53 protein-coding genes (1 of these 53 only partly in view) are annotated in these 57,671 nt (G+C 32.2%); 20 read left to right on the plus strand and 33 right to left on the minus strand.

What is annotated here, in order from left to right:
- Nucleotides 1-105 precede the first annotated feature (105 nt).
- Nucleotides 106-432: a nucleotide pyrophosphohydrolase gene (locus tag B2X73_RS00265; protein WP_038333238.1), complete on the plus strand. Its 327-nt coding sequence runs from the start codon at nucleotides 106-108 to the stop codon at nucleotides 430-432.
- 2 nt (nucleotides 433-434) lie between these two features.
- Nucleotides 435-1,664 carry a 3-phosphoshikimate 1-carboxyvinyltransferase gene (locus B2X73_RS00270; protein WP_286494955.1) on the plus strand — a complete coding sequence of 410 codons (1,230 nt, stop codon included), beginning with the start codon at nucleotides 435-437 and terminating at the stop codon, nucleotides 1,662-1,664.
- A gap of 57 nt (nucleotides 1,665-1,721) precedes the next feature.
- Here B2X73_RS00270 and B2X73_RS00275 read toward each other — a convergent pair whose 3' ends face one another.
- Entirely contained in the window at nucleotides 1,722-3,554 is a 1,833-nt protein-coding gene (locus B2X73_RS00275; RefSeq protein ID WP_291095426.1) for an ABC transporter ATP-binding protein, read from the minus strand.
- A gap of 149 nt (nucleotides 3,555-3,703) precedes the next feature.
- Nucleotides 3,704-4,129, minus strand: coding sequence for a DUF2147 domain-containing protein (locus B2X73_RS00280; RefSeq protein WP_291095428.1), 426 nt, complete (start codon nucleotides 4,127-4,129; stop codon nucleotides 3,704-3,706).
- 332 nt (nucleotides 4,130-4,461) lie between these two features.
- On the opposite strand from B2X73_RS00280, the gene epsC reads away from it, so the two are divergent.
- The 3 genes from epsC to clpB all read left to right on the plus strand — a co-directional run bounded on the left by epsC (nucleotide 4,462) and on the right by clpB (nucleotide 8,926).
- Nucleotides 4,462-5,235 (plus strand): serine O-acetyltransferase EpsC, encoded by a 774-nt coding sequence (gene epsC / locus B2X73_RS00285; RefSeq protein ID WP_125348924.1) that lies wholly within the window; start codon nucleotides 4,462-4,464, stop codon nucleotides 5,233-5,235.
- Nucleotides 5,236-5,247: 12 nt separating this feature from the next.
- Nucleotides 5,248-6,156 (plus strand): cysteine synthase A, encoded by a 909-nt coding sequence (cysK, locus tag B2X73_RS00290; protein WP_038333247.1) that lies wholly within the window; start codon nucleotides 5,248-5,250, stop codon nucleotides 6,154-6,156.
- Between the two features lie 157 nt (nucleotides 6,157-6,313).
- The gene (gene clpB / locus B2X73_RS00295; RefSeq protein ID WP_180905441.1) at nucleotides 6,314-8,926 is read left to right on the plus strand and encodes an ATP-dependent chaperone ClpB; all 2,613 of its coding nucleotides are present in this window, start codon (nucleotides 6,314-6,316) and stop codon (nucleotides 8,924-8,926) included.
- A gap of 53 nt (nucleotides 8,927-8,979) precedes the next feature.
- Here the strand turns inward: clpB and B2X73_RS00300 are convergent, their stop codons facing one another.
- A complete protein-coding gene (locus B2X73_RS00300) occupies nucleotides 8,980-9,489 on the minus strand; it encodes a DUF2480 family protein (protein ID WP_221855726.1) in 510 nt (169 codons plus the stop codon).
- A 100-nt stretch (nucleotides 9,490-9,589) separates the two neighbouring features.
- Here B2X73_RS00300 and lpxB point away from each other — a divergent pair, with 100 nt between their 5' ends.
- The 4 genes from lpxB (at nucleotide 9,590) to B2X73_RS00320 (ending at nucleotide 13,296) form a co-directional block, all read left to right on the plus strand.
- Nucleotides 9,590-10,702 carry a lipid-A-disaccharide synthase gene (gene lpxB, locus B2X73_RS00305; RefSeq protein ID WP_286494960.1) on the plus strand — a complete coding sequence of 371 codons (1,113 nt, stop codon included), beginning with the start codon at nucleotides 9,590-9,592 and terminating at the stop codon, nucleotides 10,700-10,702.
- 246 nt (nucleotides 10,703-10,948) lie between these two features.
- Nucleotides 10,949-11,389, plus strand: coding sequence for a hypothetical protein (locus B2X73_RS00310; RefSeq protein WP_180905443.1), 441 nt, complete (start codon nucleotides 10,949-10,951; stop codon nucleotides 11,387-11,389).
- A 13-nt stretch (nucleotides 11,390-11,402) separates the two neighbouring features.
- Nucleotides 11,403-11,960, plus strand: coding sequence for an RNA polymerase sigma factor (locus B2X73_RS00315; RefSeq protein ID WP_038333274.1), 558 nt, complete (start codon nucleotides 11,403-11,405; stop codon nucleotides 11,958-11,960).
- Nucleotides 11,947-13,296, plus strand: coding sequence for an outer membrane beta-barrel protein (locus B2X73_RS00320; protein ID WP_038333276.1), 1,350 nt, complete (start codon nucleotides 11,947-11,949; stop codon nucleotides 13,294-13,296). The genes B2X73_RS00315 and B2X73_RS00320 overlap by 14 nt, the downstream gene beginning before the upstream one ends.
- Before the next feature lie 16 nt (nucleotides 13,297-13,312).
- Here B2X73_RS00320 and B2X73_RS00325 read toward each other — a convergent pair whose 3' ends face one another.
- Nucleotides 13,313-13,750: a DUF2141 domain-containing protein gene (locus B2X73_RS00325; protein ID WP_260391932.1), complete on the minus strand. Its 438-nt coding sequence runs from the start codon at nucleotides 13,748-13,750 to the stop codon at nucleotides 13,313-13,315.
- Nucleotides 13,751-13,826: 76 nt separating this feature from the next.
- On the opposite strand from B2X73_RS00325, the gene B2X73_RS00330 reads away from it, so the two are divergent.
- Nucleotides 13,827-15,791 carry a ComEC/Rec2 family competence protein gene (locus tag B2X73_RS00330; protein WP_291095430.1) on the plus strand — a complete coding sequence of 655 codons (1,965 nt, stop codon included), beginning with the start codon at nucleotides 13,827-13,829 and terminating at the stop codon, nucleotides 15,789-15,791.
- Here the strand turns inward: B2X73_RS00330 and B2X73_RS00335 are convergent.
- The 5 genes from B2X73_RS00335 to B2X73_RS00355 form a co-directional block, all read right to left on the minus strand.
- Complete coding sequence (locus B2X73_RS00335) at nucleotides 15,781-16,224, minus strand: thioredoxin family protein (protein WP_125348917.1); 444 nt, start codon at nucleotides 16,222-16,224, stop codon at nucleotides 15,781-15,783. The genes B2X73_RS00330 and B2X73_RS00335 overlap by 11 nt on opposite strands.
- Nucleotides 16,225-16,239: 15 nt before the next feature.
- Complete coding sequence (locus tag B2X73_RS00340) at nucleotides 16,240-18,324, minus strand: peptide MFS transporter (RefSeq protein ID WP_219034010.1); 2,085 nt, start codon at nucleotides 18,322-18,324, stop codon at nucleotides 16,240-16,242.
- A 29-nt stretch (nucleotides 18,325-18,353) separates the two neighbouring features.
- Nucleotides 18,354-19,835, minus strand: a complete 1,482-nt coding sequence (locus B2X73_RS00345; protein WP_291059789.1) for a peptide MFS transporter — start codon at nucleotides 19,833-19,835, stop codon at nucleotides 18,354-18,356.
- Nucleotides 19,836-20,005: 170 nt separating this feature from the next.
- Entirely contained in the window at nucleotides 20,006-22,165 is a 2,160-nt protein-coding gene (locus B2X73_RS00350; RefSeq protein ID WP_291095432.1) for a S9 family peptidase, read from the minus strand.
- A 702-nt stretch (nucleotides 22,166-22,867) separates the two neighbouring features.
- Nucleotides 22,868-23,557 carry a hypothetical protein gene (locus B2X73_RS00355; RefSeq protein WP_291095434.1) on the minus strand — a complete coding sequence of 230 codons (690 nt, stop codon included), beginning with the start codon at nucleotides 23,555-23,557 and terminating at the stop codon, nucleotides 22,868-22,870.
- Between the two features lie 116 nt (nucleotides 23,558-23,673).
- On the opposite strand from B2X73_RS00355, the gene B2X73_RS00360 reads away from it, so the two are divergent.
- From B2X73_RS00360 to B2X73_RS00390, 7 genes are all read left to right on the plus strand, one after another.
- Nucleotides 23,674-23,865: a hypothetical protein gene (locus tag B2X73_RS00360; protein ID WP_291095436.1), complete on the plus strand. Its 192-nt coding sequence runs from the start codon at nucleotides 23,674-23,676 to the stop codon at nucleotides 23,863-23,865.
- A gap of 36 nt (nucleotides 23,866-23,901) precedes the next feature.
- Nucleotides 23,902-25,212 carry a hypothetical protein gene (locus B2X73_RS00365; RefSeq protein ID WP_291095438.1) on the plus strand — a complete coding sequence of 437 codons (1,311 nt, stop codon included), beginning with the start codon at nucleotides 23,902-23,904 and terminating at the stop codon, nucleotides 25,210-25,212.
- A 218-nt stretch (nucleotides 25,213-25,430) separates the two neighbouring features.
- Nucleotides 25,431-26,786: a hydroxymethylglutaryl-CoA reductase, degradative gene (locus tag B2X73_RS00370; protein ID WP_291095439.1), complete on the plus strand. Its 1,356-nt coding sequence runs from the start codon at nucleotides 25,431-25,433 to the stop codon at nucleotides 26,784-26,786.
- 44 nt (nucleotides 26,787-26,830) lie between these two features.
- A complete protein-coding gene (locus B2X73_RS00375) occupies nucleotides 26,831-27,193 on the plus strand; it encodes a hypothetical protein (RefSeq protein WP_286494965.1) in 363 nt (120 codons plus the stop codon).
- Between the two features lie 11 nt (nucleotides 27,194-27,204).
- Nucleotides 27,205-27,636: a pyrimidine dimer DNA glycosylase/endonuclease V gene (locus tag B2X73_RS00380; protein ID WP_291095440.1), complete on the plus strand. Its 432-nt coding sequence runs from the start codon at nucleotides 27,205-27,207 to the stop codon at nucleotides 27,634-27,636.
- A complete protein-coding gene (locus tag B2X73_RS00385) occupies nucleotides 27,618-28,115 on the plus strand; it encodes a YkgJ family cysteine cluster protein (protein WP_171623750.1) in 498 nt (165 codons plus the stop codon). Before B2X73_RS00380 ends, B2X73_RS00385 begins: the two co-directional genes overlap by 19 nt.
- Entirely contained in the window at nucleotides 28,116-28,403 is a 288-nt protein-coding gene (locus B2X73_RS00390; protein WP_125348911.1) for a hypothetical protein, read from the plus strand.
- A 30-nt stretch (nucleotides 28,404-28,433) separates the two neighbouring features.
- Here B2X73_RS00390 and B2X73_RS00395 read toward each other — a convergent pair whose 3' ends face one another.
- The 24 genes from B2X73_RS00395 to mfd form a co-directional block, all read right to left on the minus strand.
- Nucleotides 28,434-28,922 carry a hypothetical protein gene (locus B2X73_RS00395; protein WP_221854702.1) on the minus strand — a complete coding sequence of 163 codons (489 nt, stop codon included), beginning with the start codon at nucleotides 28,920-28,922 and terminating at the stop codon, nucleotides 28,434-28,436.
- The gene (locus B2X73_RS00400; protein ID WP_221854703.1) at nucleotides 28,922-29,371 is read right to left on the minus strand and encodes a hypothetical protein; all 450 of its coding nucleotides are present in this window, start codon (nucleotides 29,369-29,371) and stop codon (nucleotides 28,922-28,924) included. Before B2X73_RS00400 ends, B2X73_RS00395 begins: the two co-directional genes overlap by 1 nt.
- A gap of 151 nt (nucleotides 29,372-29,522) precedes the next feature.
- The gene (locus tag B2X73_RS00405) at nucleotides 29,523-30,563 is read right to left on the minus strand and encodes a PorT family protein (protein ID WP_291095442.1); all 1,041 of its coding nucleotides are present in this window, start codon (nucleotides 30,561-30,563) and stop codon (nucleotides 29,523-29,525) included.
- Nucleotides 30,564-30,592: 29 nt separating this feature from the next.
- On the minus strand, nucleotides 30,593-31,255 hold the full coding sequence (locus B2X73_RS00410) for a hypothetical protein (RefSeq protein ID WP_291095444.1): 663 nt from the start codon (nucleotides 31,253-31,255) through the stop codon (nucleotides 30,593-30,595).
- Entirely contained in the window at nucleotides 31,239-31,814 is a 576-nt protein-coding gene (locus B2X73_RS00415; RefSeq protein ID WP_221854706.1) for an RNA polymerase sigma factor, read from the minus strand. The genes B2X73_RS00410 and B2X73_RS00415 overlap by 17 nt, the downstream gene beginning before the upstream one ends.
- Nucleotides 31,815-31,957: 143 nt before the next feature.
- Nucleotides 31,958-32,731, minus strand: coding sequence for a type III pantothenate kinase (locus B2X73_RS00420; RefSeq protein ID WP_291095446.1), 774 nt, complete (start codon nucleotides 32,729-32,731; stop codon nucleotides 31,958-31,960).
- Nucleotides 32,731-34,584 (minus strand): M1 family metallopeptidase, encoded by a 1,854-nt coding sequence (locus tag B2X73_RS00425; protein WP_219034521.1) that lies wholly within the window; start codon nucleotides 34,582-34,584, stop codon nucleotides 32,731-32,733. The genes B2X73_RS00420 and B2X73_RS00425 overlap by 1 nt, the downstream gene beginning before the upstream one ends.
- A gap of 549 nt (nucleotides 34,585-35,133) precedes the next feature.
- A complete protein-coding gene (locus B2X73_RS00430; RefSeq protein ID WP_219034520.1) occupies nucleotides 35,134-35,781 on the minus strand; it encodes a DUF6266 family protein in 648 nt (215 codons plus the stop codon).
- 441 nt (nucleotides 35,782-36,222) lie between these two features.
- Nucleotides 36,223-36,432, minus strand: a complete 210-nt coding sequence (locus tag B2X73_RS00435) for a helix-turn-helix domain-containing protein (RefSeq protein WP_219034519.1) — start codon at nucleotides 36,430-36,432, stop codon at nucleotides 36,223-36,225.
- Between the two features lie 273 nt (nucleotides 36,433-36,705).
- Nucleotides 36,706-38,094 carry an NADH-quinone oxidoreductase subunit N gene (locus tag B2X73_RS00440; RefSeq protein WP_286494973.1) on the minus strand — a complete coding sequence of 463 codons (1,389 nt, stop codon included), beginning with the start codon at nucleotides 38,092-38,094 and terminating at the stop codon, nucleotides 36,706-36,708.
- Between the two features lie 20 nt (nucleotides 38,095-38,114).
- The gene (locus B2X73_RS00445) at nucleotides 38,115-39,533 is read right to left on the minus strand and encodes a complex I subunit 4 family protein (RefSeq protein ID WP_125348902.1); all 1,419 of its coding nucleotides are present in this window, start codon (nucleotides 39,531-39,533) and stop codon (nucleotides 38,115-38,117) included.
- Between the two features lie 7 nt (nucleotides 39,534-39,540).
- Nucleotides 39,541-41,433 carry an NADH-quinone oxidoreductase subunit L gene (gene nuoL, locus B2X73_RS00450; protein WP_125348901.1) on the minus strand — a complete coding sequence of 631 codons (1,893 nt, stop codon included), beginning with the start codon at nucleotides 41,431-41,433 and terminating at the stop codon, nucleotides 39,541-39,543.
- A 2-nt stretch (nucleotides 41,434-41,435) separates the two neighbouring features.
- The gene (gene nuoK, locus B2X73_RS00455; protein ID WP_125348900.1) at nucleotides 41,436-41,762 is read right to left on the minus strand and encodes an NADH-quinone oxidoreductase subunit NuoK; all 327 of its coding nucleotides are present in this window, start codon (nucleotides 41,760-41,762) and stop codon (nucleotides 41,436-41,438) included.
- Nucleotides 41,763-41,778: 16 nt separating this feature from the next.
- The gene (locus tag B2X73_RS00460) at nucleotides 41,779-42,297 is read right to left on the minus strand and encodes an NADH-quinone oxidoreductase subunit J (protein WP_125348899.1); all 519 of its coding nucleotides are present in this window, start codon (nucleotides 42,295-42,297) and stop codon (nucleotides 41,779-41,781) included.
- On the minus strand, nucleotides 42,297-42,797 hold the full coding sequence (nuoI, locus tag B2X73_RS00465) for an NADH-quinone oxidoreductase subunit NuoI (protein WP_038333352.1): 501 nt from the start codon (nucleotides 42,795-42,797) through the stop codon (nucleotides 42,297-42,299). Before nuoI ends, B2X73_RS00460 begins: the two co-directional genes overlap by 1 nt.
- A 22-nt stretch (nucleotides 42,798-42,819) precedes the next feature.
- Nucleotides 42,820-43,869, minus strand: a complete 1,050-nt coding sequence (gene nuoH / locus B2X73_RS00470) for an NADH-quinone oxidoreductase subunit NuoH (protein WP_019974862.1) — start codon at nucleotides 43,867-43,869, stop codon at nucleotides 42,820-42,822.
- 25 nt (nucleotides 43,870-43,894) lie between these two features.
- Entirely contained in the window at nucleotides 43,895-44,977 is a 1,083-nt protein-coding gene (locus tag B2X73_RS00475; protein ID WP_038333449.1) for a 2Fe-2S iron-sulfur cluster-binding protein, read from the minus strand.
- Nucleotides 44,978-44,984: 7 nt separating this feature from the next.
- Nucleotides 44,985-46,343: an NADH-quinone oxidoreductase subunit NuoF gene (gene nuoF, locus B2X73_RS00480; RefSeq protein ID WP_221854711.1), complete on the minus strand. Its 1,359-nt coding sequence runs from the start codon at nucleotides 46,341-46,343 to the stop codon at nucleotides 44,985-44,987.
- A complete protein-coding gene (nuoE, locus tag B2X73_RS00485) occupies nucleotides 46,343-46,834 on the minus strand; it encodes a complex I 24 kDa subunit family protein (RefSeq protein ID WP_115002287.1) in 492 nt (163 codons plus the stop codon). Before nuoE ends, nuoF begins: the two co-directional genes overlap by 1 nt.
- Nucleotides 46,835-46,849: 15 nt before the next feature.
- The gene (locus B2X73_RS00490; RefSeq protein ID WP_038333370.1) at nucleotides 46,850-48,091 is read right to left on the minus strand and encodes an NADH-quinone oxidoreductase subunit D; all 1,242 of its coding nucleotides are present in this window, start codon (nucleotides 48,089-48,091) and stop codon (nucleotides 46,850-46,852) included.
- A gap of 2 nt (nucleotides 48,092-48,093) precedes the next feature.
- The gene (locus B2X73_RS00495; RefSeq protein WP_038333373.1) at nucleotides 48,094-48,633 is read right to left on the minus strand and encodes an NADH-quinone oxidoreductase subunit C; all 540 of its coding nucleotides are present in this window, start codon (nucleotides 48,631-48,633) and stop codon (nucleotides 48,094-48,096) included.
- Between the two features lie 9 nt (nucleotides 48,634-48,642).
- Entirely contained in the window at nucleotides 48,643-49,215 is a 573-nt protein-coding gene (locus tag B2X73_RS00500) for an NADH-quinone oxidoreductase subunit B (RefSeq protein ID WP_038333376.1), read from the minus strand.
- Nucleotides 49,216-49,244: 29 nt separating this feature from the next.
- Nucleotides 49,245-49,610 (minus strand): NADH-quinone oxidoreductase subunit A, encoded by a 366-nt coding sequence (locus B2X73_RS00505; protein ID WP_115002285.1) that lies wholly within the window; start codon nucleotides 49,608-49,610, stop codon nucleotides 49,245-49,247.
- Nucleotides 49,611-49,837: 227 nt separating this feature from the next.
- Nucleotides 49,838-53,206: a transcription-repair coupling factor gene (mfd, locus tag B2X73_RS00510; protein ID WP_286494974.1), complete on the minus strand. Its 3,369-nt coding sequence runs from the start codon at nucleotides 53,204-53,206 to the stop codon at nucleotides 49,838-49,840.
- A gap of 482 nt (nucleotides 53,207-53,688) precedes the next feature.
- Between mfd and ilvD the strand changes: the two genes are divergently transcribed.
- The 3 genes in view from ilvD to ilvN are tightly spaced (at most 6 nt apart) and all read left to right on the plus strand, a layout consistent with a single transcriptional unit that may run on beyond the window.
- Nucleotides 53,689-55,380 (plus strand): dihydroxy-acid dehydratase, encoded by a 1,692-nt coding sequence (gene ilvD, locus B2X73_RS00515; RefSeq protein ID WP_291095449.1) that lies wholly within the window; start codon nucleotides 53,689-53,691, stop codon nucleotides 55,378-55,380.
- Nucleotides 55,313-57,073 carry a biosynthetic-type acetolactate synthase large subunit gene (gene ilvB, locus B2X73_RS00520; protein WP_291063049.1) on the plus strand — a complete coding sequence of 587 codons (1,761 nt, stop codon included), beginning with the start codon at nucleotides 55,313-55,315 and terminating at the stop codon, nucleotides 57,071-57,073. The genes ilvD and ilvB overlap by 68 nt, the downstream gene beginning before the upstream one ends.
- 6 nt (nucleotides 57,074-57,079) lie before the next feature.
- Nucleotides 57,080-57,671, plus strand: the 5' portion of a protein-coding gene (gene ilvN / locus B2X73_RS00525; RefSeq protein ID WP_125348895.1) for an acetolactate synthase small subunit. 2 nt of this gene lie beyond the right edge of the window; 592 of the gene's 594 nt are visible here — the first part of the coding sequence; the start codon lies at nucleotides 57,080-57,082; its stop codon straddles the right edge of the window (only 1 of its three bases is visible, at nucleotide 57,671).

Below are 57,671 nucleotides of genomic sequence, written 5' to 3' on the forward strand. Positions count from 1 at the left end.
TTTGGTAAAACAATAAAAAAATATTCTAAACATCGAATAAAGCCAACTCCAAATACAAGTTGGCTTTTTATTTTTGTACCTTTAACTTTTAAAATTTAAAATAAGATGAGCCTTAAACAAGCACAAACAGACGTTGATAATTGGATAAAAGAACATGGTGTTCGTTATTTTAACGAATTAACAAATATGGCACAATTAACTGAAGAGGTAGGAGAAGTTGCACGTATTATTGCGCGTCGTTACGGTGAACAATCGGAGAAAGAATCCGATAAAAACAAAGATCTTGGCGAAGAATTGGCAGATGTTATTTTTGTAGCGCTTTGTTTGGCAAATCAAACAGGTGTTGATTTAGAATCAGCTTTTTACAAAAAATTAGATTATAAAACAAAACGTGACCACGATCGTCATCAAAATAATGATAAATTAAAATAAATATGATTGAAATTTCTGCTCTAAAATCTCCTATAAACAATCAATTAGCCATCACAGGTTCTAAAAGCGAAAGCAATCGTTTGTTGCTATTAAGTCAATTATTTGAGAATGTTTTGACATTAGAAAATGTTTCAAATTCAGAAGATTCTCAATTAATGCAAAAAGCGTTAGCGAACAAAACTGATTTAGTTGATATTCACCACGCGGGAACTGCCATGCGATTTTTAACGGCTTATTTTTCTATTCAAGATGGACGAAAAATAACGTTGACAGGTTCTGAAAGAATGAAACAACGTCCAATAAAAGTTTTAGTTGACTCCTTGAATGAGTTGGGTGCAGAAATTTCGTATCAAGAAAACGAAGGTTATCCGCCTTTATCGATTGTTGGAAAAAAAATAACGAAAGATTCTATTACAATCCCTTCTAACATTAGTTCTCAATATATCTCGGCTTTATGTTTGATCGGAACGAAATTAGAAAATGGATTAACGATAAAGTTGGATGGAAAAATTATTTCTGTTCCTTATATTCAAATGACAATTCAATTATTGAATAAAGTTGGAATTAATGCAATTTTCGAAGGAAATACAATCAAAATTCCTTTTACTGAAAACATCAAAGCTCAAACATTACAAGTAGAATCTGATTGGAGTTCAGCTTCATATTATTATAGTTTGATTGCTTTATCGCAGAATTCTGAAATTAAAATCTCAACTTATTTCGAAGATTCTTTACAAGGAGATTCAGCTTTAAAACATATTTATGCAGAAAATTTTGGTGTAATTTCAACTTTTGAAAATGGAGTTTTAACATTAAAAAATGAAGATAATTTCATACCAAAATCTATCATCGAATTAAATTTAATCAATACTCCAGATATTGCACAGACGATTTCTGCAACTTGTGTGGGATTGAAAACAAAATGTCATTTAACTGGTTTAGAAACACTAAAAATCAAGGAAACAGACCGTTTAGTCGCACTTAAAAATGAGTTGGAAAAATTTGGAGCAATTATAACAATTACAAACGATTCATTAACGATAGAAGGTTATAATAATTTTGAAAAAACGCCAACTTTAGCAACATATAACGACCACAGAATGGCAATGTGTATGGCGCCTTTAGCACAAATTTACCCAATTCGAATTGAGAATGAAATGGTCGTAGAAAAATCTTACCCAACATTTTGGGAAGACTGGAAACAATTAGGTTTTGAAATTAAATCGATTTAAAATATAACAAAAAAATCCGCTTAATAAGCGGATTTTTTTAGTTTGTATATACTTCATTTATTCAAAATTCTGCATATTTACCAAATTGGCATAAACGCCTTTTTTCTCAATAAGTGAATGATGATTTCCTTGTTCAATAATTTTACCTGCTTCCATTACTACAATTTTATCCGCATTCTGAATTGTTGATAAACGGTGCGCAATAACCAAAGAAGTACGATTTTGCATCATATTATTCAAGGCAACTTGTACCAATTTTTCAGATTTCGTATCCAAAGCAGAAGTCGCTTCATCCAAAACCATAATCGGTGGATTTTTATAAACCGCACGCGCAATACTTAAACGTTGTTTTTGTCCACCAGAAAGCTTGCTACCTCCCTCTCCTACTGACTCTTGATATTTTTCTGGCATTTTTACAATAAACTCTTCCGCATTTGCAATTTGCGCAGCATATTCTACTTTTTCCAAATTTGGAGATTTATCACCTAATGAAATATTATTAAAAATTGTATCATTAAACAAAATAGAATCTTGCGTAACCAAACCAAATAACAAGCGATAATCATTTAATTTTATATGTTTAATATCAATTCCATCAATCAAAATTTGACCTGATTTCACATCCCAAAAACGAGTAATTAAATTCGCCAAAGTCGATTTTCCAGAACCAGATTGCCCAACTAAAGCAACGGTTTCTCCTTTATTAATTGTTAAATTAAAATTCTCGATCACATTATGTTTTCCATAAGCAAATGTGACATTTCTAAACTCAATTTTATCTTCAAACGCATCAATTCCTTTAGCATCTGGAACATCTTTTATCGAAACATCAGCATCCAAAACTTCAAAAATTCTCTTTGCAGAAACTTCTCCTTTTTGTACATCTGATAATGCTTTCGAAAAGCGTTTAATCGGATCTAATAATGTATAAAATGTTGCGATATAAAAAATAAATTGTGATCCTGTTAAACCATTTCCTTCTAACGATAATTTACCACCAAAAAAAACAATTAATCCAATTGTAACAGCACCTAAAAATTCACTTGTTGGTGAAGCCAAAGCACGTTTTTTCATTACTTTTTGAAGATATTTTCGATAACGATTAATCGATTCATCAAAACGACCTTTTACTTGATCTTCTGCGTTAAAAATTTTGATAATCTTAAGCGAAGAAAGTGTTTCGTCTACATAAGTAATAATGTTAGATAATTCGTCTTGCGCATGAGCAGCAGCTTTTTTCAGACTTTTTCCAATCAACGAAATAATTGTTCCCATAATCGGAAAAACCAAAATAGCGAAAATTGTTAATTGATAGCTAACTGTAAATAATACTACAACGAAAAAGATAATCATAATTGGTGAACGTATGATTTCTACGACTGAATTTAAAATATTAGATTCAACCTCATTTACATCACTAGAAATACGATTTAACATATCTCCTTTTCGTTTTTCAGTAAAATAAGCAACTGGCAAATCAATAATTTTGTTATGAATATCAACACGTAAATCACGTGTCACACCCGAACGTAAATCTACCAAACAAGTTTCTGAAAGAAAACTGAAAATATTTCGAAATAAAAATGCAATAATAAATATCACACACGAAATCGCTAACACATAAACTGGTCCTTGAGTTTGAGAAAGCTCATTCATATAATAAGCTGAATAATCTGAAAAAAATTGTTTCAGATTACCCAAATCACCAGAATAAATAGGTTTTGCGATAACTCCAGTTGTTTTTTCACCAAACAAAACACTCAAAATTGGCATCATAAAAGCCAATGCAATTACATTGAAAAGTGCATAGAGTAAATTGAATATAATCGCTGTAACAAACGAAGTTCTATATGGTTTTGCGTATGAGAACGCTCTTTTAATTAAACTCATTGATGTATTTTAGAAAATCAAAACCTTAGTTTTGAAGTTACAAATTTACGTAAAAAAAATAATGACTATTCTTTTAGAAATAGTCATTATAGAGTAAAATTTTGTGGGTTTGATTACTCAGAGTAACCTTTTCGTTTTTGTTTTGATTTTTATTTAACTCGTTGCCAAGTTTGCGTTCTTCCTACAAGAGAAATCCCGATAAAACCTCTTACGTCTAATTTATCATTTCCGTTAAGAGACATTTTTGCTTTGTATTCCTTTCCACTATTAGGATCAATGATTTTTCCACCATTCCATTCTTTTCCATCTTTTTTAAGACCAGAAAGAATTTGCATTCCTAAAATTGGTTTATTTTTTAATGCTCCTGAACAATCTGTACATTTTACATCTTCTTTTCCTTTCGTTAAAATCTTAGTGACTTTACCATAAAGTTTTCCATCTTTCTCGAAAATCTCTACGTAAGACTTCGCCTGTTTTGTCTCATCATCAATTGTTTTCCAAGTTCCTATTGGTGATTGCGCATACATTAAAGATGTCAACATAAAGAATAATCCGAATAAAATTGATTTTTTCATATTTTTATCCTTTAAAATTTATTTCACTAAAATAACTATTTTTTAGTGTAAATAAAACACTACGCTTTATTTTTTATAAAAATAATCTCTTTTAAACATAAAAATTCATTTATAACATTAATTATCAATCATTTAATTCAATAAATATTTTTAAATAAATAATTATAAATTTTATTCATAAAAGTCAAAATAGTGTATTATTATGCTTACATAGCAATAATAAAAACGAAGGCATTTTTATGGTTTTTGTCATTTTTATGACAATTTCTTCTTCAAGAATAAAAAAATGAATACATTTGTCTACTATTTTTATAGAGTTTATAGATTGAAGAATGAATCAGCTTACGAAATACAGTTTACCATTTAGAAAACAAGAAGTAGAACCTTTGATAGAATCCATTATTTATGATGAGATTTTTCAACAACCAAATCCTTTGTACAAGAAAGAAGATTTACTCAATCAATTCAATTCTATTTTGTTAAAAATTGTTCCTGAGGAGAAATCGAATCAAATTAGTTTATATTTTTTTGAACAATTTGCACAACTTAGACAAGAATTAGAGGAACTAATTTTTGTTTTTTATGCAAATGATCCTGCATCTAAATCGGAAATTGAAATCATTTTAGCCTATCCTGGTTTTTTTGCAATTGCAATTCATCGTTTAGCACATATTCTCTACAATTTAAATACGCCTATTCTTCCTCGTTTTTTTTCCGAATATGCACATTCTAAAACTGGAATTGATATTCATCCTGGTGCTTCAATTGGAAAAAACTTTTATATCGATCATGGTACAGGAATTGTCATTGGAGAAACAACATTGATTGGTGATAATGTGAAAATTTACCAAGGCGTAACATTAGGAGCGTTTTATGTTTCGAAGAATTTGGCTAATAAAAAACGTCATCCAACAATAGAAAATAATGTCACAATTTATGCTGGAGCAACTATTTTGGGAGGAACAACAATTATTGGAAAAAATTCTGTAGTCGGCGGAAATGTTTGGATTACAGAAAGTATAGAAGAAGATTCTGTTGTCTATCAAGAGAATCAACCACAAATAAAAAAACAAAAAAAAGAACAACATATCAATTATATCATCTAAAACCTTACAACAATGATTTACAATAATGTATTAGAAACCATAGGAAATACACCAATTATTAAACTGAATAAATTATTTCCTAACCATAACGTTTATATTAAAGTAGAAAAACAAAATCCGGGTGGATCAATAAAAGATCGTATTGCTTTGGCAATGATTGAAGATGCTGAAAAAGCTGGAATTTTAAAACCTGGAGGAACAATTATAGAACCTACTTCGGGTAATACAGGAATTGGCTTATCATTTGTTGCGGCTGTAAAAGGTTACAAAATGATTATCACAATGCCAGAATCGATGTCAATTGAACGTCGTAAAATTATGGAAGCTTATGGTGCTGAATTTGTTTTAACTCCAAAAGAATTAGGAATGAAAGGCGCTATTGCAAAAGCACAAGAATTAGCCGAAACAATAGAAGGCGCTTGGGTTCCGCAACAATTTGAGAATAATTCGAATCCGACAGTCCATTACAATACAACAGCAAAAGAAATCCTTGAAGATTTTCCACAAGGAGTTGATTATTTAATTACAGGAGTTGGAACAGGCGGACATCTTTCTGGAATTGGAAAAGCATTAAAAGAAGTTAACTCTTCAACAAAAGTTATCGCTGTAGAACCAACAGATTCTCCTGTCATTTCAGGAGGAAATCCTGGTCCACACGCGATTCAAGGAATTGGAGCAGGATTTATTCCTACTAATTTAGATACTTCAATCGTTGATTCTTCTACTCAGATTACAAAAGAAGAAGCATTTGAATTTGCAAAAAAAGTGGCTAAAGTAGAAGGTATATTTGTCGGAATTTCTACAGGTGCTTCATTGGCTGCAGTTGCTAAAACTTTGAATGAAGTAGACAAAAACACGAAAATATTAACTGTCAACTACGATACTGGCGAACGCTATTTATCAGTAGAAGGTTTATTTTAAATACTATAAAAATTTTTAAACGAAAGGAGATATTGACAAAATGTCTCCTTTTTTTATTCAACAAAGTCAAAAAGTCAGTTTTTAGGTTTTATTTCTACTTTGGAATTTTTTTTGATGAAATACACCAAACAAAACCAATATAAAAAACTAAAAACCAATGGATTTTAATCAATTTACAATAAAGGGTCGTGAAGCGATTCAAGCAGCGCAGCAAATTGCAGTTGCACAAAAAAATCAAGCAATAGAACCAGCTCATATTTTAGGTGGAATGATAGATGTTGATGAAAACGTGTTATCATTAATCTTAGAAAAACAAGGTGTAAAAATGGATATGTTGAAACCTGAGTTGGATTTAGAAATCAATAAATATCCAAAAATAGAAGGTCAACAAGGAAATCATCTTTCCAATTCATCTAACCAAATTTTGCAATCTGCACAAGAAATTGCAAAAGAGATGAACGATGATTTTATCACCTTAGAGCATTTATTATTAGGTATAATCAAGAATGTATCGCCTGTAAGTCAATTATTAAAAAATAGAGGTGTAACATTCGACAACACAAAAAAATTAGTAACAGAATTGAGAAACGGAGAAAGAGTAACTTCTGAAAACGCGGAAGGAACATATAATTCATTAAACAAATACGCTAAAAACTTAACAGATTTAGCAAAAGAAGGAAAATTAGATCCTGTAATTGGACGTGATGAAGAAATTCGTCGTGTTTTACAAATTCTATCACGTCGTACAAAAAATAACCCAATCCTTATTGGTGAACCAGGTGTTGGTAAAACCGCTATAGCAGAAGGTTTAGCACATCGTATCATCAATGGAGATGTTCCTGAAAATCTTTTGAATAAACAAATTTTTTCATTGGATATGGGAGCTTTGGTTGCTGGTGCAAAATACAAAGGTGAGTTCGAAGAGCGTTTGAAAGCCGTTGTGAAAGAAGTAACCGCTTCGAATGGAGAAATAATTTTGTTCATCGATGAGATTCACACGCTTGTTGGTGCTGGCGGCGGCGGAGAAGGTGCAATGGATGCTGCAAATATCTTGAAACCTGCTTTGGCTCGTGGCGAATTACGTTCGATTGGTGCTACAACTTTGAATGAATATCAAAAATATTTTGAAAAAGATAAAGCTTTAGAACGTCGTTTCCAGAAAGTAATGGTAGAAGAACCAGATGAAGAATCGGCTATTTCTATTTTGCGTGGAATCAAAGATAAATACGAGCAACACCATAAAATTGGAATTAAAGACGAAGCAATTATTGCGGCTGTAAAATTATCAACACGTTATATTACAGATCGTTTTTTACCAGATAAAGCCATCGATTTGATGGACGAAGCAGCTTCTAAGTTGAGAATGGAAATGAATTCTAAACCAGAAGATTTAGATAAATTAGATCGTAGAATTATTCAATTAGAAATCGAAATTGAAGCGATAAAACGCGAAAATGACGAGAAAAAATTGAATCTTTTAAAAGAAGAATTATCTAATCTTCAAGATGAAAGAAATCAATTGAATTCGAAATGGGAAGCGGAAAGAAATCGTGCCGATGAAGTTCAAGATTTAAGAAAATCTATCGAAAATATCAAATTCGAAATTGAGCGTGCAAAACGAGATTACGACTATGCAAAAGCTTCCAAATTAGAGTTTGAAGATTTAGTTAATGCAAAAAATAATTTAGAAGAAGCTGAACATAATCTAGAAGAAAATAAACAAAATAAACTGGTAAAAGAGTTTGTTGATGCGGATGATATTGCAGAAGTTGTATCGAAATGGACAGGAGTTCCGGCTCAGAAAATGATGCAATCTGATCGCGAAAAATTATTGAATTTAGAAAACGAATTACACAAACGTGTTTTAGGTCAAGAAGAAGCAATTATAGCAGTTTCTGATGCCATTCGTCGTTCTCGTGCAGGTCTTAGTGACGAAGGAAAACCAATCGGTTCGTTCTTATTCTTAGGTTCAACTGGTGTTGGGAAAACTGAGTTGGCAAAAGCCTTAGCCGAGTTCTTATTCGATGATGAAAATGCAATGACTCGTATCGACATGTCCGAATATCAGGAGCGTCATGCAGTTTCTCGCTTGGTTGGGGCACCTCCGGGTTACGTTGGTTACGACGAAGGTGGTCAGTTAACAGAAGCGGTTCGTCGCCGTCCTTATTCAGTTATTTTGTTGGACGAAATTGAGAAGGCACATCCAGATGTTTTCAATATTTTGTTACAAGTTTTGGATGACGGACGTTTGACAGACAACAAAGGTCGTGTGGTTAACTTTAAAAATACGATTATCATTATGACATCGAATTTTGGTTCTCATACGATTTTGGATAAATTCTCAAACATTGACGAAAATAATGTGGCACAAGTTTATGATGAAACAAAAGATGTCGTTTTTGAGGAATTGAAACAAAACTTTAGACCAGAATTTTTGAATCGTATTGATGAAATTATTTTGTTCCGTCCATTGAGTGAAAATCAAATTTCTGGAATCGTGAATATCTATTTAAGCGGAGTTGCGAAGAAATTAGCACAACGCGATATTACATTAGATATTACGCCAGAAGCTGTCGATTATTTAGCAAGAAAAGGCTACGATCCTCAATTCGGAGCAAGACCATTGAAACGAGTTATTCAACAAGATGTATTAAATGAACTTTCAAAAGAAATTTTAAAAGGAACAATAAATGATAATGATGCGGTTTTAATCGATTATTTCGAAGAAAAACCTGGAGATAATAAATTAGTTTTCAGAACTAATCAATAAGTATTTTACGATTTTATTCATGTGTAAAAAATCCGCTCGTTGAGCGGATTTTTTTATTTCTTCTTTTTATAAAGCGGAACAGTGCTACACGCTTCACCAAACATTAACGAGCTTACAATTGGTTGTAAACGTTCAATTAACTGAATATAAGCCGATTCTGGCACAGGTTTGTGAGAGCAACCTTTCACTATTATTTTTCCATCAACATAATCTTCATAAGGCAAATGATCTACAATTTCTGTGTACAAAATCGTATCCAAATCTTGCAAACTTCCATGTACAATTCGTTTCGCAATTGGCGACAAATAGGTTGCAACCAACAAATAAGCCCAAGACGGAACAATCGCATCCGCAGTACACGTTAACGCTACATATTTATCTTGATATTGTGTCCAATCATGATTTTTAAGATTTTCTCTAAAATCCTTTTCTCTAAGAATCAATTCTTCATATAACCAATCTTTCAAGTCAAAAACAACACGATCTCCATCAGGATAATAATCCTGTAAATCAATTGTTACTAAACTACTATTGGCAACTTTATTTATAATTTCGTCTGACATTTTTCTTTGTTTGAAAGAGTAAATTTACGCAATAAAAAACATTGAAATCTACTCCACTTATAGATTTCTCCTATCTTTGTAAGAAGAAAAATGATTTCCATTGAAATACTATATCATTGCAGGTGAAGCTTCGGGCGATTTGCACGCATCGAACTTAATGAAAGAATTAAAATTAAAAGATCCACAAGCTGAATTCAGATTTTGGGGAGGAGATTTGATGCAAACGCAAGGCGGAACTTTAGTCAAACATTACAGAGATTTGGCGTTTATGGGTTTTGCTGAAGTTGTAATGAATTTGAGAACGATTTTAGGAAATATTTCGGTTGCTAAAAAAGACATCGAAGCTTATCAGCCAGATGCAGTTATTTTAGTTGATTATCCTGGTTTTAATCTCAGAATTGCTGAATTTGTAAAAAGTCTTGGAATTAAAATTTACTATTATATTTCGCCACAAATTTGGGCTTGGAAAACTGGTCGAGTTCATAAAATCAAAAAAGTTGTCGACAAAATGTTTGTGATTCTTCCGTTCGAAGAAGAATTTTATCAACGTTACAATTACAAAGTAGATTTTGTCGGAAATCCATTATTAGATTCGTTGAATAATCTTCCGCCAATTGATGAACAACAATTTAGAAAAGATCATAATTTAGACGAAAGACCAATTATTGCTTTACTTCCTGGAAGTCGAACACAAGAAATTAAAGTCAAATTACCTTTGATGCTTTCAGTGGAAAAAGATTTTCCCGATTATCAATTTGTTGTGGCTGGTGCACCATCTCAACCAATCGAAAATTATAAAAAAATTGCAGGCAACAACTTGAAAATTGTTGAGAATAGAACCTATGATTTATTACGAGTTTCTCATGCAGCCTTGGTTACATCAGGAACAGCAACATTAGAAACTGCTTTACTGAAAGTTCCAGAAGTTGTTTGTTACAAAGGAAATGCTATTTCGTACGAAATCGGAAAACGTGTTGTAAAAAACATTCGTTTTATTTCGTTGGTAAACTTGATTATGGACGAAGAAGTAGTGAAAGAGTTAATTCAATATGATTTAACTTACGAAAATATCAAACGAGAATTAGATTTAATTTTAAATTCTCCTAAACGTGAAAAAATCATGAAAAGCTACGAAGAATTGTATCATAAACTTGGTGGAATTGGCGCTTCAGAAAGAACCGCTTCACTAATTACTGAGGACTTAAAAAAATAATTAAAAAAAAGTAAAAGTTTGACGCAACCTTTTATTGTTTTTTTAATCTTGTAAGCTATAGATGTCATTCAGATCTAATTATTAAAATGTTTCAGGATTGACTTAATTAAAGTTTACACCTATTCTAACAAAGTAATCCTCTTGATTTTCAAGGGGTTTTCTTATTCTATATATTAATTTCTTATTCTTTCACGCAACCTTTTCTAAAATCTATATCTTATTTTTATAACGATTAAAACTCATACAATGAAATTAATGAAAAGATTAAGCATGTTTGCTTTGGTAGGTATTTTAGGTTTATCAACATTTAGTTGTTTAAATAATGATGACTCAGATTATATGAATTATGGTTTTTTAGCAACAACGGCAATTAATGTTCATGAAGACTCTATTCAGCCAGTAGGAAAAACTACAAATATTCGAGTAACGTACGAAAAAACAAATTCTTGTCAAAATTTTATTCAATTTAGCTCTTTACAAGGAAGTACAACTTTTAAACACAACATTGGTGTTTATGCAAGTCAAAGTAATGGAAACTGCACGCAAAATACTTCGTACGAAACAAAAACTTTGAAGTTTACACCTAAAGAAGCTGGTGAGTACACATTAAGATTTTGGACGGGAAATAAACCAAATTCAACTGAACCAATTTATGACTCAATTGTGTTAAATATCAAAGAAAAATAAAGTCCAATAAGTTTTGAATAGTGACTCTCTTGAAATTTTAATCAAGCAATGTCAAGAACAAAATAGAAAAGCTCAAGAAGAAATTTATGTTGAGTTTTCACCTGTTTTGTTCTCGATCTGTCTTCGTTATGCCGAAAATTATGAAGATGCGCAAGATATTTTTCAAGAGGGTTTTATTCATATCTTCAATAAAATAAATCAATTCAAATTCGAAGGATCTTTTGAAGGTTGGATGAAACGGATAATGGTAAATCTTAATTTAGAAAAACTAAAAAAGAAGAATAATTTACCTTTTGAAGATTTCGAAAATCTCATTATCACACAGGAAGATGACGACGAAGTTGAAGAAGATTTTGATTATCAACAGTTGTTAGAAGCCGTTCATAATCTTCCACCACAATATAGGCAAGTTTTTAACCTCTACGTTTTTGAAGAATATTCGCACCAAGAAATTGCAGAAATGCTGACCATTTCGGTTGGAACTTCAAAATCAAACTTATCAAGAGCACGAAATTTATTAAAACAAAAACTCAATCAATTAAAAACTGTCACAGAAGATGAACAAATTTGATCAACATATTAAAGATAAACTCTCGCAACCACAACTTCCTCCTTTGGATGCTTGGAAAAATATTCAGGAGAAATTAGACGAGAAAGAAAAGAAAAAACGAATCATTCCTTTATTTTATTGGATTGGTTCTACTGCGGCATGTTTAGTTGTGGGAATTTCTATCTATTATTTTAATCAAAATGATACAATTAACGTTAATCATATGCCGACTAATGAAGTTGTAAAAACAAAATCGACTTCTAAAGAATCTATCAAAAAAGATTGGAATAATATTGAACATACAAATGAAAAGTCTTTTGATAATAAGATTGTTTCTTCTGTAAAAAAATCTTCTAAATCAAATCAAAAAACAATTCAAAGTTCAAGTTCATATTTTGAAAATATAATTGGAGAATCAACTTTATTTTCGAATACAATTCCAAATCAAAAAGAAGATAAAACACTAGAATTATCTCAAAAGAATTCAACTCAAAAAGATAATTTTGTACAAAATAATTCTTCAATCAATCCAAAAAATGAAGTTTCTGAAAAAGAAACTAATCCTAAAATTTTAGAAGAAAAACCATTAGAATTAGTTCTTCAAGAAGAGGAAAAAAAGAAAGAGAAAGTAGAAATCAAACAGAAATCTCCACTTCTGACGATTTCTTCGTACATCAATCCAACAAAAGTGTTAGAATCAAAATCTATTTTAGCAAATGAATTTAATGATTACAACATCAAAAATAACATTACAGTTGCTTATGGCGCAAAAGTTTCTGTTCGATTAAATGATAAGATAAATGTTCGTTCGGGAATTGCAAAAGTTGAGTTGGAACAAAATACAACCAATATAAATTCGGGAATCAATACAGGTGTTTATGCACTTTCTGCAAGCATGCCAAAATCATCTAACAATATCACATATCATTCGAATATTCGAGTTGTAGGTGATAATATATCACATACAACAATGACCATGTTGTCTTCTGAAACCAATACTATGGAACAAAAAGTTCATTACATCGAAGTTCCATTAGAAGTTGAATATAAATTGGCAAGTTTTGATAAATTCAATATTATAGCAATAGCGGGAGGAAGTTATTTTGCTGTAACGAAAAATTCTATTTCATTAGCTGATACTAATACAAGATCAAATTATAAATTAGGCGAAGCAAATAACTTAAATAATTCGAGTTATAGCGCTAACGCTGGAGTTAAGTTAGAGTATAATTTATCAAATAAATCAAGTATAAATTTGGAACCAAATTATAGATATATGCTAAATCCATTGAAAAATGTAGATGCTAAAAATCCTTCTTTATTAGGATTGAATATAGGTTTTTCAATTAAATTTTAACAAAAAAAGACGAAGATTATTCTTCGCCTTTGTTATTGTTTAATTTGATTACAATTGTATTATTTTCTTCAGTCATATCCACTTTGGCTTCCTCAAAAGTTGGCTCACGCAAAATAGGATCTAAATTCTTAGAAAAACCATACGGTTCTTTACGCACACCCAAAAAACTTTTATCAAGCTGTTTATTATTGTTCGTATCCAAATACACTTTTACCGCATAAAATGTTGGCTCAATATCTTTAAAAACCGTTTCATACTTGTCTATATCAGCAACTGGAACGTACAATTTTTTGAATGCATTTTGACCTTTTGTATAATTTTCTACATTTCTATAAAACTCTATAGCCAAATTTCCTTTCATTTTCTTAAGGTTTGTGATTGATAGTTTTACATCAATTTGAGCCATTGCCATTTGAGTAAAAAATAACACAATTAATATAAGAATCTTCTTCATTTTTTTATTTTTTTAATCAATTCATTTACAAATAATTAAAACCTACTATTTGTAAAAAAATTTATAAATTATTAGGATGAAAAAGTATCTCTTTTTTACCCTAACAATTTGTTTCTCAATCGGAATAATTTTATCCGAATTATTAATTCCTGCTACAAATTTACGAATTATATTTTTTTCATTAATTATTCTACTTTTTATCTCTTTGTTAAAAAATAATAATCGTCAAAATATAATCACTTTTTTAGGCATTTCGATGATTTTAGGCTATTATATTCATCAAAATTATAATAGACATTCAAAAATTGATTTCGAATCTGTTTCGAGAATTCATATACTAAAAGTCGTTTATAGTTCTAATTCTACCGAAAAATATACCAATTACGTTGTAAAAGATATTGAAACGAATGAGCAAATTTTACTTCATATCAAACCTCAACAACAAATTTTATATCCCAATGATGAAATCATAATTTTAGGAGAAAAAAGAGAAATCCAAGAACCGTTAAATCCATATCAATTTGATTATAAACGTTTCTTAAACAGAAAACGAATTTATTCTCAAATCTTTACAAATGAAATTATTTCTATTCACAAAGAAGGAAATGGATTTCGAAATTGGGTTGCCAAATCGAAAGTCAAGATTCGAAAAGAACTAACAGAACAAGGTTATTCCCTTGAAAGTAGAGCGATTATTTCGTCTATGCTTTTGGGTGATAGAACAGAGCTTTCGCAAGAACTCAATCAAAGTTATGTAGCAACAGGAGTTGTGCATATTTTATCCATTTCTGGTTTACATGTGATGATGATTTACATGATTTTACAATTCGTTTTACAACCATTATTAAAGCTAAAACAAGGTCGAAAAATTAGAATAATTATTAGCTTAATATTTATCTGGATCTTTGCTTTTTATGTCGAATTACAACCGCCAGTTTTTCGTTCTGCGTTGATGATTACCATTTATTATATTAGCGAATTACTCAACCGACCAAAAAATATTTTTCACACACTTTCACTTTCTGCTTTTATCATTCTAGTTTTTCAACCTAATTATTTGTTTGATGTTGGCTTTCAATTGAGTTTTTCAGCGGTCTTTTTCATTGTTTGGCTCAATCCAATTTTTGAGTATTATTGGAAAGTTAAAAATAGTTTCCTGAAGAAAATCAAGATTATGATTGAAACAAGTTTATCTGCTCAATTAGGAACTTTACCAATTTCGGTCTTGTATTTTAATCAATTTTCAGGATTGTTTTTATTTGGAAATTTAGTCTTGATTCCTGCTTCCTTTTTTATGATTTGTGGCGGAATAATTAGTATTCTTCTCATCATTTTCGATCTTAATATTCCAATCTATACATGGATTTTCAATCATTTTATCTATTACTCAAATCAATATATTTATTGGTTAGCGAACTTCAAGTTTATTGCAAAAGATGTTTACATCAGTTTATTTACCGCAATTTTGATTGGCGTTATTTTATATGCATCAAAACCATTGTTCCTAAAAAAATCTAAACTAGCATTATTTGTTTGTTTAATTTCTTTATTTCTAATTCAAGTGGAACGATTTCACCAAATTAATCAACTCAATCATTCGAATGAATTAATCGTTTTTAATCAATACAAGAATAGTATTATCGGCATAAGAAATCAACGAAGTTTAAGCATTTTAAGTGAAAATCCTTTAGATGAAAAAACATATAATTTTACGATTAAACCATATAAAATCCACGAAAGAATAAAAGATGTTAGTTTCTACTCTTATGATTCAGACTTTAAACATCAACATTTTATCAAACATCCAAATTCTATTGAAACGAAGTCATTTAAGCTCTTATTAAATGAAGAACATTCTGATATTCCTTTTTATGTGTTAATTCATCAATCAAATCTTTATCCTTTCGAAAATAATGAAAATTTAAAAAGGGTAATTGCTGATGCCAGCAACTACCCTTCTATTGTTACAGAACTCGAAAAAACTTCTGATTCTGTTTTATGGAAAACCTCTCAACAAGGTTATTTCTCGATTAAATTTTAATATCGTTTATGAAATCTGTTGAACTACGATAACCCAAAACGACTTTGTTGATATCTCCTTTTCCGTTCATCAAAACAGTTGCAGGATAACTCAATTGTCCGTTTGTAAAGGCATATGCCATATAATTCGCTTTAGCAGGCGCAATATATGTGTACTGAATTCCCATAAATTTTACCATATCCTTTGTTTCTGCATCAAATTTTACCGCAATGTAATTTTTGTTTACATAATCTGCGACTTTATTATCTGTAAAAGTTTCTTTGTCCAAACGCTTACAGAATCCACACCAAGTTGTATAAAAATTAATCAATACAGGTTTTTCTGGATGTGCTTTTATTTCCTTTGTTGCTTCGTCTAATGATAACCATTTAATTTCTTGTCCGAAAAGAAATGATGATAAAATTAGGGCAGCGATTGCTAAGCTTGATTTCATAAATTTCAATCTTTATTATTTAACTCCGTGCATCAATTTCTTCATAACTGGATTTAATGCGATAACGATTAAACCTGCTACAATTGGTACAATTGTAAAAATTAAGAAGAAAGTTGATAACGAATATTCTTTTGTAATATTTTCGATTTGACCTCCTAAAATGGCTGCCAATTTGTTACCAATTGCAATTGCAAGGTACCACATTCCGAACATAAATGCAATCATACGTGCTGGAACTAATTTTGATACGTACGAAAGTCCAACTGGAGATAAACAGAGCTCGCCCAATGTATGGAACAAATAAGCTAATACTAACCAGATGATAGAAACGCGAACGCCTTCTGAAATTCCGTAAGAACCGAAAGCTAAGAATCCGAATCCGATTGCCATAATGATTAATCCTAAACCATATTTTACAGAAGCTGATGGGTTGTATTTAGAATCCCAAACACGAGAAACTAATGAAGCTAATGCAATGATGAAGAAAGAGTTTAATGTAGAGAACCAAGAAACGGTAATTTCTACTTGAGAATCTTTAATCTCTGCTACTTTCGCAGGAACAACTTCAGATGGTTTGTTTTGATTTTTATATTCAGTATCTAATTTCACTAAACTTTCTGGAGAAACTAATACAAATTTATCTCCTTCTTTGTGAATGCTAATATCTGAACCTTTTGTTAAAGCGTCTTGAGAAGCTAAATTAATTGTTTCAGTAACAATTTTATCTGTAGAATTTGCAACATAAGAAGCCGTAACTGGTGTTTTATCAAAAACAGGTTGACCTTCTTCGTTCATCACTTGTTTACCAGAGTCGTCTAATTTAGCCGTTTCAATTGCTTGGTAAGAAACATCGTAAGAGTGAGAAGTCCAGTTATAGTTTAACATCCAAATTGCAGCAGCCCAAATTCCTAAGAAAGTAAACGCTAAAACAACATTAGATAAAGCCGCTTTTTTAAATGTTTGTTTTGCTAATAAAATCAATACATACGAGATGAACAATAATGGAACAACTGTTAATAATGTATTGAAAACGTTGAATGCCATTGCAGCACCTCCAATTAAGTTACGTTCTGTATTATCACGCGCAAAGATTACTAATGATGTAGCTCCTTGTTCGAAAGACATCCAGAAGAAGATAACGAAGAAAGCAAAAATAATTACCGCAATCATACGATCACGAACCACTTTTGTATAATTTGCCAAACGACGAATTACCACAAAGAAGAACAAGAATAATGCTACTAAAATAACGACATTTTGTCCTGATAATCCTCCGATAGAGAATGGGAATAAGTTAATTCCACCAATTGCATTTAACGGATCATTGAACGCATATCCTAATCCTAAAAGCGTCATAATAACGATCAATACTTGATCTAATACTGTAAAAGGATTTGGTTTTTCTCCTGGTTCGTATTTTGGTGTATCATCATCAGCAGTAATTTGATTTCCTGTTTTTGAAGGAACTTCACCAATATGCCCAAATAATGGTTTTGCTAACCAGAACTGTAATGTTCCTAATAACATGAAGATTCCAGCTAAACCGAATCCCCAGTGCCATCCTACTTTTTCTGCTAAGAATCCACATAACATCATTCCGAAGAATGCACCAGCGTTAACTCCCATGTAGAAAATTGTATAAGCACCATCCTTTTTCTCAGGAAAGTCTTTGTACATTTCTGATAAGATAGATGTCATATTTGGTTTAAAGAATCCTGTTCCGATAACCAAACACGCCAATCCTAAATATAAAAAGATAGGTGTATCAAAAGCCATGAATGCATGACCAAGAGTCATAATAATCGCACCAATTACAACTGCCCAACGATAACCTATGTATTTATCGGCAATAATACCTCCAAAGATGGGCGTAATGTATAATAACATTGCATATGTTCCATATAAAGCAGTTGCTTTTTCTATAGACCATTCCCAACCTGGATTTAACCCAATAACTGCAGCTGTTAAAAACTGAATTAATAAAACGCGCATTCCGTAGAATGAAAAACGCTCCCACATCTCTGTAAAGAAAAGCACGAACAATCCCGACGGGTGTCCTAATACTTTTGAATCAAAGAAATTTTCTGATTTTGAACTCATGTTTGTTTGTTAAAAGTATTTCTTAAAAGTTATTTTACGTCTTGCATTAATTTGCGAATTAATGGGGATAAAGCGATTAATAATACACCTGCAATTAAAGCGTATATTCCCAAATCTTTGTAGCCATCAGTATAGGCAATCAATTTTGACATTAAAGTTCCTCCTGTATTTGCTTCAGACATTTCTGCTCCAATTTTCCCTGCAAAAAACTGACCAAAAGCACTTGCTAAAAACCACATCCCCATCATCATTCCAAATAGTTTTTGAGGAGATAGCTTCGTAATAATTGACATACCGATTGGACCTAAACATAACTCTCCTAGAGTAATTACTAGCCAAGTAAAAGTGAATAAATTAAGAGATGATTGTCCTGTATCGTTTACAAAGAATCGTAAAGAATAAAATAAAAAGAATCCTAATGATAAGAATAAAAACCCTATTCCGAATTTAATAATTGTATTAGGTTCTATTTTCTTTTTAGCTAACCATATCCATAACAATCCTGCTAATGGACTTACTATGATTATAAAAAATGAATTAGCACTATTATTAATAATATTTGGATCAATTTCGAAGAATAGTAAATTATGTACTAAGTTATCTTTTGCGAAAAGAGATAAAGAACCTCCACTTTGTTCATAAATAACATTAAAAATCAAATACATAACAATAAAAATAAAAGCTGCTAAAACTTTTTTCTTATAACTATTATTTAATTTTAATATCTCGAATCCTAAATACAAAAGCGCAGCAATACCAATTCCGTACATAAAATAATCGGTTAAATCACTTCTATGAATTAAGAAATATATTAAAGGTAATATAACTATTGCACCAACGTAAACAGCTGTTTCTTTAAAAGTCCTTTTTTGTATACTATCTTTTTCTAATGGAGTGTTTCCTATAGGTTCTAAACTTTTTTTAGTAGCAAAATAAGTTATCAAACCAATCACCATTACAATTGCTGCTGCTAAGAAACATAAACTCCAAGAGTAATATTTTCCCAAATAAACACACAAAGCACCTCCTAAAAGACCTCCTATATTTATTCCGGCATAAAACATTCCATAACCTGCATCACGTCTTACATCTCCTTCTTTATACAATTCACCTACCATTGATGATATATTGGGTTTAAAAAAACCTGTTCCTATAATGGTGCAGGTAATTCCTACATAAAACATTGTATGAGGATCATAGGCAATGATTAAATTTCCGATGACCATAAAAAGACCTCCAAAAACTAAAGACTTTTTGAAACCTAATATTTTATCAGCGAAAATACCTCCAATAAATGTAAATGCATAAATAAATGCTTGTATTGCGCCATATTTCAAATTAGCATCTTTTTCTAAAAGACCTAGTTGGTCTGTCATAAAAATTGCTAAAACACCTCTCATACCGTAGAAACAAAAACGTTCCCACATTTCTATCGTAAACAAATACCAAAGCTGTTTGGGATATTTTCCTTCAAAGTTTTGTATTTGATCCAACGTTAATTTTTGACTCATGATTTTTTAACTATGCACTAATATATCCTTTAGATTTTATTAGCAATCAACGAAAGTAAAAAAAACCTCCGACAATGCAGAGGTTTTTTTTATTTAATGTATGATTTTTGTCAATTTGAATAATGTTTCATCTTATTCATTGGCGTATTCTAATAAATACAGCTTTTTTCTTACAAATTCTTCTTGATAAAGTTTGTCATTTTACGGTAAAGCTGAATACGCGTGTTTCCACCATAAATCCCGTGATCTTTATCTGTATAAATGGCCATATCAAAATCTTTGTTCGCTTGTACCAAAGCTTCTGATAATTCGAATGTGTTTTGTGGATGCACATTATCATCAGCAGAACCAGAAATTAATAAGAAATTACCTTTCAACTCGTTTGCATAATTAATTGGTGAATTGTCATCATAACCAGATGCATTTTCTTCTGGTGTACGCATAAAACGCTCTGTATAAACAGAATCATAATAACGCCAGTTTGTTACAGGAGCAACAGCAATCGCCGCTTTGAACACATCATTTCCTTTGAATAATACATTCGAAGCCATGAATCCTCCATAAGACCAACCCCAAATTCCGATACGAGATTTGTCCACATAAGGTAATTTACCAATTTCTTTTGCCGCAGCAATTTGATCTTCTACCTCATATTTTCCTAATTGTAAATACGTTTGCTTCTTGAAATCTTCTCCTTTGTATCCCGTTCCACGACCGTCAACACAGAAAACGATATAACCTTCTTGTGCCAACATCATGTGCCAATAATCATTTGAGTTGAAATACGCATTATTTACATTCTGAGAACCTGGTCCAGAATATTGATACATCAAAACTGGATATTTTTTGGTTGGATCAAAGTTTTTTGGTTTGATTACGTAAGCATTTAATTCGTTTCCTGCTGTCGTTTTCAACACAAATAATTCTTTTGTTCCAATATTATCTGTAGTCAATTTATCTTTTAAAGAAGTATTGTCAACGATAACACCCAAATCTTTTCCAGATTTAGATTCAACCAAACTAATTGTTTTTGGAGTTGTTGTATTCGAAAAAGTATTAATGAAATACGTAAAATTCTTACTGAAAGCAGCCGAATTTGTTCCATTATTTTTCGTCAACATTGTTGTTTTCTTACCATCTAAACTAACCGAAGAAATTTGTCTTTCTGTCGAAATACGTTTTCCATTATTTGAGTTTGATTGATAATAAAGTGTTTTATTACCAGGATTATACCCATAGTAATTCGTTACCTCCCAATCTCCTTTCGTCACTTGGTTAATTAGCTTTCCGCTATCTGCATAATGGTAAATATGGTTATTTCCATCGCGCTCAGAAGTCCATAAGAACGAATTATCTGCTAAAAATTCTAATGTTAAATTATCCGTTTCTATCCACGCTTTATTTGTTTCAGTAAATAATTTATTTACTTTTTTCGTGTTGATATCATAAAACGAAACATCTACATTATTTTGATGACGGTTAGACGTTACAACCGTTAATAAATTCGCTTTTGAAGAGAACTTAATTTTCGGAATGTAATAATTCTGAACTCCGCCTAAATTAACATTTGCAGTTGAGTTATTCTTCGTATCAAAAACATGTAACGTAACTTCCGAATTGTCTTGTCCTGCTTTTGGATATTTGTAACGTAATTCTTGTGGATAAAGATTATTGTGGTAAATCGGAATATTAATTTCTTTGACTTTCGATTCGTCAAAACGAACATAAGCCAAAGACGTTCCATCAGCATTCCAATCAAAATTTCTTACGAAACCAAACTCTTCTTCATAAACCCAATCGTTGATCCCGTTGATAATATTATTCTTTTTACCATCCGTTGTAACTTGAATTACCTTGTTCGATTTTAAGTCTTGAATGTATAAATTATTCTCAAAAGCAAAAGCTACCTTAGAAGCATCTGGCGAAAACAAAGGCTCTTGAATTCCTTTTCCATCAAATAACAATACTTTCGATTTTGTTTGTGTATCATACACTTCAAACTTTGCTGTAAACGAATGGCGATAAATTTGGTGCGAATTAGTTTGCAATAAAACGTAACGCTCATCAGAACTAAATTCATAACCTTCAAACTTTCCAGGAACGACAACTACATCAGAAGTCTGACCTTTTTTCAATGTCGATTCATACGAACGTTTTACCAATCCGTCTTTTGTAAGAATTGTATAATTTTCTCCATCATTCAATGAATTTACACCATATAATGAGTTTTCTCGGTATTTACCGCCATATATCCCTTCAATGGTTATTTGTTGTGCATAAGAATAAGCACCCATCGCAAGGATAGCCAAACTTAAAATAAATTTTTTCATATTAATTTTCTAATCATGTGAGTTCAAACAATCAAATATAAACAATTCTATTTTCTCAAATAACACATTTCCTCGAATAATCCATTATAATCGTTCATATAAACGAAAAACTCTTCACTATTTTATATTTTAAACAATTTACAGATAATCGTATTTCATCATTTTTATCAAGAATATTATTAATTCAATCAAAACAATTTAAAATAATCAAATATTTGTAATATAATCATTTAAACAATACAAATTACATTTTTCACAAAAAGTGACCACAAATGTCCGGTTTTGTCCATATTTGTCCACTTCTGTCCTCCAGTATTTTTATCAACAATATGTTTTAGTTAATTGAAACTCCTATACAAACCTCTGTATATCTATGTTTCACATCATATCGAAAAATAGCTCATTTTACTCTTGTTCGACCATCGTTCGACCTTTGTTCGACCGTCCTTCGACGAACTTGCGGAAAAATGCACCTTTGCGAGGACAATGGTCGAAGAACGGTCGAAGAAAACACGAGTAAACCTTGAATATATTTATGAAAATTTGGATTTAATTTCGAACTAAATCAATATGAAGGAAAAATAATTTTGTCTGATTGAAATATCTACATTTAACTCAAAAACAATAGTTTTTAAATATAAATGTTTAGCTTAAAATATATCGTTAGATAATTACATTAATAATAAATAGTAGTTTTTCTACCTACTCAATTATATAATATTTTTTAAAATCAGATGTTGAATAATATTGAAGTGCAGCTTTTGTAAATCCTTTCATTGTATAATAATTAAACCCTCCGCTAACTAAAGCTCCTACGCCAAATGGAATTAATTTACCTACAGCAATCCCTCCTCTTTTAGTACCCCATTTAGTAATAATTGTAGTACCTACTTTTTTATTTATTTTTTGAAAAATTTTCCCTGAAACATTTTTATTAAATTGAGTAATAACAACCTTCGTTCCTAATTTCTCAACAGCAATCTTGCTAGAAATTATTACTCCACTCCAAATACCTAAAATCTGAATAAATTCTTGATTAAATCCTTCATTCATATCTTTATCATTTAAAATTCCTATACCATAACATATCTTTACCATGTACCTGAGCATCATTAATAAATCTCCTAACATTGTCGTTCCTTCTATAGTTATTTGTCCTATAGTACCTACTCCAGGAATAACACTTGGTAATGCAGTTCCTATCCCAACACTAGTATAGTGAGTAATTACTTTTTTTGTGAATTTTTCTGATAGTTGTTCTTTTGAAAGATTAGGATAAGATTTAATCAAATCATTAATTTCATTTTTTATATCTAATTCAGAAGGAGAAATTTTATTAATTATAGTAAGTAAATCAATATTTGTATTTAATATTAATGGTGTTTTTTTCATTAGGATAAATTTGTTACAAATATATAGTTTAATCCATTCTATCAATTACGGTTACACGTAATTTAATTTTAAAAATGATAAGTATATTTACATTATAATATAAATAAAAATTACATATGGCTAACTATAAATTAAAAGCAAAAGGAAAATATGGCAACATGCCAAAGAATTATGAATTTAATGTAGTTTCTGCTACAATACCTACACCGAACGCTCAAGATATTCAAAAAGCAATTGAAAATTTAGGCTTTAATAAACAAGCACAATCTTATAAGAGTACTGGAAATTTTGAAATACAAAATCTATAATTTTTTTTCTTACAAAGAGTTGATAAATATTTAATAATGAAAAATAAATCAATAATTGATCAATCTATTAAACTAAAAATAATATTTTTTTACATAGTTATATGTAATTCTCTTGTTATTGGACAATCTAATTTAAAAACTCATAAAGTTGTGAATGGAAACGAATCTTTGATTTATAATTATTATCAAGATTTAAATACATTACAAAATATAAATCATGGAAGCTATAGTTACACCTTTACATCTGGTCAAGATAAAACAATTATAAAAGGTAATTATTTAAATGGCTTAAAAGATGGAGTATGGACTTGGGATGTCATTTTTTACAATAAATATTATGGAGGTAACTTTGATAAAGTAACTAAAAGAGTTACCAAAACATATTCAAAAGGTAAGAGAAATGGTTTGTGGTCTTATAAAAACACTATTCAATCATACGAGAATGGTAATTTACATAATACTTTTAACCAAGAATTAACAGAGAACTTCACAAATAACATCCAAACGGGTAATTTAATTTTTATAAAAGATAAAAAACTACCTATAAAATTAAAATTCAATAAAAAAGGTGCTTTATTAGGAAACTATCTTTTGCCATTTGGATCTTCAGAAGTACTTATTAAAACAAACGAATTTGGTGTGGCTACTGATTTTTTTGATAAAAACGATATAAATGAAACTGCAATTGAGGTCGGAAATAAATATTCTTTTGATAGTATTACACAAGATGAAGCAAAAGAGTTAAACATAGATGTTCGTAAAAAGGAATTAATTGAATGGTTTTATGATGCAAGTATTTATAATTCACAGATAATAGAAGATCCAAAAGGTGGAGAAGATTTAAAAGATCTTACTTTCGGTTATCTCATACACTCTAAGCATGACACTTATTTGTTAGAAGAAAAGAAGAGGTTAGCTATAAGAAAAGAAAAAGAAGAAAGAGAGGAACAAGAAAAAAAAGAGTTAGCTCTAAAAAAAGATATAATAGATAAAGAAAATAAAAAGATAGAAGAATTTAGTAGACAATTTATTGGGACTTATACTCTTATTACAAAAACAGATAAAATAGGTAAAGATTCTTATCAAATTAATTTCAAAAAAGATGAAAACTATTTTATTTTTGATTTTAAAATAAATTATGTTTTAACACAATCTGAAACTTTTATTCGCAATGTACTTGGATCTCCTAATATTGATAACGTTCATAAGCATTCAGTGAAATACGATTATGATGATAATATAATTAAAATAGGCAATGATTTGTATAAATATACAATAAAGGATCGAATGCTGACATTAGAATCTGATAATTATATTTTTTATTTGAGTAAGAAAATAAACCCATAACAGCTTTTTGTAAAATAGAAGCTGTTTTTTGTACTTTAGAATTTCCGATAATAATATTTTTTAATCAAAAAAAGACAATACAATAACTAATTCTACATTTATTGTGTTTTACCAAATCAACTACTCTACTAAATCGTTAAAAATTAATCAAAAAACAGAAGAAGTATCTTATAACATTCAAAACGTTTGTACTTTTGTGTTATAAAAAAATATCCAATATGAAGCATCAAGCAGTAGAAGGTTTTTCGAAATTATCGAAAGAAGGAAAAATTGAATGGGTTGTCAATGAATATTTGAATGGGGATGAATCTGCCATCAAAGTATTGAAACAATATTGGAATGATGATGCAGATTTACAAAAACTGCACGACGAATTTTCTGAAAATACAGTTTCTAATTTCTATATGCCGTTTGGTTTAGCGCCAAACTTTTTAATCAACGACGAATTATACGCTATTCCAATGGCAGTTGAAGAGTCGTCTGTTGTTGCTGCGGCTTCTAAAGCGGCGAAATTTTGGCAAACACGTGGTGGTTTCAAAACAACTATTTTATCCACAACAAAATTAGGTCACGTTCATTTTATGTACGAAGGTGACAAAGAAAAGTTGCAAAATGCATTTGAAACAACGATTAAAAATCAATTAATCGAAACGACAAATGATATCACAAAAAACATGCGTGCGCGTGGTGGTGGTATTTTAGCTTTGGAATTAATTGATAAAACTGCTGATTTAGAAAACTATTATCAAATAAAAGCGTCTTTCGAAACAATGGATTCGATGGGTGCAAACTTTATCAATTCTTGTTTAGAGCAATTTGCCAAAACATTACGCAACGAGATAGAAGCTGATTCTACTTTTACAGATGATGAAAAAGATTCTGTTCAAATCGTGATGTGTATTTTATCGAATTATACGCCAGATTGTATTGTTCGTGCAGAAGTTTCTTGTCCAGTAGAGCAATTAGCCGAAGGAAATGTAACCTCAGAAGAGTTTGTAGAAAAGTTTTCGCGCGCTGTTCGCATTGCAGAAATAGAACCATATCGTGCAACAACACACAACAAAGGAATTATGAACGGAATTGATGCGGTTGTGATTGCAACAGGTAACGATTTCCGTGCTGTAGAAGCTTGTGCGCATACATATGCGGCGAAAGATGGACAGTATTCTTCATTAACGCATTGCGAAGTGAAAGATGGAATTTTCCGTTTTTGGATTGATTTACCAACTGCGCTTGGTACAATTGGTGGATTGACAGCTTTGCATCCGTTAGTAAAATTAGCAATGGGAATTCTTGGGAAACCGAATGCTAAAGAATTGATGGGATTTGTTGCTGTTGCTGGTTTAGCGCAAAACTTTGGTGCATTACGTTCTTTGGTTACAACTGGAATTCAGAAAGGTCACATGAAAATGCACTTAATGAATATCTTGAATCAGTTAGAAGCAACTGAAGAAGAAAAGAAATATTTTGTCAATTATTTTAAAGATAAAACGGTTTCTCATCACAATGTTATCGAAGAGTTTTGCAGATTACGTGGTGTAAAAAATGTAGAAGAGATCAAAAAAGAGAAATAAAAATGAACTTTTTAAAATCAAACTTATTCATAATAGTATTTGTAATGATAAATTATTGTCAAGCACAAATAGCAAAAACTTGTGATGATTTTAAGAATATAATTGTAATTGATAAAATTTCAGATAATCAATATTCTAAAATAGTATTTGATAAGAAATATCACACAGAATTTACATCAGAAAATAAATCTGAATATATTAAATCTAAGATTGATTACAATAAAGTAAATCCGTGTGTTATTACTTTAGAAATTATTGAAGTTACAGATAAAAATTTTCCTTTTCCAATAGGAGAAAAAATGATTTTAGAATTAACGAATTTCGAAAATGATAATATTTCTTACGTTGCAAAAGTTAGAGATATTGAGCATCATGGAGTTTATAAAGTGTTATCTAAATTAGATTAAATATTTTATCCATGCGAATTTGGTCTGTTCATCCGCAATATCTCGATGCAAAAGGAATTGTAGCACTTTGGCGCGAAACGCTTTTGGCAAAAAATGTTTTGGAAGGCAATACAAAAGGTTATAAAAATCATCCGCAATTAACTCGTTTCAAAGCAATTGAAAAACCGCTTGAAGCGATTAATCAATATTTAGCAGAAGTTTGGGACGAAGCCACAAGACGAGGATATAATTTTGACCGAAATAAAATTGATTCTGATTTTACAAAGATTAAAATTGAGGTTACAACAGGTCAAATGCAATATGAATTCAACCATTTATTAAAGAAGTTAGAACAAAGAGATCCTGAGCGATTCAAACAATTTGAAAACCTTAAAATGGTTGATTGCGCGGAGATTTTTGAAGTAAAAGAAGGAGAGATAGAAAAATGGGAGATCATTTCTTAGAAGAATATTTTGCGAAAGCAAAAGAAAAACAACGCGAACACAAAAAGTTTTTGGAGAAGTTGAAGAAGAAACCGCCTAAAAACTTGGATCAGAAAATGGAAGAAATTCACGAAGATGTTTTCAATCGTATTGATTGTCTTTCTTGCGCGAATTGTTGCAAAACAACTGGTCCACTTTTTACACAAAAAGATATTGAGCGTTTAGCGCATGTTTTTCGAATCAAACCAAGTCAATTTATTGATAAATATTTACGAATTGATGAAGATAACGACTACGTTTTGCAGCAAGTTCCTTGTCCGTTTTTGGATAGTGAAAATTATTGTTTGGTTTACGAAGATCGCCCGAAAGCTTGCCGTGAATATCCACATACAGATCGCAAAAAGTTTTATCAAATTAATCATCTTACCATAAAAAACACGCTAATTTGTCCTGCGACTTACGAAGTTGTAGAACAAATGCAGAAAGAAATAAAAGTATAAATGGAAACACCTCTAAAAATAATCGCATTTATTATGTTGATATTTCCGACAATTTATCAAGGAATTGCTGGATTTAGAACCAAAGATGCTACTGTTGTAAAAAAAATTGCTTGGCGCGCCGTTTTGATGCAAATCATGGGAACGCTTTTGGCTTATTTTATCTTCATAAAAATTGGTCAAGACAAACAAGTTGCCATTTATGTTGGCTTTATGTTTTTTACGTCGCTTGCAATTTTAGTCCTAATACAAAACATTTTGATTTACTTAAAAAATAATAGTAATAATTAAAACGTCGCTCTATGAGCGACGTTTTTTAATTTATAATTGGGTTTCTATCATTTTGATTTTATCAGAATCTGAATTGGATTTTAGAACATATAAATAATCATCTTCAAAATTGAAGATAAATATTCTTTGATTTACATTCTCAAGTATTTGAAACATATTCGTAATGTCAGAAAAAGTATTTTTATTATTTAGTTTGAATTTTACTCCAGATTTTTCAATATTATTTTTTTGCAGTTTTTGAATTAATTCAGCATAATAAACTGCATCTGTTTTATTATAATTCACTTTTAAAAATGTTGAATCGTATTTGTATACAGGATCCCTCCAGTAATAATATATTTGATAAAGAGAGTTATCTTCTTGTTTATCTATTTTTGGAGCTGTACTTAAATAATAAGTTCTTTGAGATAATTCTTTTCTTTCTCTAATAATTTTTACAATACAAAATATAGACAACACAATTAATATTGTCCATCTTATCGCAACATCAGCTTTTATAGTTGATTTTTCGATACCCATTAAGCCAATAAATTAACGTATTGTTCTGCTTTTTCGGTTAGTTTAGTTTTTACTTGATCATAATTTGAATCAAAAAAACTGCGTAATCTGAACTTTGATTTTTTGGTTTGAATAGTTAGAATTTGATTGCGATTCAAGCGAAAAATATCTTCTTCTTCGTACAAATAATAAATTGCTCGATATGGAATTTCATCTCTTTTGAAAATTGTTCTGATTTCGAACGTTTCTTCTTTTAACGTAAATAAGGTCAAATTAAACGTTAAATCATATAAAATTGACATCGACGCAAGCAAAGAAATCATGAAAACGCCAATGCGCAAAAAAGGTTCGTCTATCCAAAAATTTCCTCCAAACCAAAAAGCTTTGACAAACGTAAAGTTAACCATCATTAATAATAGAAAAATGATGACGAGAAGAAGTGTTTGCCAACTAAGTTTAGATTTTACCATCTGTTTGGATTTGTACTAATTTACAATTTTTTTGAACAGATTTAGAAAATTTTTCTACAAATAAAAAACCTCAGATAAATCTGAGGTTCATTATATTTTAAAAATGTTATGTTATAAAATTTCAATACTAAAACTATGATTGAGATAATTGTTATAATCCAAGATTTATGCCAAACTGAATCATTTTACGATTATCGAATGTATTATCTTTAAAATAATTGTTCAAATCCTTTCTCACAAAAACATCAATCAATCCTAAACCAATTGTTATTTCAGCTCCGTAGATAAAATTATTCACATTATAATTTCCACGTTCTTTGTTGCGAACACCATCTCCTTTGTAAATATTATTCGATGATAACAACGTTCCTCCATACATATACGCTGCGATATAGTGTTTTCCTTGCGGACGATATGCAAAATCTTCGGTAATATTTTTGACTTTCGAAAAGTTGTATTTAAATCCAACCGGAACCATAAAATAGGCCGAACGCAATTTCGATTTATCTAACGATTTATCACTTTTTACCAAGCCAACATTTCCATTTTCATCACGATTAAAGCGCATATCATCGTCGATGCGATACGTTCTCCACGAAAATAATCCTCCTGCCAAAAAGTTAACAGGACTTGTTAACGATAATTGTCTTTCGTACATTAAACCTACTGTAATGTTGCTCGAAAACTTCTCGTGTTTGTTCAATTCCTCATCTTTTTTTCCTGTAAACGCCATGTATCCAAAAGAAGCATAACCATTAATTTGATTCGCAATTCGGTAACGTTTCGTCACATCTTGTTTCGTTTTTGGCGTAATTGGATCTTCGCCGTTCATAATCGAAAATGCAACTTGTTGTTTGATGATATCATCTAAATTGAAATTTACCTCCTGAATACGATCATTTATCGTTCCCGAATACACGCTCGCAATCGCTTCTTTCTTCGCTGTAGCCTCAGAAGCATTCAGTTTTCCTTCTGTTAATTCTTTGTCAACTGCCGCAATTTTCTTTTCCATTGCAGATTTTTCTTCCTGAACAATTTGACGAATCACTAACGTAAATTCGCTGATGCGATCTTTTACAATTGGACTGATTTTTTCTTCATTTTTATCATTCAAATCAAATGTAAATTTTTGAGCATATAGTGATGTAGCTGATAAGCATAATAATCCTGCTACGATAAGTTTTTTTATCATAATCTTGCTAATTTAGGGATATTAATGTTTTATTTGAAGCCGATAGAAACCACGCGCGATTGGTTTGACTCCTTTAGATTTTCTTTATTTTCGATCGAATACAACAACATATTTGGATCTACAAAATTCTTATTCTTTTTGTTCACTTTTACAGAATCTAATGTTGTGTTAGCTGCAATATTTTTCTTTGGTTGAGCTTCTGATTTTAAATCTTCTTTCTTCTCTACAATAGCTTCTTTCTTCGTTGGAAAAGCCATTTCAACTTGTTGAGATTCTTCGTTTATTGCCACTTGAACTTTACCATGTTGAATTGGTTTCTTCTCTTCTTGTGTCTGAATTTCAACTTCTTTTTTAGAGGAATCAATCTTTTCATTATTCGCTAAAATCGATTCTGAAGAATGAACTGTATTAGAGTCTGATTGAATTTGTTGCGGATTATTTTGTTCCTGATGATTTACAAATTCTTTTGGTTGATCATCTTTCGATTGATTCGAGAATAAATAAATTGATGTAGAAACCGTAAATAACGCCACAACCGCAGCAGACAACCACCATTTGTAGTTTGATTTTTGTGGTAATGGAGCGACATCCATACGAGCCTGAATTCTGTCCCACGCATCGTGCGAAGGTTTTAGCTCACGATTTTCTAAATCGTTTTTTATATAGTTTGATATTTTATCGTTGTTTTTCATTTGTCATTTTCTTTTTACTTAGAACAATTTCTTTCAGTTTTGCCTTTGCTCGAAACAATTGCGTTTTGCTGGTCGATACCGAAATATTGAGCATTTCTGCAATTTCTTGATGCGAATAATCTTCGAGAATATGAAGATTAAACACCAGTCTATAAGGTTCTGAAAGTTGATCTAACACGTCTTGCACATTAAAATTTAACCATGTTTCTTCTACTTCTTCATCTGCTTCATCATAATTAGAAACTCTTACATCATCAACATAAATCAATGTTTTATTTGCACGTAAAAAAGTTAAACATTCGTTGACCATAATTCGACGCATCCAACCTTCGAAACTTCCTTTATTTTGAAATTTCTCGATATGATTAAAGACTTTACAAAAACCGTTAATCATACAATCTTCTGCATAATGCATGTCTTCGATGTAACTTCTACAAACGCTCAGCATCTTTTTGGAGTTTTGTTCGTAGAGTTCTTTTTGCGCCAAAGCATCGTTCTTTTTTAGTCGTTCGACTAAAATTTCTTCTTTACTTTTTCGATTTAGTACAAATAATTTCACGTGTGTTAATTGCTTTCTTACTTAATAGACTCAAGGTTTGTAAAAAGGTTACAGAAAATTAAACATTTTTTAGAAATGATTTGATATAGAACGAAAAAAGCTCGCAATTAGCGAGCTTTTTAATCATATTTATCAAAAATAAATTATTTCTGAAACGAATCTTTATTCAATTCGTATAATATTTTAAGACCTTTTATTGTGTGTAAACGATCATCAATATCAATTTTATCTGTCAACGATTTGTAAACACCGCCAACTCCTCCTGTCGAAATCACATAACATTGTTCTCCTTCTTCGGCATTGATACGATCAATCATTCCTTCGACCATACTCAAAAAGCCATAAACCATTCCTGATTGCATGCAAGATTCTGTATCCGATCCTAAAACAGTTTTAGGCGCTTTCAGTTCTACTGTTGGTAATTGAGCCGTTTCTCCTACCAATGAATTTAAGGCAGTTATAATTCCAGGAGCAATCACTACTCCACCGACATTTGCCGATTCGTCAATCCCTAAAAAAGTTAACGCAGTTCCAAAATCAATGACAATTTTTTTGCCTTGATAATTTTGATAATGTGCAGCTACGGCATTCGCATATAAATCTGTTCCCATTTGGTTTGACTTATGCTTGATTGCTGATGGCGTATTACGATCTACAACCATTGGTTTGAACTTGTGAATCTTTTGTAATGCAATCTTAACGCTTGCTGTAAGTGGTGGTACAACCGAACCTATCACAATATCTGTAATATCATTTTTCGAAATTCCGAAAGGCTCGTACATGTTCGAGAATTTTGCAAAAAACTCGTATTCGGTACGGTAAGGTTTTGAATTGATTGTCCATGTAATAATCTCCGTTTCACTTTTGAAAACTGCGAAACGAAGATTAGTATTTCCAATATTTACTGCTAATAACATTATTTTGTAAATACGTTATTTTTATCGTTTACATCTGCCAAACGTTTTGTTGGATCGATGGTAACTTGTTTAACTTCTTTCGAAACTTTAACATCATAGGTAGGTTTTGTCCAGAACCAATCTTCTAAAATAATTCTTTTTGCACCTTGGTATTCTACTAAGTTTTCTGCTGGTTTTTCTCCACGCATTTCACGTAAAGGAATGTAGAATAATTCTTTTGAGCCATCTGTATATTCTACCAACAAATCGATAGGCATTGCAAAATCTGATTTGTTTGCAATTGTGATTGTGTTTCCGTTTACAGCTTCTACAGCGTAATCAATTTTGCGTGTTGTGTTCAAGAATAAATTGAAGTACCATTTAAGATTAATTCCAGAAACTTCTTCTGCTACACGTTTGAAATCATTCCCTGATGGATGTTTGAATTTCCATTGTTTATAGAATTCTAGGAATGTTTTGTTTAAATTATCATTTCCAATAATATATCCTAATTGAATTGCTAAAACTTGACCTTTGTAATATGCTTCTAAAGAGTATGCATAGTTTGTATTATAATAGTCTGCTAATAAACTTGCAGGTTCTTCTTTACCAGAAAGTGCTAAATTAATATATCCTTTGTAGGCATCTGGATTTGGATTAGAAGGCATTACTTTTAATTTATCTACAACATTAAGGTGCGCCATTTGCTCTACATATGATGTAAAACCTTCGTCGAACCATTCGTTGTATGTTTCATTGATACCAAATAATTGTTGATACCAAGAGTGAGCTGCTTCGTGGAAAATAGTTCCGATTAAGCTATTTAAATTACTTCCTCCAGCAATTAAAGTTGCAGTACCATATTCCATACCACCGTCACCACCTTGAATGATTGAATATGTTTTCCAAGGATATTCGCCAAAGTGTTCAGAATTATAATCGAAGAAACCTAATGCGTAAGGCATTGCTTGTTTCCATGCAGAAGATTTATCATTGTCTTGGTAAACTAAATATACCTCAACACCATGCTTTGATTTTGCATGTTCTACAATAAATTCTTTGTCTGCAGCCCAAACAAAATCGTGAATATTTTCAGCTTTGAAATTCCAAGCTACTTTTCCATTCTTTGTTTTGATTGTTGGATTTTTTACATAACCTTTTACACTATTAGGGTCTTGTAATTCTCCTGAAGCTCCGATTACATAATCTTTATCGATGTTAATTGTGACATCAAAATTACCAAAAGGCGCAAAAAATTCGCGACCAATGTATTCATCTAAATGCCATCCTTCTGGATCGAATTCTGCCATTTTAGGATACCATTGTGCCATAGAAAATTCTACACCATCTTTCGAATTACGTCCAGAACGACGAATTTGTTCGGGAACTTGTGCATTCCAAACCATATCGAAAGTAGAAGTTTGTCCTTCTGCAATTGGTTTTGCTAATGTAACTTCTAAGATTGTTCCGTCTACTTTATATGAAACGGCTTTACCATCTTGTTTAAGAGATGTTACTTTTTGATAACCAATTTGATCTGGTTTTAATTCAGAAATACGGCTAACATATTTAGGATTTTCTTTTGTTCCGATATTTGTTGCCATTCTTTTATCAGGATCTGAAATGTTTTGTAAACGATTATCCATCATACTTCCTGGTTGAAAAGCATTAAAATATAAATGAAAATAAACTTTATTCAGGCTTTGACCTGAATTGTTGGTGTATTTCAATTGCATTTTTCCATCGTATTGATATGATTTTTCTTTCATATCAACATCTATTTTATAATCTACCTTTTGTTGCCAATATCCTTTACGTTGTGCAAAAGCTAATTGAACCAAACATAAGCAGATTAGTAAAGTGAATTTTCTCATTTCTAACTAATCATTAAACTTTAACTTCAAAAATACAAAAAAGATTGAGATTAAGGTGAAGGTTGGGGGTTGGTTGTTTTTATTTAGTTAACAACCTTCTGTTACTTTTTTTATTCATTGAATATCTATTTTAATTAATTGGTATTCATATGCCCTTCGGGGAACAGTCAAAAAAAGTAACCAAAAAAGACTTGGCTGTAAATCGATTGGACTAAAAATGGTTTTCGCTTCGCTAAAGATTTTAAAAACTCTACGAGCTAAAATCTTTTTAACGCTGCTCTTCAATCATTTTCTTAACGTCATCGATTTAATGCCAATTTTTTGATTTGGAATTTGATTAGAAAATAATGTGAAGCTGAAATGAATTTAGCTTGATAAGTTAGGGTTTACACTCTTCTATGCCCTCTCGAGAGGGATTTTTTTTTGTGTCTTTGGTGAAGTTTTTTCTTTTGATAAAAAAAGAAAAACCGTTTGTATCTTGGACATCAACTTATGTGATTTGTTATGATATAAACGGTTTTTTCTCTCTTTTCTGAATCATAGTCAATGTTAGTTTACTATGATTTTTCCTACGTAAACAGAATTAGATGCAAATAGGTTTTCTGGATTGACAAAGGCAATCCATATATGTAATTCTTTACCTTGATATCTTGGTAATAAACTTAGTTGATATGTTAAGTCTACACGGATTGCATTGGTTTGAAAAAACTGGGTTCCTACATTAAGGTCGTTGTCTTCTGCAAGTAATGCCACCATGTAATCTGTTTCGCCATTAGAGCCCATGGAGTTGTTTTCCCAATCGATCTGAATTGTTAACGGAGTTGGAGAACTGATGGCTAAGGGTTGTAGATCTATTCCTTTTCCTTTTGAAAATTGAATTTGATGATAATTAGGTAGTATTTGTAAATTATCCATATCACAGACTAATGCATTCATGACATTGCTCATTGCAGAATTGTATGTGGAACGTAATCCTACTTTTGTTCCGAAAAATGCTTTTGCATATTCTTTGTAACTCGCAAGAAATAAGACTGATTTGTTGAAACGTTCTTTGATTAATGCTTGTTTTGGAGTTGGTGCTTTTGATAATTTTTTAGGACGAATGCGTGATATTTCGTAACCGTTGACATTTGCGACTACTATTCGACCTGTACGACCGGATGTACCTGAAATGATACTGTCAATAACTTTACCCATACTTTTTGGTTTTAAATGTTTTACTTGATTTTTAATTTCTATGGTGAAGTTCGTAATGGATATCCGTATTAATTCAATTATTGCATACAAATGGAAACATTTGGAATGATTTGCAATGCTTTGGAATGAAATGTACTTATTTGTATTCGTCTGTATATTTCTGTGGTTGTGCTGTGGTTGTTCTGTTGATAAGTACCGCAGCGCTTCGGTGTTTGTTCGGTGTTTGTGTGGTTGTAGTGGTTTTGTTTTACATTTGATTTACACTCTCCTGACCTCTTTCAAACGGGGAAGTTTTTCTTTTTGGTTAAATCTTCTGTCTCTTTTTTTGTCTAAAAAAGGATTCAAAAAAAGAATTGGTTGTTAATTGTTATCTTTAATGATGATCTTATTGAGTATTATTAAATTTATTATAAATAAAAAGAGGCTTAAAAGCCTCTTGATTTATTTGAGTAATTGATTGATTATTGCTTGGTAAACTTCGTGTCTTAAGTAGACGTTTCGACCAAAATAATTGTAGGCTTTTAAAAGGTTTTTCTTTCTGTAATTGTATAATGTACTTTTGCAAATTTTTAGGTATTGCAATACATCCTCCTCTTCCATTAGGTACAAATCTAAAGAACTAATGTTTCCTTCTGCAAATGCTTGTTGCATTTTATTGATTTCTTCTGCTAATTGTTGAAACTAATTGACTGAGTTAAACGCTTGACTTTTCATCTGAAGAATCGTAAGATTTACTCTAAAGATAAATTGATTATCGAAATGATTTTATGGGTTTTAACTTTATTTATCAATAATGTGTTGTTGATAAGTTAGGGTTTACACTCTTTGCAAAATAATCCCATATAAAAAAAAGCTCGTGTCAAGTACTTGACACGAGCTTTTAAATAATAAATAATAAAAAACTATATAATAATCATTCTCCAATTACCACATTGGCGTTTGTAAAAATGACGATAATATTCCTGGAAAAATTCCCATCACAATTAAGATTACCATTCCGATAATTAAAAGGAAATTTGTTAACCCGTCTTGTGTTTTTAATTTGTTTTTCCCTTTTTTGAAATACATGTAGTTGATGATTTTGAAGTAATAATACATACTCAAAACTGCCATAACCAATGCAATTACAATCAAAAATAGGTTTTTATCGTTTGTTCCTCCAATACTCAACGCCATAAATTTCGCAAAGAAACCTCCTGTTAATGGAATACCTGCTAATGAAATTAATGAAATTGTCATCGCTGCTGCTAAAACTGGATTTGCTTTTCCTAAACCAATGAAACTCTCAAATTTTGGATTTTTGAATTGATCAATCGCATAGAAAATAATGAAGTTCGCAACTGAATAAGCAATCGTATAGAACATCAAAGCCTCTTTAGAAGCTGAATTGATATTGAACAAAACAAATAACATGAAACCTGCTTGCGCGATTGATGAATAAGCCATCAAACGTTTGACAGATTTTTGAGAAACTGCTCCGAAGTTTCCGATAAATAACGTCAAAATGATAATTGACGCGAATAATAAACGGTAATATTCGGCATATTCTACATTTGTTGGGAATGATTTTAGGACTAAAATAAATCCTAAAAATGATCCTCCTTTGATGATTGTCGACATAAACGATGTAAACACAGTTGGTGTTCCGTCGTAAACGTCTGGTGTCCATGCGTGGAACGGTGCTGCAGAAACTTTGAAACAAAATGCGAAGATGATTAAACACCATCCTGCGTAATAAATTGTTTCGAAATCTTTGTTATAGTTTACCAATTGATCAACCATAAAAGTTCCTGTTGCGCCGTACAAAAATGTTACACCTAACATCAAAATTCCTGTTGAGAAAGCTCCCATCAAGAAATATTTTACAGAAGCTTCTGTACTTCTAAGACTTTCTTTGTTTGTTCCTGCAATAATGTACATTGGAATTGACATTAATTCGATTCCTAAGAACATAATTACTAAGTTGTGGAATTGTGCTAAAACTGCGATTCCTGTAAAAGAGAAGAAAATTAAGGCATAATATTCTGCCACGTGTTTTCCTACTTTTCCAAACAAATCTTTGTTCAACAATAAGTAAAAAATTGCCAATCCTGCCAATGCGATAAAGAACGAAACGCCGTAAAGCGATTGTCCAATCATATTATCGAATTTTCCTGCGAACATTGAGCAACCTTTCAATTCGAAAATTCCTCCTACAATCATTCCGAAAAACAGAACAACAGAAAGTATATTTAAGGCACGATTATTTTTGATGTAGAATCCACTAAACATCAAAATAATACCTGAAAGTGCTGATAAAATAATCGTATTCATATCTATTTATTCAAAAATGATTAATGTGCTAATAAATTAAAAATTGGTGTTGGATAAACTCCTAAAATAATCACGATGATTGCGATTACAGAAATAACTGCAATTGGTCCAAAACCTCCTTTTTGAGCATCTTTTTGTTTGATGTTTTTCACTTCTCCAAACAATAATGCGCTTGATAATCTCAACGTATAAACGGCAGATAAAATAACACCTAAACAAGCTACTACACATAAAACTGGATTGTGTGTAAATAATGCAGAAAGCATCATAAACTCTCCGATGAATGAGCTTGTCAATGGTAATGCTACGTTTGCTAAACCGAATATCATGAATAAGATAGATAATGTTGGATCAACTTTTGCTAAACCACCAATCGATTTGATGTCTGTCAAATCATATTTTCTTTCCATAATATCTACACATAACCATAATCCTAAAACAACTAAACCATGTGAAAACATTTGGAAATAAGCTCCTGCTACACCATTTGCTAATTCAGAAAATAATGACACAAAAATTAAAGCTAAGTGAGCAATCGAGCTATATGCAATAATTTTCTTCACATTTTTTGCACTCAAAGCTATTAACGAGGCATAAACTAATCCGAAAATTGCTAAATAAGTAATGTATTTGAACAATTCTGAAATCGTTGGAAACATTCCCAAATACCAAGTAACCACTGCAAATAATCCCATTTTCGCCATCAAAGCTGAAAGTACAACTGTTAATGGAGTTGGTGATGTTTTATAGATTGTTGGTTGCCATGTATGAAATGGAAAGATTGGAATTTTAATCACAAAAGCGATTAAGAATAACAATGCCAACGCTGTGTTTGTTGAATAATGCGGTCCTGTAACTTGTACAACATCTGTTAATAAAAATGATGCTGGTTGTAAGAAAAATCCGATGTAAATAATTCCTCCTAACATAAACATCGATCCTAAAATCGTGTATAAGAAGAATGTCATATTTGCGCGAATTTTGTCTTTTCCAATTCCAAATAATCCGATTAAGAAATAAACCGGAATTAAGACAACTTCCCAGAAGAAATAGAATAAAATTAAATCTTCTGCTAAGAAAACTCCGTTTAATCCTGCTAAAGTGATTAACAATAATCCATAGAATGTATTGCTATATTTTTGTTTTGTTGTTGATAAATAAACAAAAAGAGCTAAGTAAGTAAGGTTAGTTAATAGAATCATTAATCCTCCCAAACCTTGAGCATTTAACGCGAAATAAGTTTTAACGCTGTTGAAATTGAACCATTGTGTTTGAAACGTTAACTCGTTGTTTCCACCTTTGCAAGTGATAAACAAGTACAACGCCAACAACGCTCCACCAACGAATGCTCCTAACCATCTTTGTGGTTTTTGACCTTGCATTAATAGCATAAAAACTCCTACTATTAATGGTAAAATGATAAATAAAGATAAAAGCATTACTAACCTATTTTGAAATTAAATACCCCATAAAAAAGATTGCGATACCTGCCACGATTCCTACAACCATTAGCATAATATAGAATCCTACATTTCCGTTTTGTAGCTGACGTACATTTTTTGATGCGCGACCAGAAACAGTTCCAACTCCTAAAACAAAAGCTGCAATTCCTGCTTTTTCTACATATTTTTTCAAGACATCACCCAACTCGAACAATGGTTTTACAATTGCATTGTCATATAACTCGTCGATGTACCATTTGTCTTCAAAGAATTTTGCAATTCCTGTTGCTTCACCATCTACATGGTTTGTGTATTTCTTGATTGCATAATAAATTGCACCAAGTACACAAAGTAATAAAGCTCCCATCATCATCCATTCTGTTGCATGAGAAACATGATGAGCTTCTCCGATTGATACAACTCCACTTAAGAAAGTTTGAAGTTTATGTCCGTCTTGCATAAACAACGCTGGAATTCCGATATAACCTGCAAAAACAGAAAGAACTGCTAAGATGATTAATGGAATTGTCATTGCAGCTGGACTTTCATGCGGATGAGCTTCTTTATCTCTTAAATCTCCTAAGAAAGTCATTGCATATAAACGGAACATATAGAATGCTGTCATCACAGAAACGATAAATCCGATTCCGTAAACAACTGGATTAGAAACAAACATTCCTAATAACATTTCGTCTTTCGAGAAGAAACCTGATAAACCTGGAATACCAGCTATTGCCAAACATCCAATCAAGAAAGTGATATGTGTAATTTTCATGTATTTGCTCAAACCTCCCATTTTGCGCATATCTTGCTCGTGGTGCATTCCGTGAATTACAGAACCTGCCCCTAAGAATAATAATGCTTTGAAAAATGCATGCGTCATTACGTGGAAAACTGCTGCGATATACGCTCCAGATCCAATTGCTGCGAACATTAATCCTAATTGAGAAACTGTAGAATAAGCCAATACTTTTTTGATATCGTTTTGACGCATTGCAATCGTTGCAGTAACAAAAGCTGTTGCAATTCCTACGTACTGAATAACTTGTAATGTGATTGGTGCTGCCGAAAATAATTCGTTACAACGTGTAATCATAAAGATACCTGCTGTTACCATTGTTGCAGCGTGAATAAGTGCTGAAACTGGCGTTGGTCCTGCCATCGCGTCTGGTAACCATGTGAATAATGGTAATTGAGCCGATTTACCTGTTGCTGCTAAAAATAACAATAATGTAATTCCTGTCAATACAAAACCTGTAAATGCAGATGGATCAATTGCTAATTGGCTGAATACTTTTACATATTCTAACGTTCCAAATTCTTTGAAAATCCAAAACATCGCCAATAAGAATCCAACATCTCCGATACGGTTCATGATGAAAGCTTTCTTTGCTGCTTTGATATATTCTGGATTTGTAAACCAAAAACCAATTAATAAGAATGAACAAAGTCCAACCCCTTCCCATCCAATAAACATCATCACAAAGTTGTTTCCCATTACAAGAATCAACATGAAGAAGATGAATAAATTTAGGTAAGAAAAGAATTTTGCAAATCCTTTGTCTTCGCTCATGTAAGCCGAGCTGTACACGTGAATTAAAAATCCAACTCCTGTAATAATTAACAAAAACAAACTCGTTAATGCATCAATTTGAAATGCAAACGGAACTTGTAAAGTTGGAATATTGATAATATCAAATGCCTTAAAAATTAATGGTTGTGCATCTGCTCCTGATGGAACTGACATAAAAACCATGATTGATAAAATGAAACTTGCCAAAACTGCTCCACTTCCGATGAAAGTAACTAAGCTTTTTGAAAGTACATTTCGTCCTAAACCGTTAATCAAAAATCCTATGAATGGAATCAAAGGAATTAACCATATATACTGCTCCATTCTTAACCTTTTAAACGATTTAACACATTAATATCTACCGAGTATACTTTTCGGAACAATAAAATTATTACTGATAATCCTACAGCAACCTCAGCTGCGGCTACAACCATAATAAAGAATACTAAAAGTTGTGCATCTGTTCCTTTTTCTAATACTGAATTTGCGTGATAGTGCATTTTTGAGAACGCTACTAACAACAAATTCACAGAATTTAACATCAATTCTATACACATAAAAATGACAATTGCGTTACGACGTAGCATAACACCTGCCATTCCTATTCCGAATAGGATTAATGATAAAGTAATATAATAACTGATTGGTAACATCTTTTACTTTTTATATTTAATCCAATAATTCTTCGTCCTTTTTCGATAACATCACCGCTCCAATCATTGCAGAAATAAACAAAATACTGCTCAACTCGAATGGTAAAACATATTCTGAATATAACAATGATCCTAAGTTGTGAATCAATCCTAAATCACCTGTTCCCATTTCTACAGCTGTGTTTGCAGAAGCTTGATTTTGTGAGAAAATACCAATTGTCAAGGCAACAAATAACAAAGAGATTAAACTCGCTGCTACTATTTTTGCTGGTCGACCAAATGATTTCTTTTCACTATTCAAGTTCATCAACATCACCACGAATAAGAACAATACCATAATTGCTCCGGCATAGACAATGACATTTACAATTGCCAAAAACTGTGCGTTTAGCAATACATAATGTCCGCTGATGCAGAAGAATGTTACGATTAAATATAAAATGGAATGTACAGGATTTTTACTGAACACCATTAGTAGCGCACTTAACACCGTTAAGCTCGACAAAACATAGAATAAAATGATAGGTAATTCCATTAATTTGTAGCTTTTTTCGGGATTAATAAATCTTCTTTCGAATAGATAAAGTTTTGACGTTTGAAACTTGCTGGTGGAACTGTTTGCGATAAATAAACAGCATCTTTTGGACAAGCTTCTTCACAGAATCCACAGAAAATACAACGTAACATGTTAATTTCATATTTCGCTGCATACTTTTCTTCACGGTAAAGGTTTTCTTCACCAGGAAGTCTTTCTGCCGCTTCCATTGTAATCGCTTCTGCTGGACAAGCCAAAGCACAAAGTCCACAAGCCGTACAATTTTCGCGATCTTCTTCGTCTCTATTCAAAACGTGTAATCCTCTAAATACAGGACTAAACGGTCTTTGTTTTTCTGGATAACTAATTGTTGCTTTCTTCGAAAAGAAGTGCTTCAATGTAATCATCAACCCTTTTGCGATAGAAATCAAATAGATACTTTCCCAAAAAGTAAGGGGTTTACGTTCTACTTGTTTTACTCTATTTGTAATTGGTTTCATACTTTTAATGATTTTGATGATTCTACTTGTTTAATAATAAAATCACTAAGCCTGTAATTAACATATTGATTAATGCTAAAGGCAATAATTTTTTCCAACCTAAATCCATTAATTGGTCATATCTGAAACGAGGAATTGTCCAACGCACCCACATATAGAAGAAGATGAAGAAACAAGCTTTACCGAATAATGAAAGGAAATTAAGAATTGCCGTTCCATTCACTCCGATAGAGTTTACTAATGTTGCATCGTCTACAAATGGGATATCGTATCCACCAAAATAGATGGTAGAAATTACCACAGAACTGATAAACATGTTGATGTATTCTGCAAATAAGAAGAATCCCATCTTCATCGAAGAATATTCTGAGTGATAACCTCCAATTAATTCATTTTCTGCTTCTGGTAAATCGAACGGAGTACGGTTAGTTTCTGCAAACGAACACACCAAGAAAATGATAAATCCTAATGGTTGTAATAAGATAAACCATGCATGTTCTTGTTGATAATGTACAATATCACTCAATTTTAGAGAACCTGTCATCATCAAAATTGTGATTAACACAATTCCCATTGGTAATTCGTACGAAATAATCTGCGAAGCTGCACGCAAACCTCCCATTAAAGAGTATTTGTTGTTCGATGCCCAAGCACCAATCATAATTCCATAAACACCTAAACTTAACACACCTAAAATGTATAAAAACCCGATGTTAACATCTGCAATTTGAGGAACAACTACACGATCTCCAATCTCGAAAGCTGTCGACCATGGAATAACTGCACCTGTCATACAAGCTACAATCATTGCCAAAGATGGACCTAAGATGAATAAAAATTTATTCGAATCTTTTGGTGTAATTTCCTCTTTTGAGAATAATTTTAAACCATCGGCAAGTGGTTGTAATAAACCAAAAATACCTGCACGGTTTGGTCCGATACGATCTTGTAAGAATGCTGCAACTTTACGCTCAGCCCAAGTAGAGTACATGGCAACAACTAATGCAAAACCAATCATTACGCCTACTAAAGCTAACTTTTCTAATGCATCAGCAATAAATTCTTCTGTCATTTTTGTTAATTTTATTTACGAATGATTAATCTTTAAAATCTTTACTTGTTGCTGGTCCATCAATTTTAGATAAATCACGATTTGGTTCATTTACTTCTGAAACCGAGTGAATATCTAATAAAATCTTTGGATCGCGTTTGATTACTTTCGGAAGTGTTTCTTTTGGCTCCACTTTATTCTCAAAGTAATGACCTTGACGAACAACAGAATCTTTAGAAATTTCTGATGGTTTTTCTAACGTCCAATCGTTGATATCTTTTTTATCGAAACGACATGTGTTACAAATCCAATCTTTTACTTCGTTAAATTCATCTTTGCGAGCTGTTACACGGAAAACTTCATTCCCACGGAACCACACTTGTGCTTTACCAGAACAAGTCGGACAATCGCGATGCGCATCAACTGGTTTCAAGAACCAAACACGATTTTTGAAGCGGAACGTTTTATCTGTTAATGCTCCTACTGGACAAACATCAATAATATTTCCGATGAATTCGTTATCTAAACTTTTGTTGATATGCGTTGAAATTTCAGCGTGATCTCCACGATTCATTACGCCATGCTCACGACAACCTGTGATTTGATCCGCAGTTTTTACACAACGATAACACAAAATGCATCGGTTCATGTTCAACTGAATATTTGGACCTAAATCTTCTTTAGGGAATGTACGACGATCAAATTCGTAACGCGTCGCTTCTGCTCCGTGTTCGTAACTTAAATCTTGTAATTTACATTCTCCTGCCTGATCACATACTGGACAATCTAAAGGATGGTTGATTAATAATAATTCAACAATACCTTTACGTGCCTCAACTGTACGCTCAGACGTTTTATTGCCTACAACCATTCCATCCATAACTGTTGTACGACAAGACGGAACCAATTTTGGCATTGGGCGAGGATCTGCTTCACTACCTTTTGATACTTCTACCAAACATGTTCTACAGTTTCCTCCTGTATTTTCTAATTTACCGTAGTAACACATCGCTGGAGGTGCTACTTCTTTACCAATCATACGAGCGGCTTGAAGGATCGTTGTTCCCGCAGGTACTTCAATCGTTTCGTTATCGATAGTAACTTTAAATAATGGTGTTTCTTCTGCCATCTTCGTATTAATTTGCGGTTTCTTTAATTTCGATTGGATCAGCATAATGTGCTAAACCAAAATTACGCGTCAAACATTCTTCCGGATTATTAATATGCCATTCAAACTCATCACGGAAGTGACGAATTGCCGCTGCTACTGGCCAAGCCGCTGCATCTCCTAATGGACAAATTGTATTTCCTTCGATTTTACGTTGAACATCCCATAACAATTCGATGTCAGACATTTTTCCTTTTCCTTCATCGATTCGTTTCAAGATTTTTTCCATCCAACCTGTTCCTTCGCGACAAGGTGAACATTGTCCACATGATTCGTGACGATAAAAACGAGCTAATGTATACGTATGGTAAACAACATCTTGATCTTCATCTAAAACAATAAATCCTCCAGAACCCATCATTGTTCCTGTTTGGAAACCTCCTTCTGATAAACTTTCGTAATTCATGTAACGAGGTTTACCTTCGGCAGTTTTTAACAATAAGTTTGCTGGAACAATTGGCACAGAACTTCCTCCAGGAATACATGCTTTAAGACGTTTTCCGTTTGGAATACCTCCACAATATTCGTCTGAATAAATAAATTCTTCAACCGTAATTGTCATATCAATTTCATAAACGCCTGGTTTATTAATATTACCACAAGCTGAAATTAATTTTGTTCCTGTAGAACGTCCAACTCCAATTTTAGAATACGCTTCTCCTCCAATTTCAATAATTGGAACAATTGCAGCAATTGTTTCTACATTATTTACAACCGTTGGTCTTCCCCATAAACCTTTAACAGCTGGGAAAGGTGGTTTAAGACGTGGATTTCCACGTTTACCCTCTAACGATTCTAACAATGCCGTTTCCTCACCACAGATATAAGCTCCACCTCCACGTTGAACATAAATTTCGCAATCGAAACCTGTTCCTTGAATGTTTTTACCTAACCAACCAGCAGCTTTTGCTTCGTCGATTGCTTCTTCTAAAATTTCTGCAACCCACGCATATTCTCCACGGATATAAATAAATGATGTATTAGAACCTAAACAGAATGATGAAATCAGAACTCCTTCAATTAATAAATGAGGAATATATTCCATCAAGAAACGGTCTTTGAACGTTCCTGGTTCAGATTCGTCTGCATTTACCACTAAGTGTCTTGGAACACCTTCTGGCTTTGCCAAAAAGCTCCATTTCATTCCAGTTGGGAAACCTGCACCACCACGACCTCTTAAACCAGAAGTTTTTACTTCTTCTAAGATTTCATCAGTTGTCATTTTAAATGCTTTTTCAGCATTTGCATAACCACCGTTTTCGCGGTAAGCTTGATACTGACGAATTCCTGGAACATCAATATTTTTTAACAGTAATTTTTGTCCCATTATGCTAATTTTTTCAATTCCTCGATTAATTCGTCTACTTTCTCGATCGTTAAATTCTCACGATACGTTTTTCCTAACTGTAGCATTGGCGCGTAACCACATGCTCCTAAACATTCGGCTGGTTTTAATGTAAATAAACCATCTGCCGAAGTTCCACCAGCTTCAATATTTAATTTTGTTTTGATGTGTTCAATAATTTTGTCTGAACCTCTTAACATACAAGGTCCTGTTTGACAAACTTCTAACACAAATTTCCCTACAGGATTTAAGTTAAACATCGAATAAAATGAAGCTACTTCGTAAACTTCTACTGGTAAAATTTCTAATACTTCTGCAACATAATCTAAATGAGGAGTGTCTAACCAACCACCAAACTCAGCTTGTGCGACATGAAGTAAAGGAATCAATGCACTTTGTTTTTTATCCGATGGATAACGTGCAATGATTTTATCTACTTTTTGTTGTGTTTCTTCTGAAAATTGAATTGCCATTTTTAATAATTTTTATTAAGCATCTAATTCTCCAGCAATCAAATTCAAACTACTCATTGTGATAATGGCATCTGAAATCATTGATCCTTCAATCAATTCTGGATAAGCTTGATAATAAATGAAACAAGGTCTACGGAAATGTAAACGGTATGGCGAACGTCCACCATCAGAAACGAAATAATAACCCAACTCACCATTTGCAGCTTCGATTGAATTATAAATTTCTCCTTTTGGCATATCTACCTCTCCCATAATAATTTTGAAGTGATAGATTAACGCTTCCATTTTTGTGTAAACATCTTTCTTTAGTGGTAAATAAAAGTCTGGAGCATCAGCATGATATTGCGTTGCTTCTTCTCCTTCTAATGCATCAATTTTTGCAATTGCTTGTTTAATGATACTTAAACTTTGCCACATTTCTTGACCACGAACTAAGAATCTATCGTAACAATCTCCCGTTGTACCAACTGGAATATCGAATTCGAATTCTTCGTAACGAGAATATGGTTTCGCTACACGAACATCATAATCTACACCAGCCGCACGTAAATTTGGTCCTGTGAAACCATAATTTAATGCACGTTCAGCCGAAATTCCTCCTACTCCTTGCGTACGATCCATAAAAATACGGTTACGTAAAAATAAGTTTTCAAACTCTGTTAAGACATCTGGAAACTCTCTCACGAAACGATGGATTTTTGTCCAAGCAACTTCAGAAAAATCACGTTCGAAACCACCGATACGACCAATATTTGTTGTTAAACGAGAACCACAAATTTCTTCGTAAATCTCATAAATCAACTCGCGGTATTTCATCATATAAAGGAATCCTGTAAATGCTCCTGTATCAACACCCATAATCGAGTTACATACAATATGATCTGCCATACGAGCCAATTCCATAATGATAACACGCAAATAAGAAACACGTTTTGGAACTTCAATTCCAACGAATTTCTCAACTGTCATGTGCCAACCTAAGTTATTTAACGGCGCCGAACAATAGTTCAATCGGTCTGTTAAAGGTGTAATTTGGTACAAAGGTTTGCGTTCAGCAATTTTCTCAAAAGCACGGTGAATATACCCAACTGTAGGAACCGCAGATTTGATGATTTCACCATCAATCTCTAAAATATTTTGAAATACCCCATGTGTTGCAGGATGCGTAGGTCCTAAGTTTAAGGTAATTGTGCTTTTTTCTAACGAACCATCTGGAAGATCAAGATGCTTTAATTTTTTAGTTTTCTCTTTTCCCATGGTTAATTTGCTTTTACATTAAAACCTCCGTAATTAAAATCTCCACCACGACCAAACATATCGTCGTCTTTGTCTTTACGTGTTTGATCCTCTAATGGGAACTCTTTGCGTAACGGATGATAATCCATTTCTGGAACATTCATGACACGAATTAAATTTGGATGTCCTACAAAATCAACTCCATAGAAATCATACGCCTCGCGCTCTAACCAGTTAGCTGTTTCGAATAATTTAGTTGCGGTAAAAATCGAAGGTTTTTCGATTGGTAAAGCAAATTTTAATCGAACCTCAACTCCTTCATATAGATTATAAACTAAATAGGTTACAACCAATTCTTCTCCAACATTATTAGGATAATGAATAGCAGTTAAATCCTTCAAAAATTTGAAAGATAATTGCTCATCATCATATAAATATTGTAAAATCTTTAGATTGAAATCTTTGTTAGCGTATAAAGTCAATACACCGAAATGCTCTTCGTATCCGTATATATTTTCTTGAAACTTCTGAACCAAACGGTCTTTTATAAATGAATTGTCCATTATTTCAACTTATTTAATTCCATAACTTGCTAAAAGTTGTTGATATTCTTCGCTACTTCTGCGACGAACACTTTCGCTCTCTACCAACTCCTGAATACGCATTACACCATCGATAATTGCTTCTGGACGAGGCGGACAACCTGGCACATATACGTCTACTGGAATTACTTCATCAATTCCTTGTAAGACCGAATATGTATCAAAAATTCCTCCCGAACTTGCACAAGCGCCAACAGCAATCACCCAACGAGGTTCTGCCATTTGGATGTAAACTTGCTTCAGAACTGGTGCCATTTTTTTAGAAATTGTACCCATTACCATCAACAAATCGCACTGACGAGGCGTAAAAGCCAAACGCTCAGATCCAAAACGTGCCAAATCGTATGTCGAACCCATAGTCGCCATAAACTCGATTCCGCAACAACTTGTCGCAAATGGTAAAGGCCAAATAGAGTTTTTACGCGCTAATCCAACTACTTTTGATAGTTGCATCGCCATAAAACCTTCACCTTCAAAACCTCCTGGAGACTCTACAATCTTCACATTGGTATTGTGTGTTACTGGTCTTTTATTATGAATCATTATACTATTATTTTAGAATTTTAATCGCTCTATTTTTCCCAATTAAGAGCTCCTTTTTTGCGTACATACAAGTACATCACAAAGAATAATCCAACGAATGTTACAACTGCTGCAAAACCTTCCCAACCTAACTCTTTAAAATTCGCTGCATATGGGTAAAAGAAGATTACCTCTACGTCGAATAACACGAATAAAATGGCTACTAAGAAGTATTTAATTGCAAATGGCTGTCTTGCATTTCCAACTTTCTCAATCCCAGACTCGAAATTCTCTAATTTTTCGTCTGTCTTTCTCGATGGCCCAAGAAAATGCGTCGCAACGATAGTACCCGCTACAAACGCAAAAGCAATCACAAAAAGAATGAGAATAGGAATATAACTTGATGCTGTTTCCATAACTACTTTACTATTTTTCCAACTAATATTTTATCGATAAAAATAATAATAAAATATCATATTATTTATGTGAATTAGTTTTCAGTAAGTTGTAGTTCTTTATATGATAAATTATATATTATTTATTTATATCGGAAGTTTGATAATTGAATAAAAAAAGGAGAACTAACAACTTGGTCAATTCTCCCTATGTATTTTATTAGATTACTAATTAAAACTTAAAAAAGTTAATGAATTAATAAATTTTGTAGACCTTGTAGTGCTTCATTCACAGTTTTAATATGTTCAAATCGTACTAACAATGTTGGGTACTCTTCTCCTTTTTTGGGTGATTTTTCCTTAAAACTGATGTTTTTAGGGTTATTTTGAACGTAATTTAAAATTAATCTAAATTCATCTGACTGATAAAATTCGCTTTGTGGTTTATTAATAAAATAAGCCAATAAAACACCATTTTTCATCACCAAACGTTCGAAACCTAATTTTTTACTGATCCATTTCAGTTGAATTGATTCCAATAAATTTTCGGCTTCAATTGGTAATTTTCCAAAGCGGTCAATCAAATTATTTTTAAACGTTTGTAAATATGTTTCAGTTTCGACATCAGCTAATTCTTTGTACAGCAATAAACGCTCTTCCGAACTTTCAATGTATTCGTCTGGGAACATAATTTGTAAATCCGAATCAATTTGCACATCCGACACATACGATTTTACTTCTTCCGATTTTTGATCTTCGAACAAATCTTTGAAATCCGTTTCTTTCAATTCTTCTATCGCTTCATTCAAGATTTTTTGATACGTTTCGAATCCAATATCCATCATAAATCCTGTTTGTTCAGCACCTAAAAGATTTCCAGCTCCACGAATTTCTAAATCTTTCATCGCAATATTGAATCCTGATCCTAAATCAGAAAACTGCTCAATTGCTTGCAAACGTTTACGCGCTTCGTCCGTTAAAACCGAAAGTGGTGGCGCAACCAAATAACAAAACGCTTTGCGGTTACTACGACCAACACGTCCACGCATTTGATGCAAATCTGCCAAACCGAAATTCTGCGCATCATTAATTAAAATCGTATTCGCATTCGGAACATCTAAACCAGATTCGATAATAGTTGTTGACACAAAAACATCATATCGACCATCAATAAAATCGAGTAAAACGGCTTCTAATTCTTTCCCATCCATTTGTCCATGACCAATCGCCACACTCGCATCAGGAACTAATCGTTGTACCATTCCAGCAATATCTTTTAACGATTGCACACGATTGTGAATGATATAAACTTGTCCACCACGTTGCATTTCATACATAATCGCATCACGGAAAATCTCTTCATTAAAACCAACCAATTGCGTATCGACAGGTTGTCTATTTGGTGGAGGAGTTTTGATAACCGATAAATCACGCGCAGCCATCAACGAGAATTGAAGTGTACGCGGAATTGGCGTCGCAGTCAAGGTTAATGTATCAATATTTTCGCGAAGTGTTTTCAATTTATCTTTTACACCAACACCAAATTTGTGTTCCTCATCCACAATTAATAATCCCAAATCTTTGTATTCAATTTTTGGATTAACCAATTGATGCGTTCCTATCACAATATCAACTTGACCAGATTTTAAACCATCTAAAACAGCTTTTTTCTTTGCTCCTGTTACAAATCGATTGAGATAAGCAACTTTCACAGGCAAATCTCGTAAACGCTCTGAAAATGTCTTGAAATGTTGAAAAGCTAAAATCGTTGTTGGCACTAAAACAGCAACTTGTTTTCCATCAACAGCTGCTTTCATCGCCGCACGAATCGCAACCTCTGTTTTCCCGAAACCAACATCTCCACAAACCAAACGATCCATTGGGCGTTCAGATTCCATATCCGTTTTTACATCTTGCGTCGCTTTGTACTGATCGGGCGTATCTTCATAAATAAAAGATGCTTCCAACTCATTTTGCAAATACGTATCAGGCGAATACGCAAAACCTTTTCTGGCACGGCGTTTCGCATATAATTTAATCAAATCGAAAGCAATTTCTTTTACTTTAGCTTTGGTTTTATTCTTTAAATTTTTCCAAGCTGGAGATCCAAGTTTTGAAATTTTTGGCTCAGCGCCATCTTTTCCTCTAAACTTTGCAATTTTATGCAACGAATGAATATTAACATACAGAATATCATTATTTTGATAAATCAATTTGATTGATTCTTGCGTTACGCCATTATTATTCAATCGTACCAAACCTGCAAATTTTCCGATCCCATAATCTATATGCGTCACAAAATCTCCAACTTGCAACGAATTGATTTCCTTTAGCGTAATCGCTTCTTTTTTGGAAAATGAATTTCGAAGATTGAATTTATGATATCGACCAAAAATCTGGTGATCTGTATAACACGTTAATTTGATTTCTTCGTCAATAAAACCTTGATAAATAGATCCCAAAACGGGAATATATGAAACTTCTTTTCCGATATCATCAAAAATTTCTTCGAAACGTTTGATTTGATTTTCATTGGAACAAATCAGTGCATTTTTGAAACCTTCGGCTTTATGCTCATTCAAATCATCAATTAATAACTCGAATTGCTTATTAAAACTTGGTTGAGGTTTGAATGGTGATTCTATTTCTTCAACTGTTTCAAAATAAGATTTCATGGAACATTCAATAACTCCATAAGATGAAATTTGTTGAAGAAATGCATTCTCATTCAAAAATAAATGATTCGGTTCTGCTTGTTTAATTTCTCCTTTCAATTCTGAAAAAGCAACTTCCGCTTGTTCAAAATTCTTGGTGATTTGTTTCGCTAAAACAGAAATATTTTTCGCGATAACTAAACTATCTTTCGAAATATATTCTAAGAAACTTTCTCGTTTTTCGTTAATCGATTTACTCTCAAGATTTGGAATAATCGTAATTTCTTTTGTCGTTGCAATGGACAATTGATTCTCGATATCAAACGTTCTGATGGTTTCCACCTCATCACCAAACAACGAAATTCGATAAGGATGCTCATTCGAAAACGAAAAAACATCTATAATTCCACCACGAATCGAGAATTCTCCCGGTTCAGAAACAAAATCAACACGATGAAAATTATAAGAAGATAAAACCTCCGTTAAGAAATCAATTCCTAAATCATTTCCAACCTTCACTTTAAGTGTATTCGTAGAAAGCGCTTTTTTTGTCACTACTTTTTCAGACAAGGCTTCCGCATATGTCACCACAATTTTTGGGCGTTTCGAATGCGATAATACATTTAAAACCTCTGTTCTAATAACAACATTTGCATTATTTACTTCCTCAATTTCGTAAGGACGCTTATAAGAAGACGGAAAAAATAGAATTTGTTCTTTATCAAACAAAGTTTCCAAATCATTTAACACATAAGCCGCTTCTTCTTTATCATCAAAAATTAGAATCGTAGGACGCGCAACACGATCATATAAATGACCAGTTATAATGCTCAATCCTGAACCTAAAAAACCTTTGATATTGACTTTATGCTGTGGATTATTTTTAAAATTGACAATAAGCTTCTGTACGAAATCTGAAGAATCGTATAAGCTAAAAACGTTGTGAATAGTTTTCTGTTCCAAAGTTTTGCAAATATAAAATTTTATAAACTTATTTTTAAACAATCTTTAAAAAAAGCAATGTTAAAATGCGAATTTTCAATTAATGAAAATTTTTCGGAAAATTTATAAAAAAAGTTGAGCTAAGTTAAAAAAATTAATTCTAGCTTTGGCTTATCAAAAAAAGAAAATGAAATTAGTTCACAACATTATCAACTTGATTATTTTAGTCATTCTTATCCCAGGGAGTGGTAATTAGTTGTGTACGTACAAAATAACAATTAAAGCCACTTCTTAACGAGGTGGCTTTTTTTATGGAGAAAAATTAATTAAACAATATTATGCAAAACAATTTCGTCATTATTATCATTATTATTTTAGTCTTGGTCTTACGATTAGGAAAGGTGGTTTTATGACAAATTTTTTGAACGATTTTTTATGAGCCACCTTTATTCAGGGTGGCTTTTTTTTATGTTTTTAATACAAACAATGTCAAATAAATAGTGATGAAAAACAACAACAAAGCACTAAACAAACATAGTCGAACCGTTACGCAAGATGACACTTTACCCGCGTCACAAGCGATGTTACATGGGATTGGCTTAACAAACGAAGACCTTAAAAAACCATTAATCGGAATTGCAAGCATGGGGTACGATGGAAATACTTGCAATATGCACCTAAATCAATTTGCACAGTTGGTACAAGATGGAATGAAAGCCGAAAACCTAATCGGATTGAAGTTCAACACTATCGGAATTAGCGATGGAATTACCAACGGAACTTCAGGAATGCGCTACTCTTTAGTAAGTAGAGAAATCATTGCAGATTCTATCGAAACTGTTTGTGCAGGACACTTTTACGATGGCGTAATTACTATTCCTGGTTGTGATAAAAACATGCCAGGATCGATTATGGCAATGGGACGTTTAAACCGTCCTTCGATCATGATTTATGGTGGAACAATTGCTCCGGGACATTACAAAGAAGAGGAATTAAACATTGTTTCTGCTTTCGAAGCATTAGGAAAAAAATTAAACGGAAATCTTGATGACAAAGATTTTTGTGGAATCATTCAGAATGCTTGTCCTGGTCCAGGTGCTTGTGGCGGAATGTATACAGCAAACACAATGGCAGCGGCGATTGAAGCAATGGGAATGAGTTTACCTTATTCTTCGTCTTACCCTGCTCTTAGTCAAGAAAAGAAAAACGAATGTACAACTGCGGCACATTATCTAAGAATTTTATTAGAAAAAGATATTAAACCAAGTGATATCATCACGAAGAATTCTTTAGAAAATGCAATCAAAACAATTGTTGTTTTAGGCGGAAGCACAAATGCTGTTTTGCACTTATTAGCAATTGCAGCGACTATGAATATCAAATTATCATTAGACGATATACAAGCAATTAACGATAAAACATCAGTAATAGCAGACTTAAAACCTAGTGGAAAATACTTGATGGAACATTTGAGTAAAGTTGGTGGAGTTCCTGCTGTTTTAAAGTATATGTTACAAGAAGATTTAATCGATGGAAGTTGTTTAACGGTTACTGGAAAAACATTAGCCGAAAATTTAGCATCGGTTCCTGATTTAGATTTCTCTAAACAAAATATTATTCGTCCATTATCTAACCCTGTAAAAGAAACTGGACACTTACAAATGCTTTACGGAAACCTTGCTCCAGGTGGATCAGTGTCAAAAATATCTGGAAAAGAGGGTTTCTATTTCAAAGGAAAAGCTCAAGTTTTTAATAGCGAAGTTGAAGTTTTAAAAGCAATTGAAGATTTACAAATCAAAGCTGGAAGCGTTATCGTCATTCGAAATGAAGGTCCAAAAGGAGGTCCTGGAATGCCAGAAATGTTGAAACCAACCTCTGCCATTATTGGAGCTGGATTAGGAGATAAAGTCGCTTTGATTACAGACGGACGATTTAGTGGCGGAACGCACGGATTTGTCGTCGGTCACATAACACCAGAAGCTTTTGAAGGAGGTCCAATCGCATTAGTCGAGAATAATGATCTCATCGAAATTGACATCAACAAAAATGAATTAAACCTTTTGATTGATGAAAAAACATTAGAAAATCGAAAAAATAACTGGAAACAACCCGCATTAAAAGTAAAAAATGGAGTCTTATACAAATACGCAAAGCAAGTCGGAAACGCTTCAGAAGGATGTCTTACTGACCAATAAACCAACTCAAATTTCAGGTTCACAAGCGATTATTAACGCTTTATTGTCCGAAGGAGTTACAACAGTTTTTGGATATCCTGGTGGCGCAATTATGCCTATATATGATGCTTTGTATGATTACAAAGATAAATTAGAACACATTTTAGTTCGTCATGAACAAGGAGGCATTCACGCTGCGCAAGGTTATGCAAGAACTTCAGGAAAAGTAGGTGTAGCTTTTGCCACGAGTGGTCCAGGCGCAACGAATTTAGTCACTGGAATTGCAGATGCCATGATTGATAGCAATCCTATTGTATGTATCACAGGGCAAGTTTTCGCTTCTCTTTTAGGAACGGATGCTTTTCAAGAAACTGACGTTATCAATATTACTAATCCTATCACGAAATGGAATTATCAAATTACTGATGCAGAAGAAATAAATCATGTATTAGCAAAAGCATTTCATATTGCTCACTCGGGAAGACCGGGACCTGTGTTGATTGACATTACAAAAAATGCTCAAATACAACTTATCGAAAAGAAAAAATATGAAAAATGCACACATGTTCGTAGTTATAGACCAGATCCAGAAATAAGAACTGAATATATAAAGGCTGCTGCAGAACTTATAAATCAAGCAAAAAAACCATTTGCAATTATTGGTCAAGGAATTCTACTTGGAAAAGCAGAACAAGAGTTAAAAGATTTCTTAGAAAAATCGGGAATTCCAGTGGCTACAACTTTAATGGGATTAAGTTCTTTGGATACCGATCACCCACAATATGTTGGTTTATTAGGAATGCATGGAAATTATGCGCCGAATGTAAAAACAAATGATTGCGATGTATTAATTGCCATAGGAATGAGGTTTGATGACCGCGTAACTGGACGCTTAGACAAATATGCAAAACAAGCGAAAGTGATCCATCTTGATATTGACCCAGCAGAGATTGGTAAAAATGTAAAAGTTGCTGTTCCTGTTTGGGGAGATTGCAAGAAAACACTTCCGTTATTAACTAATTTGATTAATCAAAATGAACATACCGATTGGTTAAAAGAATTTAGAGATCTCGAAAAAGAAGAACGTACAGAAGTTATTGATAAAGAATTCTATCCAACAACTGATGTAATGTCTATGGCTGAAGTTATCAACACATTAAATGAGTTAACAAACGGAGAAGCCGTAATTGTTACAGATGTTGGGCAACATCAAATGTCGGCTTGTCGTTATGCGAAATTCAAAGATTCTAAGCTTTTGGTTACATCAGGAGGATTAGGAACAATGGGATTTGGTTTACCTGCTGCAATTGGAGCGTGGTATGGAGCACCAGAAAAAGATATTGTTATGGTTTGTGGTGATGGTGGTTTCCAAATGACTTTACAAGAAATGGGAACTATTATGCAATTTGGAGCAAAAGTAAAGATGTTAATCCTAAACAATAGCTTCCTTGGAATGGTTCGTCAATGGCAAGAATTATTCAACGACAAACGCTATTCATTCGTAGATATTACAAGTCCAGATTTTGTTGCGCTTGCAAAAGCTTATCAAATAGAAGGTCAAAAAATAGAAGTAAGAAACGACTTGAAAAATGCATTAAAAGAAATGTTAGAACATGATGGTTCTTATCTTTTAGAGGTAATGGTAGGAAAAGAAAACAATGTATTTCCTATGGTAGAACAAGGTACAAGTGTTTCTGAAATTAGATTAAAATAAATGATTATGGACTCAAAACGAGAATATACAATTACGCTATATACAGAAAATTCCATAGGAATTTTGGGAAGAGTTGCAGGAATTTTTACTCGACGAAAAATTAATATTGAAAGTTTAAGCACTTCTCCATCAGAAATAGAAAATGTACACCGATTTACAATTGTAATTGAAGAATCTGAAGAAGTCGTTCGAAAACTTTGCATGCAAATTGAAAAACAAATCGATGTTCTTAAAGCTTATTTCAATAATAATGATGAATTAATCTGGCAAGAACAAGCTTTATACAAAGTACCCACTAACATTATTGCTGAAAAGGCATACGTTGAACGTTTATTACGTCAATATGGCGCGAATACAGTTGTGATTCGCAATGATTATACAGTTTTTGAAACAGCTGGTCATCGTGAGGAAATTGATAATCTAACACAAGAGCTGACTAAATATGGCTTAATAGAATTTGTTCGTGGAGCTAGAATAGCCATTATAAAAGCAAGTGCTGGTTTCCATGAAAAATTATTACAATTCGAAAAAGACGAGCCATCAAAAGAAGTAATCGAAAATGAATTCCTAAACGAAGGAACCTCAGTTTTCACAATGT

The sequence above is a fragment of the Empedobacter sp. UBA7252 genome (genome assembly GCF_002472765.1).
Taxonomy (GTDB): Bacteria; Bacteroidota; Bacteroidia; order Flavobacteriales; family Weeksellaceae; genus Empedobacter; species Empedobacter falsenii_B.

What these genes read in the sequence shown, in the direction of transcription:
- B2X73_RS00265 (WP_038333238.1), top strand. Translation starts at nt 106, where the DNA reads ATGAGCCTTAAACAAGCACAAACAGACGTTGATAATTGGATAAAAGAA.
- B2X73_RS00270 (WP_286494955.1), top strand. Translation starts at nt 435, where the DNA reads ATGATTGAAATTTCTGCTCTAAAATCTCCTATAAACAATCAATTAGCC.
- B2X73_RS00275 (WP_291095426.1), bottom strand. Translation starts at nt 3,554, where the DNA reads ATGAGTTTAATTAAAAGAGCGTTCTCATACGCAAAACCATATAGAACT.
- B2X73_RS00280 (WP_291095428.1), bottom strand. Translation starts at nt 4,129, where the DNA reads ATGAAAAAATCAATTTTATTCGGATTATTCTTTATGTTGACATCTTTA.
- epsC (WP_125348924.1), top strand. Translation starts at nt 4,462, where the DNA reads ATGAATCAGCTTACGAAATACAGTTTACCATTTAGAAAACAAGAAGTA.
- cysK (WP_038333247.1), top strand. Translation starts at nt 5,248, where the DNA reads ATGATTTACAATAATGTATTAGAAACCATAGGAAATACACCAATTATT.
- clpB (WP_180905441.1), top strand. Translation starts at nt 6,314, where the DNA reads ATGGATTTTAATCAATTTACAATAAAGGGTCGTGAAGCGATTCAAGCA.
- B2X73_RS00300 (WP_221855726.1), bottom strand. Translation starts at nt 9,489, where the DNA reads ATGTCAGACGAAATTATAAATAAAGTTGCCAATAGTAGTTTAGTAACA.
- B2X73_RS00310 (WP_180905443.1), top strand. Translation starts at nt 10,949, where the DNA reads ATGAAATTAATGAAAAGATTAAGCATGTTTGCTTTGGTAGGTATTTTA.
- B2X73_RS00320 (WP_038333276.1), top strand. Translation starts at nt 11,947, where the DNA reads ATGAACAAATTTGATCAACATATTAAAGATAAACTCTCGCAACCACAA.
- B2X73_RS00325 (WP_260391932.1), bottom strand. Translation starts at nt 13,750, where the DNA reads ATGAAGAAGATTCTTATATTAATTGTGTTATTTTTTACTCAAATGGCA.
- B2X73_RS00330 (WP_291095430.1), top strand. Translation starts at nt 13,827, where the DNA reads ATGAAAAAGTATCTCTTTTTTACCCTAACAATTTGTTTCTCAATCGGA.
- B2X73_RS00335 (WP_125348917.1), bottom strand. Translation starts at nt 16,224, where the DNA reads ATGAAATCAAGCTTAGCAATCGCTGCCCTAATTTTATCATCATTTCTT.
- B2X73_RS00340 (WP_219034010.1), bottom strand. Translation starts at nt 18,324, where the DNA reads ATGAGTTCAAAATCAGAAAATTTCTTTGATTCAAAAGTATTAGGACAC.
- B2X73_RS00345 (WP_291059789.1), bottom strand. Translation starts at nt 19,835, where the DNA reads ATGAGTCAAAAATTAACGTTGGATCAAATACAAAACTTTGAAGGAAAA.
- B2X73_RS00350 (WP_291095432.1), bottom strand. Translation starts at nt 22,165, where the DNA reads ATGAAAAAATTTATTTTAAGTTTGGCTATCCTTGCGATGGGTGCTTAT.
- B2X73_RS00355 (WP_291095434.1), bottom strand. Translation starts at nt 23,557, where the DNA reads ATGAAAAAAACACCATTAATATTAAATACAAATATTGATTTACTTACT.
- B2X73_RS00360 (WP_291095436.1), top strand. Translation starts at nt 23,674, where the DNA reads ATGGCTAACTATAAATTAAAAGCAAAAGGAAAATATGGCAACATGCCA.
- B2X73_RS00365 (WP_291095438.1), top strand. Translation starts at nt 23,902, where the DNA reads ATGAAAAATAAATCAATAATTGATCAATCTATTAAACTAAAAATAATA.
- B2X73_RS00370 (WP_291095439.1), top strand. Translation starts at nt 25,431, where the DNA reads ATGAAGCATCAAGCAGTAGAAGGTTTTTCGAAATTATCGAAAGAAGGA.
- B2X73_RS00375 (WP_286494965.1), top strand. Translation starts at nt 26,831, where the DNA reads ATGATAAATTATTGTCAAGCACAAATAGCAAAAACTTGTGATGATTTT.
- B2X73_RS00380 (WP_291095440.1), top strand. Translation starts at nt 27,205, where the DNA reads ATGCGAATTTGGTCTGTTCATCCGCAATATCTCGATGCAAAAGGAATT.
- B2X73_RS00385 (WP_171623750.1), top strand. Translation starts at nt 27,618, where the DNA reads ATGGGAGATCATTTCTTAGAAGAATATTTTGCGAAAGCAAAAGAAAAA.
- B2X73_RS00390 (WP_125348911.1), top strand. Translation starts at nt 28,116, where the DNA reads ATGGAAACACCTCTAAAAATAATCGCATTTATTATGTTGATATTTCCG.
- B2X73_RS00395 (WP_221854702.1), bottom strand. Translation starts at nt 28,922, where the DNA reads ATGGGTATCGAAAAATCAACTATAAAAGCTGATGTTGCGATAAGATGG.
- B2X73_RS00400 (WP_221854703.1), bottom strand. Translation starts at nt 29,371, where the DNA reads ATGGTAAAATCTAAACTTAGTTGGCAAACACTTCTTCTCGTCATCATT.
- B2X73_RS00405 (WP_291095442.1), bottom strand. Translation starts at nt 30,563, where the DNA reads ATGATAAAAAAACTTATCGTAGCAGGATTATTATGCTTATCAGCTACA.
- B2X73_RS00410 (WP_291095444.1), bottom strand. Translation starts at nt 31,255, where the DNA reads ATGAAAAACAACGATAAAATATCAAACTATATAAAAAACGATTTAGAA.
- B2X73_RS00420 (WP_291095446.1), bottom strand. Translation starts at nt 32,731, where the DNA reads ATGTTATTAGCAGTAAATATTGGAAATACTAATCTTCGTTTCGCAGTT.
- B2X73_RS00425 (WP_219034521.1), bottom strand. Translation starts at nt 34,584, where the DNA reads ATGAGAAAATTCACTTTACTAATCTGCTTATGTTTGGTTCAATTAGCT.
- B2X73_RS00430 (WP_219034520.1), bottom strand. Translation starts at nt 35,781, where the DNA reads ATGGGTAAAGTTATTGACAGTATCATTTCAGGTACATCCGGTCGTACA.
- B2X73_RS00435 (WP_219034519.1), bottom strand. Translation starts at nt 36,432, where the DNA reads ATGCAACAAGCATTTGCAGAAGGAAACATTAGTTCTTTAGATTTGTAC.
- B2X73_RS00440 (WP_286494973.1), bottom strand. Translation starts at nt 38,094, where the DNA reads ATGAATACGATTATTTTATCAGCACTTTCAGGTATTATTTTGATGTTT.
- B2X73_RS00445 (WP_125348902.1), bottom strand. Translation starts at nt 39,533, where the DNA reads ATGCTTTTATCTTTATTTATCATTTTACCATTAATAGTAGGAGTTTTT.
- nuoL (WP_125348901.1), bottom strand. Translation starts at nt 41,433, where the DNA reads ATGGAGCAGTATATATGGTTAATTCCTTTGATTCCATTCATAGGATTT.
- nuoK (WP_125348900.1), bottom strand. Translation starts at nt 41,762, where the DNA reads ATGTTACCAATCAGTTATTATATTACTTTATCATTAATCCTATTCGGA.
- B2X73_RS00460 (WP_125348899.1), bottom strand. Translation starts at nt 42,297, where the DNA reads ATGGAATTACCTATCATTTTATTCTATGTTTTGTCGAGCTTAACGGTG.
- nuoI (WP_038333352.1), bottom strand. Translation starts at nt 42,797, where the DNA reads ATGAAACCAATTACAAATAGAGTAAAACAAGTAGAACGTAAACCCCTT.
- nuoH (WP_019974862.1), bottom strand. Translation starts at nt 43,869, where the DNA reads ATGACAGAAGAATTTATTGCTGATGCATTAGAAAAGTTAGCTTTAGTA.
- B2X73_RS00475 (WP_038333449.1), bottom strand. Translation starts at nt 44,977, where the DNA reads ATGGCAGAAGAAACACCATTATTTAAAGTTACTATCGATAACGAAACG.
- nuoF (WP_221854711.1), bottom strand. Translation starts at nt 46,343, where the DNA reads ATGGGACAAAAATTACTGTTAAAAAATATTGATGTTCCAGGAATTCGT.
- nuoE (WP_115002287.1), bottom strand. Translation starts at nt 46,834, where the DNA reads ATGGCAATTCAATTTTCAGAAGAAACACAACAAAAAGTAGATAAAATC.
- B2X73_RS00490 (WP_038333370.1), bottom strand. Translation starts at nt 48,091, where the DNA reads ATGGGAAAAGAGAAAACTAAAAAATTAAAGCATCTTGATCTTCCAGAT.
- B2X73_RS00495 (WP_038333373.1), bottom strand. Translation starts at nt 48,633, where the DNA reads ATGGACAATTCATTTATAAAAGACCGTTTGGTTCAGAAGTTTCAAGAA.
- B2X73_RS00500 (WP_038333376.1), bottom strand. Translation starts at nt 49,215, where the DNA reads ATGATTCATAATAAAAGACCAGTAACACACAATACCAATGTGAAGATT.
- B2X73_RS00505 (WP_115002285.1), bottom strand. Translation starts at nt 49,610, where the DNA reads ATGGAAACAGCATCAAGTTATATTCCTATTCTCATTCTTTTTGTGATT.
- ilvD (WP_291095449.1), top strand. Translation starts at nt 53,689, where the DNA reads ATGAAAAACAACAACAAAGCACTAAACAAACATAGTCGAACCGTTACG.
- ilvB (WP_291063049.1), top strand. Translation starts at nt 55,313, where the DNA reads ATGGAGTCTTATACAAATACGCAAAGCAAGTCGGAAACGCTTCAGAAG.